This is a genomic window from Allobosea sp. AK1, from assembly GCF_006714945.1.
In the GTDB taxonomy this organism is placed as follows: Bacteria; Pseudomonadota; Alphaproteobacteria; order Rhizobiales; family Beijerinckiaceae; genus Allobosea; species Allobosea robiniae.
The window spans coordinates 4640690-4698360 of the sequence record NZ_VFMG01000001.1 but is presented as its reverse complement, the minus strand read 5'-3'; the positions used below and the strand labels follow the sequence as shown (position 1 = coordinate 4698360).

The 57671-nt window shown below is 66.5% G+C and carries 48 protein-coding genes and 3 tRNA genes (2 of these 51 running past the window's edge); 17 read left to right on the top strand and 34 right to left on the bottom strand.

The features are described 5' to 3' along the window. From FHT98_RS22495 to FHT98_RS22455, 9 genes are all read right to left on the bottom strand, one after another. Window positions 1–1122, bottom strand: the 5' portion of a protein-coding gene (locus tag FHT98_RS22495) for a hypothetical protein (protein ID WP_142115355.1). 609 nt of this gene lie to the left of the window's left edge; only the first 1122 of its 1731 coding nucleotides appear in the window; its start codon is at window positions 1120–1122; the stop codon falls past the left edge of the window. After that, window positions 1119–1628: a DUF1269 domain-containing protein gene (locus FHT98_RS22490; protein ID WP_061963617.1), complete on the bottom strand. Its 510-nt coding sequence runs from the start codon at window positions 1626–1628 to the stop codon at window positions 1119–1121. The genes FHT98_RS22495 and FHT98_RS22490 overlap by 4 nt, the downstream gene beginning before the upstream one ends. Then, the gene (locus FHT98_RS22485) at window positions 1621–3099 is read right to left on the bottom strand and encodes a M17 family peptidase N-terminal domain-containing protein (RefSeq protein ID WP_185745248.1); all 1479 of its coding nucleotides are present in this window, start codon (window positions 3097–3099) and stop codon (window positions 1621–1623) included. The genes FHT98_RS22490 and FHT98_RS22485 overlap by 8 nt, the downstream gene beginning before the upstream one ends. A gap of 91 nt (window positions 3100–3190) precedes the next feature. Beyond that, a complete protein-coding gene (locus FHT98_RS22480; RefSeq protein ID WP_248309281.1) occupies window positions 3191–4330 on the bottom strand; it encodes an efflux RND transporter periplasmic adaptor subunit in 1140 nt (379 codons plus the stop codon). After that, on the bottom strand, window positions 4327–7410 hold the full coding sequence (locus tag FHT98_RS22475; protein WP_142115353.1) for an efflux RND transporter permease subunit: 3084 nt from the start codon (window positions 7408–7410) through the stop codon (window positions 4327–4329). Before FHT98_RS22475 ends, FHT98_RS22480 begins: the two co-directional genes overlap by 4 nt. Further along, on the bottom strand, window positions 7407–8507 hold the full coding sequence (locus tag FHT98_RS22470) for an efflux RND transporter periplasmic adaptor subunit (RefSeq protein WP_142115352.1): 1101 nt from the start codon (window positions 8505–8507) through the stop codon (window positions 7407–7409). The genes FHT98_RS22475 and FHT98_RS22470 overlap by 4 nt, the downstream gene beginning before the upstream one ends. A 243-nt stretch (window positions 8508–8750) precedes the next feature. Further along, window positions 8751–9923: an MFS transporter gene (locus tag FHT98_RS22465; RefSeq protein WP_142115351.1), complete on the bottom strand. Its 1173-nt coding sequence runs from the start codon at window positions 9921–9923 to the stop codon at window positions 8751–8753. Window positions 9924–10003: 80 nt separating this feature from the next. Further along, complete coding sequence (locus FHT98_RS22460; protein WP_142115350.1) at window positions 10004–10999, bottom strand: helix-turn-helix transcriptional regulator; 996 nt, start codon at window positions 10997–10999, stop codon at window positions 10004–10006. 194 nt (window positions 11000–11193) lie between these two features. Then, complete coding sequence (locus FHT98_RS22455; RefSeq protein WP_248309280.1) at window positions 11194–12369, bottom strand: alpha/beta hydrolase; 1176 nt, start codon at window positions 12367–12369, stop codon at window positions 11194–11196. A 324-nt stretch (window positions 12370–12693) separates the two neighbouring features. Here FHT98_RS22455 and FHT98_RS22450 point away from each other — a divergent pair, with 324 nt between their 5' ends. The 3 genes from FHT98_RS22450 to FHT98_RS22440 are packed head-to-tail and all read left to right on the top strand — an operon-like array spanning window position 12694 to window position 17379. Beyond that, window positions 12694–14244, top strand: a complete 1551-nt coding sequence (locus FHT98_RS22450; protein ID WP_142115349.1) for an AbgT family transporter — start codon at window positions 12694–12696, stop codon at window positions 14242–14244. A gap of 50 nt (window positions 14245–14294) precedes the next feature. Continuing rightward, the gene (locus tag FHT98_RS22445; protein ID WP_465246923.1) at window positions 14295–15500 is read left to right on the top strand and encodes a M20/M25/M40 family metallo-hydrolase; all 1206 of its coding nucleotides are present in this window, start codon (window positions 14295–14297) and stop codon (window positions 15498–15500) included. A 49-nt stretch (window positions 15501–15549) separates the two neighbouring features. Continuing rightward, entirely contained in the window at window positions 15550–17379 is a 1830-nt protein-coding gene (locus FHT98_RS22440; RefSeq protein ID WP_061963633.1) for an SLC13 family permease, read from the top strand. Between the two features lie 1101 nt (window positions 17380–18480). On the opposite strand, the gene FHT98_RS22435 is transcribed toward FHT98_RS22440, so the two are convergent. The 3 genes from FHT98_RS22435 to FHT98_RS22425 form a co-directional block, all read right to left on the bottom strand. After that, window positions 18481–18747 (bottom strand): YMGG-like glycine zipper-containing protein, encoded by a 267-nt coding sequence (locus FHT98_RS22435; protein ID WP_082616993.1) that lies wholly within the window; start codon window positions 18745–18747, stop codon window positions 18481–18483. A 643-nt stretch (window positions 18748–19390) separates the two neighbouring features. After that, a tRNA-Asp gene (locus tag FHT98_RS22430) sits at window positions 19391–19467 on the bottom strand. Between the two features lie 119 nt (window positions 19468–19586). After that, window positions 19587–20036, bottom strand: coding sequence for a hypothetical protein (locus FHT98_RS22425; protein WP_142115347.1), 450 nt, complete (start codon window positions 20034–20036; stop codon window positions 19587–19589). A 131-nt stretch (window positions 20037–20167) separates the two neighbouring features. Here FHT98_RS22425 and FHT98_RS22420 point away from each other — a divergent pair. After that, window positions 20168–20243, top strand: a tRNA-Val gene (locus FHT98_RS22420). 37 nt (window positions 20244–20280) lie between these two features. On the opposite strand, the gene FHT98_RS26375 is transcribed toward FHT98_RS22420, so the two are convergent. From FHT98_RS26375 to FHT98_RS22390, 6 genes are all read right to left on the bottom strand, one after another. After that, window positions 20281–20493: a hypothetical protein gene (locus FHT98_RS26375; protein ID WP_142115346.1), complete on the bottom strand. Its 213-nt coding sequence runs from the start codon at window positions 20491–20493 to the stop codon at window positions 20281–20283. Between the two features lie 138 nt (window positions 20494–20631). Then, complete coding sequence (lon, locus tag FHT98_RS22410; RefSeq protein ID WP_142115345.1) at window positions 20632–23058, bottom strand: endopeptidase La; 2427 nt, start codon at window positions 23056–23058, stop codon at window positions 20632–20634. Window positions 23059–23403: 345 nt separating this feature from the next. Beyond that, complete coding sequence (gene clpX, locus FHT98_RS22405; RefSeq protein ID WP_061963721.1) at window positions 23404–24675, bottom strand: ATP-dependent Clp protease ATP-binding subunit ClpX; 1272 nt, start codon at window positions 24673–24675, stop codon at window positions 23404–23406. A gap of 267 nt (window positions 24676–24942) precedes the next feature. Next, window positions 24943–25566, bottom strand: a complete 624-nt coding sequence (locus tag FHT98_RS22400; RefSeq protein WP_061963723.1) for an ATP-dependent Clp protease proteolytic subunit — start codon at window positions 25564–25566, stop codon at window positions 24943–24945. Between the two features lie 163 nt (window positions 25567–25729). Then, complete coding sequence (gene tig / locus FHT98_RS22395; protein WP_142115344.1) at window positions 25730–27160, bottom strand: trigger factor; 1431 nt, start codon at window positions 27158–27160, stop codon at window positions 25730–25732. 90 nt (window positions 27161–27250) lie between these two features. After that, a tRNA-Leu gene (locus FHT98_RS22390) sits at window positions 27251–27335 on the bottom strand. A gap of 189 nt (window positions 27336–27524) precedes the next feature. On the opposite strand from FHT98_RS22390, the gene FHT98_RS22385 reads away from it, so the two are divergent. Continuing rightward, the gene (locus FHT98_RS22385; protein WP_142115343.1) at window positions 27525–28961 is read left to right on the top strand and encodes a multicopper oxidase family protein; all 1437 of its coding nucleotides are present in this window, start codon (window positions 27525–27527) and stop codon (window positions 28959–28961) included. Between the two features lie 9 nt (window positions 28962–28970). Here the strand turns inward: FHT98_RS22385 and FHT98_RS22380 are convergent, their stop codons facing one another. The 3 genes from FHT98_RS22380 to FHT98_RS22370 form a co-directional block, all read right to left on the bottom strand. After that, on the bottom strand, window positions 28971–29495 hold the full coding sequence (locus tag FHT98_RS22380; protein ID WP_248309279.1) for a gluconokinase: 525 nt from the start codon (window positions 29493–29495) through the stop codon (window positions 28971–28973). A 4-nt stretch (window positions 29496–29499) separates the two neighbouring features. Then, on the bottom strand, window positions 29500–30486 hold the full coding sequence (gene gnd / locus FHT98_RS22375) for a phosphogluconate dehydrogenase (NAD(+)-dependent, decarboxylating) (RefSeq protein WP_142115342.1): 987 nt from the start codon (window positions 30484–30486) through the stop codon (window positions 29500–29502). Window positions 30487–30565: 79 nt separating this feature from the next. After that, entirely contained in the window at window positions 30566–31435 is an 870-nt protein-coding gene (locus FHT98_RS22370; RefSeq protein WP_142115341.1) for a helix-turn-helix domain-containing protein, read from the bottom strand. Here FHT98_RS22370 and FHT98_RS22365 point away from each other — a divergent pair. The 5 genes from FHT98_RS22365 (at window position 31434) to rpmG (ending at window position 36118) form a co-directional block, all read left to right on the top strand. Then, window positions 31434–31844, top strand: a complete 411-nt coding sequence (locus tag FHT98_RS22365; RefSeq protein WP_142115340.1) for a DUF2000 family protein — start codon at window positions 31434–31436, stop codon at window positions 31842–31844. The genes FHT98_RS22370 and FHT98_RS22365 overlap by 2 nt on opposite strands. A gap of 423 nt (window positions 31845–32267) precedes the next feature. Beyond that, entirely contained in the window at window positions 32268–34634 is a 2367-nt protein-coding gene (gene rnr / locus FHT98_RS22360) for a ribonuclease R (protein ID WP_142115339.1), read from the top strand. Next, window positions 34634–35080 (top strand): DUF983 domain-containing protein, encoded by a 447-nt coding sequence (locus FHT98_RS22355; protein WP_113587425.1) that lies wholly within the window; start codon window positions 34634–34636, stop codon window positions 35078–35080. Before rnr ends, FHT98_RS22355 begins: the two co-directional genes overlap by 1 nt. Further along, the gene (locus FHT98_RS22350; protein WP_142115338.1) at window positions 35077–35811 is read left to right on the top strand and encodes an NUDIX hydrolase; all 735 of its coding nucleotides are present in this window, start codon (window positions 35077–35079) and stop codon (window positions 35809–35811) included. Before FHT98_RS22355 ends, FHT98_RS22350 begins: the two co-directional genes overlap by 4 nt. A gap of 139 nt (window positions 35812–35950) precedes the next feature. Then, a complete protein-coding gene (gene rpmG / locus FHT98_RS22345; protein ID WP_038367996.1) occupies window positions 35951–36118 on the top strand; it encodes a 50S ribosomal protein L33 in 168 nt (55 codons plus the stop codon). A 130-nt stretch (window positions 36119–36248) separates the two neighbouring features. On the opposite strand, the gene FHT98_RS22340 is transcribed toward rpmG, so the two are convergent. The 13 genes from FHT98_RS22340 to FHT98_RS22280 form a co-directional block, all read right to left on the bottom strand. After that, window positions 36249–36563 carry an I78 family peptidase inhibitor gene (locus FHT98_RS22340; protein WP_142115337.1) on the bottom strand — a complete coding sequence of 105 codons (315 nt, stop codon included), beginning with the start codon at window positions 36561–36563 and terminating at the stop codon, window positions 36249–36251. An 88-nt stretch (window positions 36564–36651) separates the two neighbouring features. Next, the gene (locus FHT98_RS22335) at window positions 36652–37338 is read right to left on the bottom strand and encodes a DUF2161 domain-containing phosphodiesterase (RefSeq protein WP_142115336.1); all 687 of its coding nucleotides are present in this window, start codon (window positions 37336–37338) and stop codon (window positions 36652–36654) included. 200 nt (window positions 37339–37538) lie between these two features. Next, a complete protein-coding gene (locus FHT98_RS22330; protein WP_142115335.1) occupies window positions 37539–38660 on the bottom strand; it encodes a mandelate racemase/muconate lactonizing enzyme family protein in 1122 nt (373 codons plus the stop codon). A 31-nt stretch (window positions 38661–38691) separates the two neighbouring features. Next, window positions 38692–39051, bottom strand: coding sequence for a RidA family protein (locus tag FHT98_RS22325; protein ID WP_061963748.1), 360 nt, complete (start codon window positions 39049–39051; stop codon window positions 38692–38694). A 35-nt stretch (window positions 39052–39086) separates the two neighbouring features. Next, window positions 39087–40451, bottom strand: a complete 1365-nt coding sequence (locus FHT98_RS22320) for an NAD(P)/FAD-dependent oxidoreductase (RefSeq protein ID WP_142115334.1) — start codon at window positions 40449–40451, stop codon at window positions 39087–39089. Then, window positions 40448–40780: a (2Fe-2S)-binding protein gene (locus FHT98_RS22315; protein ID WP_113587420.1), complete on the bottom strand. Its 333-nt coding sequence runs from the start codon at window positions 40778–40780 to the stop codon at window positions 40448–40450. Before FHT98_RS22315 ends, FHT98_RS22320 begins: the two co-directional genes overlap by 4 nt. After that, window positions 40770–41906, bottom strand: coding sequence for an NAD(P)/FAD-dependent oxidoreductase (locus FHT98_RS22310; protein WP_142115333.1), 1137 nt, complete (start codon window positions 41904–41906; stop codon window positions 40770–40772). Before FHT98_RS22310 ends, FHT98_RS22315 begins: the two co-directional genes overlap by 11 nt. A 97-nt stretch (window positions 41907–42003) precedes the next feature. Continuing rightward, window positions 42004–42798, bottom strand: a complete 795-nt coding sequence (locus tag FHT98_RS22305) for an ABC transporter permease (RefSeq protein ID WP_142115850.1) — start codon at window positions 42796–42798, stop codon at window positions 42004–42006. A gap of 11 nt (window positions 42799–42809) precedes the next feature. After that, entirely contained in the window at window positions 42810–43682 is an 873-nt protein-coding gene (locus tag FHT98_RS22300) for an ABC transporter permease (protein WP_142115332.1), read from the bottom strand. Beyond that, window positions 43675–44742, bottom strand: a complete 1068-nt coding sequence (locus FHT98_RS22295) for an ABC transporter ATP-binding protein (protein ID WP_061963758.1) — start codon at window positions 44740–44742, stop codon at window positions 43675–43677. The genes FHT98_RS22300 and FHT98_RS22295 overlap by 8 nt, the downstream gene beginning before the upstream one ends. Window positions 44743–44791: 49 nt before the next feature. Continuing rightward, window positions 44792–45871 (bottom strand): ABC transporter substrate-binding protein, encoded by a 1080-nt coding sequence (locus FHT98_RS22290; protein ID WP_210244397.1) that lies wholly within the window; start codon window positions 45869–45871, stop codon window positions 44792–44794. 162 nt (window positions 45872–46033) lie between these two features. After that, window positions 46034–46957 (bottom strand): LysR family transcriptional regulator, encoded by a 924-nt coding sequence (locus FHT98_RS22285; protein ID WP_185745247.1) that lies wholly within the window; start codon window positions 46955–46957, stop codon window positions 46034–46036. Between the two features lie 37 nt (window positions 46958–46994). Further along, the gene (locus tag FHT98_RS22280; RefSeq protein WP_113587414.1) at window positions 46995–47915 is read right to left on the bottom strand and encodes a LysR substrate-binding domain-containing protein; all 921 of its coding nucleotides are present in this window, start codon (window positions 47913–47915) and stop codon (window positions 46995–46997) included. A gap of 225 nt (window positions 47916–48140) precedes the next feature. On the opposite strand from FHT98_RS22280, the gene FHT98_RS22275 reads away from it, so the two are divergent. From FHT98_RS22275 to FHT98_RS22245, 7 genes are all read left to right on the top strand, one after another. Beyond that, a complete protein-coding gene (locus FHT98_RS22275) occupies window positions 48141–48437 on the top strand; it encodes a (2Fe-2S)-binding protein (RefSeq protein ID WP_142115331.1) in 297 nt (98 codons plus the stop codon). Beyond that, window positions 48434–49834: an NAD(P)/FAD-dependent oxidoreductase gene (locus tag FHT98_RS22270; protein WP_142115330.1), complete on the top strand. Its 1401-nt coding sequence runs from the start codon at window positions 48434–48436 to the stop codon at window positions 49832–49834. Before FHT98_RS22275 ends, FHT98_RS22270 begins: the two co-directional genes overlap by 4 nt. Then, window positions 49831–50961: an NAD(P)/FAD-dependent oxidoreductase gene (locus FHT98_RS22265; protein ID WP_142115329.1), complete on the top strand. Its 1131-nt coding sequence runs from the start codon at window positions 49831–49833 to the stop codon at window positions 50959–50961. Before FHT98_RS22270 ends, FHT98_RS22265 begins: the two co-directional genes overlap by 4 nt. Window positions 50962–50991: 30 nt before the next feature. Further along, a complete protein-coding gene (locus FHT98_RS22260) occupies window positions 50992–53037 on the top strand; it encodes a hydantoinase/oxoprolinase family protein (RefSeq protein ID WP_142115328.1) in 2046 nt (681 codons plus the stop codon). Between the two features lie 10 nt (window positions 53038–53047). After that, window positions 53048–54811 (top strand): hydantoinase B/oxoprolinase family protein, encoded by a 1764-nt coding sequence (locus FHT98_RS22255; RefSeq protein ID WP_142115327.1) that lies wholly within the window; start codon window positions 53048–53050, stop codon window positions 54809–54811. 392 nt (window positions 54812–55203) lie between these two features. Further along, complete coding sequence (locus FHT98_RS22250; protein ID WP_170843262.1) at window positions 55204–56775, top strand: ABC transporter substrate-binding protein; 1572 nt, start codon at window positions 55204–55206, stop codon at window positions 56773–56775. Between the two features lie 26 nt (window positions 56776–56801). After that, window positions 56802–57671, top strand: partial view of an ABC transporter permease gene (locus FHT98_RS22245; RefSeq protein WP_113587409.1) — the 5' portion only. The gene runs 84 nt beyond the window's last position; the window shows 870 of its 954 coding nt (coding positions 1–870); the start codon lies at window positions 56802–56804; the stop codon falls past the right edge of the window.

The window sequence follows — 57671 nt, the reverse complement described above, 5'->3', positions numbered from 1 at the left end:
GAAGACCGCCGCGAGCTGCTCGTAGGGTTGCGGCCAGAAGTCCTCGCCCCAGCGTGCGGGTGTCTGGCGCGCCAGCCAGTCCAGGCGGCTTTCTGCATCGACCGGCCCGTCGATGAAGGCGCCATAGCGGCAGCGATTGAGCAATAATTCGCCTGGCTTCGGCCAGGAGGCCGCCTCGTCATGGATCGTGCCGATCGAGGCACCGGTCAGCGCCAGCGTGCCGTCCAACCGAGCGTCGCGGCGCAAAAAGAAGGCGCCCTTGATAGCCGCCCGGCTGGCGTCGAGGGCGGTATCCCCGGCATGATCGACAAGCGTACCGGAACAATCGAGATCACCAGCGATAGCGGACCCGGTCAGTCGCACCTCGCCGGTGACGTGTGCGTTTCTCAGCACGATACTGCCATGGCAGGTGATCTCGGTCGCGTCGATCGCGGTTCGCTCGAAGGCCGGAACGGTCGCGCCCGCGGCGTCGAGATCGGCCGCCAGGACCGCGCCGGCCAGATTCACGCCGCCGCGCAGGGTCGCGCCGCGCAGGAGCACGTTGCGCACCTCCAGGCTGCGGCCCAGCAGAGCATAACCGCTGCGATTGCGGATCGTCGCTCCGTCGCATTCGAGGTTGCCGCCGAGGCGCGCCTGGTCAAGGTTGATTCCGCCCTCGACATCCGCCCCCCGAAGGTAGATGCCGCCGCGCGCCTCGAGTCGCTCGGCCTGCAGGCCGGGTAGCCGAGAGCCGTCCAGAAAGAGCCGATTGATGATGGCGGCGCGCAGGATCGGCGCTGCCTCGAAATGGCAATCGTTCAGGCCGATGTCGCGAAAGATGCGACAGGCCTCAAGCTCAAGAACCTCGGAAATCCAGGCGCCATGAACGAGTACGCCCTTCTCGTGCGGCCGGCAGCCTGCCTCGCCGCCGAGCATCAGGAAGCGCAGGAACGAGGCGCGCACGATACGCGCCGGATCAGGCTCGGCGGGCAGGACCCCGTTGCCGAGCCTGTCGAAGCTGCCGGACTGGAGCTTGGCGACGATCTCCTCCTCTGCCGGAAGCAGGGGCCGGAAATCGTCGAGGCGCACGGTCGAGGCTGCCCAGACGGCGGCCTCTGCACCCAAGCTCCAGTCGAGGGTCACGCCGGCGATGCCTCGGCGCTCGCCGCGGCCGAGAGGGCTTCGCGCAGCTGGGCTTCCTTCGTTTCGTCGAAGGAGGTGCTGATCAAGGTGCCGCCGACGCCCTTGAGATCGGCCAGAACCTTGTCCGTCGTCATCTTGCGGATCAGCAGGAAGAGGCCAGCCGTGTTCGGCTGCAGCGCCGAGGCGGCATCTTTCATGAACTTGTCGTTGATGCCGATATCGGTGAACTTGCCGCTCAGCGCGCCCGAGGCGGCGCCGAGCGCCGTGCCGACCAGCGGCGCCAGGAAGATGAAGCCGATCAGCGTGCCCCAGAGCGCGCCCGAGGCAGCGCCCGTCGCGGTCAGGTTGATCATCTGGTTGAGCTTTACCTGACCCTTCTCGTCCTTGACCACGACGACCGCATCGCCGAGCTCGATCAGATACTCGCGCTGGAGCGAAAGGACCTTCTGGCGAACTTCCTCAGCCTTCTGTTCCGTCGGGAAGGCGATGAAAACGAGATCACTCATGAATGGAGTTCCTGCTTGAGCGGGGAGAAAAGATCGCGTGCCCCGGCACCGCTCGTGCCCGGCCGACCAGGAATTCCGCCAATAACGGCACCGGACGCCCTGTCGATCTCCTCCGCTGTGCCGTCGATGCGGTTCCGGCGATGTCCAGATGCGCCCAGGGATAGGCGGTGGCGAAGCGGGCCAGATTGGAGGCGGCCGCGATCGCATCGGCGGGACATTCGATCTCTTGATCGGCCTCAGCGTCCTGGCCCGCGGGTAATGGCGGGTCATCTTCCCACAACGGAAGCTGCCATACACCGTCGCCCGATATCCCACCGCATTTCGACAGTTCCGATGCCAAGCCTTCGTCATTGGCGAACAAGCCGCTGGCATGGCTGCCCAGCGCGATGAAGCTTGCGCGGCTCAGCGCAGCGACGGTGATGACACAGCTCGGCGAAAAATGAGCGGCGTAGCCGAGCACGTCCCCCAGGAGCGAGGGTTTCCGCGCTCGGTGGCCGTCATCCCTGTCGATACATGATGCTCCACGCTGGCTGGCGACGATGAGACCCACGACATTCAAGGCGAGCCCCAGCCGCTCGACCGTCCGCATCGCGCCCAGCACGCTCCCGATGCCGTGCATGTCGCAGGCTGAAGGAGGCGCGAACGGCTCGTGCTTGGCAGGCGCCTGGAGCGCCGCGACATCGTCACCGATCAGGACGATCGGGCGGCCAGCCGCCTCCCGATGATCGCTCCTCACGACGAAGAGCTTGCAGGCGCCGGCCACAGCGTTCTCTCTTGCCAGAAAGTGCATCATGCCATGCTCCTCGAATTCGTGCCTCCCCAGCACATCGAGGCTGAAGCCGAATTGGTTCGACATCGCCTGCAGCGTCCGCGCGATGAAAGCCGGCGTGCACAGGTCCGGTGAGAGATCCCCCAGCTCCTTGGCGAAGGAAACGCCCTCGCCGATCGCCACGCCCTGCCGCAGCGCTCCGACCAACTCCGAAGTCAGGGCCTGCGGCACGAGCAGCGTAATGGTGCATTTTTCGCCCCGGATGTTTCGATCGGGCAGCCCGAAGTCGAAGCGGCCATCGGCGAGAATCCGCGCGGCCTGCTGCATCCGCCAGCTGAGCGCCCGGCGGGGCACCTCGTTCTCCGCGAGCGTGACGACCACCTCCGCGACCGGATCGTCGTTCAGGGCCACGGCCACCGCCGCGAGCGCCTGCCGATAGGCCCTGTCGGAAAACCGTCCGGCTTTGCCAAGGCCGACCAGCAGAAGGCGATGCGCCGCGACACCGGGCAGCTTTCCGATCAGGCAGGTCGCGCCGACGGTTTCCCCGAGGCCAGCCTGGTCGAGGATGGCGGCGAGCCGGCCGGCCGACCGATTGTTCACCGCCCGCGCCGAACCCATCAGCGGACCGTCGCAGAAAACCCCCAGGACGAGAAATTCCGTCCCGAGTTTCTCCGCTTCTCCGGCTGCCGGAACGATCTCCATGGATGCCCTCTGCCAAGGAAACTGCAATGTCGGTGGGCCAAATTCTGGAATGCCGCTGTTCGCCATCCGCATCGGCCTCCGCCCGCGACGGTCACGGCGACACGGCCGCCTGCTGCCGCGACGAAGGCAATTGCCTAGGCAACAGCCTGACGCGCTGGCCGGGATGCAGGGCTTGAGCGCCGGCCGATACGATGATTTCGCCGGGCGCCAGCCCCTGGGAGAGGATGATCGTGCCGGCATCGAACCGCAACACATCGATATCGCGCAGGGAGACGGTCGATTTGGCGGGGTCGACGACCCATACGGCGGGCGAACGGCCTTGCTGGGTCAGTGCGCTCGCCGGAATGGAAACGATCGCCGCGGTGGTGAGTTCGATCGTGCCGACGACCGTCGAGCCGAGGCGCATCGCCTCCGGTGGGTCTTGCAGCCCGACCCGAACGGCAAAGGTACGCGTCACCGGATCGGCCTGCGGCGCGACTTCGCGCACCGAGCCATATGCCGTCACAGCAGGAGCATCAGCCAGCGCGACACGGATTCGGGCATCGCTGAGATGGGTGTCGAGCACCGCTGCCGGCACGTTGAACACCGCGTCGCGGCTGTCGTCGCGGGCAATTTGGACGACGACCTGACCCGGCTGGATCACCTCGCCGGGCTCGATCCGGCGCGCGGTCACGACGCCCGCAACATCTGTGCGCAACGCAGTGAACCCAAGGCGATCTTGCGCCAACTCGACCTGCGCCTCGGCATTTTCGAGCGTGGCCTGCGCCGTTTCCTGCGCCCGCCGGGCTTGATCGTAGCGCGGCCGGGTCGTGAAGCCTTGCGCCATCAGGCGTTCCTGGCGCTCGAAGGTGCTGCGCGCCGTGCTGACCTCGCCGCGCGCGGCTTCCAGTGCCGCCTTGGCAGCCGCCAGCGCATTCTGTTCGAGAGCGGGGTCAAGTCGGGCGATGACCTGCCCCGCCTTCACCTGGTCGCCGACATTGACCGGGCGTTCAAGGACACGCCCGCCGATGCGGAAGGCGAGCGAAACGTCCTTCTTGGCCTGAATCTCGCCACTGAGTTGGACGTCGTCGGAGAACTGCCCCGCCTCCACCGTGACGACGCCGACCGGCCGCCCCTCCGCCTGCGGTGCCTTCTCATCGCCGCAGGAGACGAGGACCGCCCCCAGCAACGTGACGGCGGCAATGCGTCCGATACCTCTCGCAAGCATCCGCCTCGTGATGATCGCGCTCATGATCGGGACGCTCCCACACTGGCCATCCGCTTCGTCTTGCCGTTGCGCGCGGTCGCGGCGCCGAAGACGGTGACGTAAAGGACGGGGAGGAGGACGAGGGTCAGCACCGTCGCGACCAGCAGGCCGCCCATGATCGCGAAGGCCATCGGCCCCCAGAACACGGTCGGCGCGATCGGGATCATGCCGAGCACCGTCGAGATCGCGGTCAGCACGATCGGCCGGAAGCGCGTGCCGGCGGCGTCGACTGCGGCCTCGACCACGCCCTTGCCGGCCGCGCGCTCATCCTCGATCTGCCCGACCAGGATCACCGCGTTCTTGGTGATGATGCCGATCAAGGCGAGGATGCCAAGCAGCGCGACGAAGCCCAGCGGTTTGCCGGAGAGCAGCAGCGCGGCGACGACGCCGATCAGGCCGAGCGGCGCGATGCTCAGCACAATCGCGAAGAGCCGGAAGCTCCTGAGCTGCGCCATCAGCACCGTGAACATGATCAGCAGCATCACCGGGATCACCGCGATGACCGAGGCTTGCGACTTGGCGCTTTCCTCGACCGTGCCGCCGACGGCAATGTCGTACCCTGCCGGCAGTGTTTTCCTGAGCCCGTCCACCGAGGGTTGCAGCGCGCCGACCACCGCGTCCGGCAATATCCCGGGCGGCACATCGGCCGAGACCGTCAGGTTGGGCACGCGGTCACGGCGCCAGATCAACGGCGTGTCGAGGCCGTAGCTGAAGCTCACGAACTGCGAGACCGGCACCGAACGGCCGCTCGGCAGCGCGACCTGCATGCTCCGCAACGTGTCGAGCGAGGCCCGCTCCGCATCCTGCGCCCGCACGACGACATCGACGAGATAGATGGAATCCCGCACCTGCGTCACAACCGTCCCCGAGACCACCGTGTTGACGATGGCGGCGACAGCCGCGGAGCTGAGGCCGAGCCGGCGCGCCTCGTCCTGGTCGACGCGCAGGCGCAGTTCGCGGGCGGGCTCGATCCAGTCGAAATTGATCTGCTGCGCCTTGGGATTTGCCGCGACCACCTGTGCCAGCTTCATCGCGATGGTGCGGACCTCGGCGATATCGGGGCCGCTGACGCGGTACTGCACTGGCCAGCCGACCGGGGGGCCGAGTTCGAGCGGCGAGACACGCCCGACCACATTGGGGAAGTCCTTGGCGAGAAGGGCTTCGAGCTTCTTCTGCAGCCGCTCGCGCGCCGCCACATCCTTGGCGACGATCACGGCCTGGCTGAAGAAGTCGTTCGGCAATTGCGCATTCAGCGGCAGGTAGAAGCGGATAGCGCCGCGGCCGACATAGGTGCTCCAGCGCTCGACATCGGGATCGCCCTTCAACGAAGCCTCGAAGCGGTTGACCATGTCCTCGCTCGCATAGATCGAGGCGTTCTGCGGCAACGTGAGATCGACGAGCAGCTCCGGCCGGTCCGACGCCGGGAAGAACTGCCGCGGCACCAGCGGCAGCGCCAGGAGCGAGGCGGCGAACAGGCCGAGCGTGACCGCGATCGTGACCCAGCGCAGCTTGATCGCGCTTGAGAGAAAGCTTCGGAAGCCGCGCTCGACACGCCCCGGCTCCTTCTGCTGTGCGGAGGCGTCGGGTGCTTTCAGCATGGCGACGCCGAGCACGGGTGCGAACAGCACGGCCACGAACCAGGAGACGACCAGCGCGATCGTCACCACCGCGAAGAGCGAGAAGGTATATTCGCCGGCCGAGCTTGCGGCGAAGCCGATCGGCACGAAGCCGGCGATCGTCACCAGCGTGCCGGCCAGCATCGCGGTGGCGTATTTCTCGAAGGCGAAGGTCGCCGCCTTCATCTTCTCCTCGCCGGCGGCGAGTCGCGTGACCATGGCGTCTGTCGTGGTCATCGCATCGTCGACGAGCAGCGCGAGCGCGATGATCAGGGCGCCGAGCGAGATGCGCTGCATGTCGATGCCGGCGACCAGCATGCAAGCGAAGACGATGGCGAGCGTCAGCGGTATCGCGAGAGCCACGACGAGGCCCGGCCGCACGCCGAGGCTGATGAAGCTGACGACCAGGATGATGCCGACGGCCTGCCAGAGCGACATCATGAAATCGTCGATCGCGTGCGAGACCGTCACCGCCTGGTCGGCGACGAGATAGGGCTCGATGCCGAGAGGCAGGCCGGCAGTGACCTCGGCCATCGCCTTCTTGATGTTGCTGCCGAGCGCCAGGATGTCGCCGCCGTCGCGCATGGCGATGCCCAGCCCGATTGCGTCACGCCCGTTCACCCGGAACATCGGCGTCGGCGGATCGGCATGGCCGCGCCTGATAGTCGCGATGTCGGCCAGCCGCACCATACGGTCGCCCACCGGGAAATTGATGCCGAGCAGATCCGCCTCCGATTGGAAGGCGCCGGAGACGCGCACCGAGAACTTCTCGTCCTGCGTCTGCACCTCACCGGCCGGTCGCACGACATTTTGGGCCTGCAGAGCCCCGAGCAGCGCCGAGCGATCGAGGCCGAGATTGGCCAGTTCCCTGACCGAGAACTCGATGAAGATGCGCTCGTCCTGCGCGCCGACGATCTCGATCTTCGAGACGTCTGGCACGAGCAGCAGCCGCGAACGGATCGCCTCGACATGGTCGCGCAGGTCGCGGCTGGTGAAGCCGTCCGAGGTGAAGCCGTAAATGATGCCGAAAGTGTCACCGAAGCGGTCGTTGAAGAACGGCCCGAGCGTGCCAGCCGGCAACGTGTGCCGCATGTCGGCAATCAGGTTGCGTACCCGGTACCAGGTGTCCTGGACCTGGCGGCCGGGAACGTCGCCCTTGAGGTTGACGAAGATCGTCGTCACGCCCGGCCTGGTGAAGCTGCGCACGCTGTCGAGCCCGGGGGTTTCCTCGAGCTGCCGTTCGAGGCGTTCGGTCACCTGGCTCAGCGTGTCTTCCATCGTGGCGCCGGGCCAGATCGCGGAGACCACCATTGTCTTGATGACGAAGGCCGGATCCTCGTTGCGGCCGAGCTTGACGAAGGCGAAGACCCCGGCAGCGACCGCGATGATCATGAGGTAGATCACGACCGAGCGGCTCTTCAGCGCCCATTCCGAGAGGTTGAAGCTCATCGCGGCTCCGCTCCGATCAAGCGTACGCGCTGGCCTTCACGTAGAAGCCCGGCACCAGCGGTGACGACGATGTCGCCTATGTCCAATCCCTTAGAGATCTTGGCGGCCGCCGGGTCCGCGCTCGCGACATCGAGCTTGCGCAGCGAAACGGTCAGGTTCTTAGGGTCCACCACCCATACGCCGGTGGCCTGGTCGCGCCGCGCCAGCGCCGTCGCGGGGATGGTGATGGCCCCGCCTTCGGCGCCACGGATCGAGCCCGAGACGGCTGCGCCGAGACGGAAGGCCGGGGACGGGTCGGTCAGGCCGACCCTGATCCGGAAGGTCCGAGTCACGGGATCGGCCTGCGGCGCGATCTCGCGCACCCGGCCGGTCGCCTCCGCACCGGCCTCCCCGCTCAGGGCGACGCGCACCTGCATATCGGGCGTGAGCTGTCGCACCAGATCGGCCGGAATCTCGAAGACGGCGTCGCGGCCCTCCCGCCGCGCCAGCTGGACGATCATACGGCCGGCTGAAACGACTTCCGAAGGTTCCGCGCCGACGCGCGTGACGACGCCCGGCGCATCGGCCTTCAGCGTTGTGAAGCCGACGACGTCCTCCGCAGACCGGACCCGTGCCTGGGCCGCATCGACCTGGGCGCGCGCGGCGGTGAGTGCCTGTTGCGCGCTCTCGAAATCCGCCTGCGTCGTGATGTGGCGTTCGAGCAGATGGCTCTGCCGCTGGAACTGGTTTTCCGCCTTGCGCAGATTGCCCTGCGCCGCAGTCAACGCGGCCTGAACGGAGCGGAGATCGTTCAGCTCGTTCTCGGGGTCGAGTCGCGCGACGGTCTCCCCCTCGCGGACGGTCGCGCCAAGACCGACCAGGCGTTCCGCCAGGCGACCGCCGATGCGGAAGGCCAGCGACGCCTGGTCCTGCGCCTCGATATGGCCGGTGAAGGCGAGATCGGGCGCCTGGCGTGGCGGCTCGACGGTCACGGTCCGGACGAAGCGAACCGGCGCCGGAGCCTCCTTCTCCTCACGGTTGCAGGAGGCGACGGCGAGCGCGATGGCGGTCACGACCGCAAGACGGCCCAGCCGCGATGAAGCCTCGCTGTGCCTCATGCCCGCTCCCTCGCAGCCTCCTGCCGCTGCAGCGGCGCACCCTGGCATCCCAAGCCTTGCCTCTGCATCGAACCCTTCCCCTGACGACCGCGCCCCCGCATGCCAACGGGCGCGTTTACGGCCCGCAAAGCCCTTTCAGGACGACACAGAGAGGCTAGCAACCCCGAAGAAAAGGCGGATCAGCTCAGAATCCCAACTCTGGGCTGGTCATCCCATTGTTGGAAAAGGCCGAGTTCCCTAGCGTCAGGGAAGGCGGTTCTCGAGCCGCGGTGCGCGCAGGGCGAAAGCGACAGGCAGCAGCAGCAGTAATCCAACGGCAGCGACCGCGGCCATCACCAGGTAGATCTGCTCCCCCCAGCTTTCGTAGAGCCGGCCGGACAGCGTCGTCAGAACGGCCATCACGCCGGCCCACCCGCCGGCGAGCCAGGCCTGGGCGCGCGCCTGCATGCTGCCCGGAGCCAGTCTCGTCAGCAGGAAGATGCTGGCAAGATGAGTGGCCCCGAACGTCAGGCCCTGCGTCACCTGAAGGCACATCAGGGTGGAGAGGTCGGGATCCCGCGACATCGCTCCCCAGCGCAGGATCGCCGTCGCGGCCGACGCCACCAACAGGCCGGCTGCGCTCGCGGCTCCGTTCATGCGGTAGCCCAGGCATGAAAACACGACGACCTCGGACAGGACGCCGAGAGCCCAGAGCCCGCCCATCGCGGCGCCGGAAGTCCCGATCGCCTGCCAGTGCAGCGTGCCGAAACCGTAGAACGCCGCGTGGCTCGCCTGCACGAACGCGGCACCGGCAATTGTGCAGACGAGAAGCAGCGGATGCGCCGGCCATGCGGCGCTTTGCGCATCGTCTCGCGGGCGGTTCACGGCACCCGTTATGCAACGGGCGGCGGCAACGGCGGTGAGAATCGCCGAGACCAGCAACAGCACAACGATCGCGTCGGTCGAGAACCATTCGAGCGACCAGCCGGCCGCGAGATTGGCGGCGGCGAAGCCGAGCGATCCCCACAAACGGATACGGCCATAGGCGAGTTCCGACCGCGGCGCCCCGGCGAGGCGGCCGAGAGTCATGACATCGGCCAGCGCGATCAACGGTCCCTGCGCGAGGGCGATGGCGATGACGACGAGGAGGATCGGCCAGAAGCCGCGCGCGACGGTCAGGAGACCGGTGCCAGCCGCAACCAGCATGGCGCACAGCGTGAGCGCCACCGCAATGCGCCCGCTGCGGTCGGCGAGCGCTCCGACCACGGGATTGGCCACGACCCGAACCAGCAACGGGGTCGCCAGGATGATGCCGATCGCGTCACTCTCGAGCGACTGCGCCTGGAGCCAGAGCGGGAAGAACGGAAGATTGACCCCGAGCTCGAAGAACAGAATTGCGTAAAGAAGCGAAAGCCGCCCGGTGGGCACACCTGTCATCAGGCCCACTCCCCGAGCGGCGGGTTTGGGCTCGGCCGGTCAGATGGCCGCGTTTTCGGGCGTGATGGAAGCCGCACCGGTCAACCCTGGCCCAGCCCTTCCCGTTCATCGGCGAAGGAGCGGACGATCCCGCGCTCGCGCGCCTCGGTCGGGCTGTAGCCGAACTCCCGCCGGAAGGCCCGGCTGAAGGTCGAGTGATCGACGAATCCAACCTCGTTTCCAATGGCGTGGATGGAGAGCGTTTCACGCTGGGAACTCAGGCGGAGATGCGCCTCGCGCAGGCGCTCTCTATTGATGAAATGAGCCACTCCGCCGCTGTTCTCGAAAAGCCGATACAGTTTCGAGCGGGACATCGCCAGCAGGCGGACCAGCCGCTCGGGACCGAAATCCGGGGCGGCCATGTTCTGGCGCACGACGGCGCGCGCCCTGTCGATGAGAGCCGCCCCCAAGGCGGAGCGCGCAGGCTCCTGATAGGTCGATAGGGGCGTGATGCAGGCCGCGATGAGGGCCCTTGTCGGCATCTCCAGGTTCGCGGCGTGCTCCGGGGTGACGTGAGGCAGATGCCGGACAAGGCCGTCCATGTAGTCGCTGAGCAGCGGTGCGAAATCCGGGCTCACCTCGACACCGTGGGCTCCATCGAGGCGCTGCTCATCGACCGGGCGCTGATCACGCGGCAGATAGAGGGTGATGACCTCGCTGTCCTGCGCCTGGCCCTCATAGGGCAGCGCCAGCGAACGAAAGCTCAGCTCTCCCCGCGCCGAGCCGTCGGCTGCCACCGCCCGCGCCAGCACCACACACCAATGGTCCAGATAGGATTTGGGGTGGTGCCGCCATTGCCGGCCCGGCGCGCCCGAATAGACAACACGTGTCAGGACAAGCTCCCCCAGGGTCCAGGACGAGAATGCAGCGGCAAATCCCGCCGACCGCTCCCCTGTCGGAAAAAGCTCGATCGTGTCCTTGTGCAAGGAACGCCAGGCGTCGAACTGGTCCTTAGCCTGAAGCTCCATGGTGCAAAACTGCGCCACAGAAAACATGCTGACGTCCTTCCTCACCCCACCATGAGAGAAAGCCGGCATCAGATACTCCGATTACTCTGCGGTTTTGCGCAGGCCACAGAAACAGGATCTGATCATAACACTGGTCGCATTTGGACGAAATTGATCTAACTCAACAGGGCTGGCCGAAAGTAGAGTTATCTAACAACAGTCTAAAATTCGAATTATCGCCGAATATCCGTCAATATTGGCTTTCGCCGCCCGGCCCGTCAACCCTATGGCGTCGTTGCTGCATCGAAGACTCGGATTGGCGCGGTGACCAGAAGAGTCGCGGCCGAGCTGATCGCCCCCGCCGCCGCCAGGGGCGCCGGGACGTCGAAATCGGTGATCACCTGTCCCTGCAGCAGCCGGTCGCCGATGAGGCGCACTGCATCCGGGCTCGCCGCGAACAGGTCGTGGTTGAGGCGGTCGCCCGCATTGATCGCGGAGAGGTCGATCACAGTGATCCCGGAGAATCCGGCGAATTGGTTGCGGTATTCCTCTTGCGTCGGGTCGATGCCGCCGAGCCGCGTCGCACCGCGCGCGATGAAGCGGGAGACCTGCAGCGCCCGGTCGTGCTGGGCCGTGAACAGCGTGATCTGCGGTCGCTTCGGCCCCATATCCTCGATCTGGCGGCGGAAGACGCCGACATCGAGATCCGGCGACGCCAGGATGAGATTGGTGATCTTGCGCGGGACGCCGCCGCTTTTGAGCGCGATCTGCCGGACCGCCTCGACGGCGGGCCAGCTTCCCATCGAATGGGCCAGGATCACGATCTCGCGGACAGAGGGGGCGGCGGCCGCGACGCCCAGCAGGTCCGCGAGGTCGGAGCGCGAATAGGACGCATTGTCGAAGTCGCGGCTGTAGTCGAGCAGGTAGCCGCGCGAGGGCCAGGAGAAGAGAACCGGCGAGGCATCGGCGTCGGCATCATGCGCCAGCTGCGCGAAGCGGAAGACGGCTCGGTCGAACGGCGTATTGAAGCCGTGCACGAACACGAAGACGCGCTTCGAGCGTCCGCTCGTCGACCTGAACCAGTCGGCGAGCTTGGCTTTCGGCAGCGCCGTGGAGGCGGTGACGGTGAAATCCGTGGCGGGATTCCCGGGAACCGATCGTGGGAGCTGGATGCTGCCGACCTCGCGGTTGCGCGGGATCGAGACGACGATATTCCGGAACGAGACGCCCTCGCCCCGCTCGCCGCTGAACAGGACGCCGGCATCGGCGGAGGGCGCGCGCGTCGTCGCCGCCAGCATGTTGACGCTGTCGGTGCCGGGAACGGGCGCCACCGGCTCCAGGAGCCCGCGCGGCGTCGATGCGCAAGCCGCCAGACCGGCGGCGAGCGCGACGAGCAGGAGCCAGGACAAACGCGCGCGAGCGGGGCGCCGGCACCGCTCCAGCCATGTCACGCCGTTCATCTCGACGCCTCGAACATCCCTTCCCCCGCATCCTGGCCCTGGTCCGGCATCGTTCCGCCCCGGTCGATCATCGGCCGACAAAGGCCCTCACCGCAGCGGACCGTAGAAAGCCACCCCGCCGGCGGCAAGCCCACACCCCGCCTACGGGCGCGAGGAAGGAGACTTTGGGACAGAAGGCCCAAAGTTTGGGATTCTCTGCCGATGCTCTCCCGGCTCCCGGACTTAAGGTTCCCCCATCACGCTCGGAGCTTTGCGGGTGCCGGAGTCTTCGGCACATCGGCCGCGGGTTCGCTGCTGAAAGCCTGGGCTCAAGGGGGGAATGCGATGACCACTGCCACCGTCGCGCCGAAAACGACCATGCAGAGGTTTCTCGACACCGTCGAGAAGGTGGGAAACATGGTTCCCCACCCCGTTGTCATCTTCCTGATCCTGATCGGCATCGTCATTGCCCTCTCGGCTGTGCTGGGGCTGTTCGGCACCGCCGTCACCTACGAGCGGATCAACCCCGACACCCATAAAATCGAGGCGGCGAGCACGGCGATCCAGAGCCTGCTGACCATCGACGGCATCCGCTTCATGTATTCGTCGCTGATCCCGAATTTCATGAGCTTCACGGCCGTCGGGCTGATGATCGTCGCGATGATCGGCGCCGGCGTCGCCGAGGAATCAGGGCTCGTCACCGCGCTGATCCGCAAGCTTGTAATCGTCTCGCCGCACTGGGCGCTGACCTATATCCTCGCCTTCGTCGGCATCATCGCCAGCATCGCGGCCGATGCCGGCTATCTCGTCCTGATCCCGCTCGCCGGCATTGCCTATCTCGCTGTCGGCCGCCATCCGGTCGCGGGCCTGGCGCTCGGCTTCGCAGCGGTCGCCGGTGCCTTCACCGTCAACATGCTGATCAAGCCGCTCGATGCGGTTCTGGTCGAGTTCACCAATGACGCTGCCCGCCTTGTCGATCCCAATCGCACGATCGGCCTCGCATCCAATCTCTGGTTCTCGATCGCCTCGGTGCTGTTTCTGACCGTCATCATCGCGTTCATCACCGACAAGATGATTTCGCCGCGCCTGGGCAGCTACGATCCGAAGCTGGCGGCCGAGGGAACAGTCACCGAGCAAGGCGCCGTGCTGTCCGAGGCGGAGTCGCGCGGTCTTCGCTTCGCCGGTCTCGGCCTCCTCGGACTGATCGCGGTGTTCTGCCTCCTCACGCTCCCCGCGGGCGCGCCCCTGCGCAATCCGACCACCGGAGAGTTGATCGGCAACTCGCCCTTCATGAACGGCCTGATCGCGCTCATCATGCTGATGTTCCTGGTCACCGGCTGGGCCTATGGCATCGGCGCCGGCACGCTGAAGACCCTGGCGGAGGTCATCGCCGCGATCGAAAAATCGATCAAAAGCATGGGCGGCACGATCTTCCTGTTCTTCGTGCTCAGCCAGTTCGTCGCCTACTTCACCTACACCAATATCGGCACGGTCATGGCGCTGAGCCTTTCGGGCATGCTCCAGGCCGCCAATATCGGCGCCCTGCCGCTGCTGCTCGGTTTCATCGTGGTAGTCGCGATCATCGACCTGCTTCTCACTGGCGCGATCGCGAAATGGGCGATCTTCGCCCCCGTCTTCGTGCCCCTGCTGATGAAGCTCGGCGTCGAGCCGGAAGCCGTGCTCGCGGCCTATCGCATCGGCGATTCGCCGATGAACGCGATTACCCCGCTCAACGCCTACTTCGCCCTCGTGGTCGGCTTCATCCAAAGATACGACAGGAATGCCGGCGTCGGCACCGTGGTCTCGCTGATGCTGCCCTATGTCGTGTGGATGTTCGTGCTTTGGACGGCTCTGTTCGCCGTCTGGAAGATGCTCGGCCTGCCCTGGGGGCTCTGAGCCCCATCGCAGCCCTCCCGTCGCCAATCCAACCCGTTCGGATGCAGATCATGACGACACCCGCCATTCCGCTCGACGTCGAAGCCGCCATCGCGCATCTCATGCGCTTCCTCTCGGTCGAGGGCGTGACCGGCAAGGAAGCCAATATCGGCGCTGCCGTCAGCGAGGCGCTGAAGGCCGTCGGCGTGCCGGCCTCGGCCATCCGCTTCGACGATGCCAACAAGCGCATCCCGCTGCCGACCGAGACCGGCAACCTCATCGTCGACCTGCCCGGCACCAAGGCCGGTCCGCGCCTGCTGTTCTCGACCCATCTCGACACCGTGCCGCTCTGCGCCGGGGCCAAGCCGAAGCGCGAGGGTGACCGCATCGTCTCTGACGGCACCACCGCGCTCGGCGGCGATGCCCGCACCGGCGTGGCGCTGCTCGTCGTGCTGGCCGAGACGCTGATCAAGAACAAATTGCCCCATCCGCCGATCACGCTGCTGTTCACGGTGCGCGAGGAAAGCGGGCTGCACGGCGCGCGCGAGCTCAACCCTAAGGATCTCGGCGGCGCCGTCATGTGCATCAATGTCGACGGCCAGCTCGCCTCCGAATTGCTGATCGGCGCGGTCGGCCAGGAAAACTGGGAAGTCGAGATCACCGGCAAGGCCTCCCATGCCGGCGTCGCGCCCGAAAAGGGCATCTCGGCGACGCTCGTCGGCGCGATCGCACTTGCGGAAGCTCGCCGCGAGGGCTGGTTCGGCAAGATCGTGAAGTCCGATGGCCGCGGCACCAGCAATGTCGGCATCTTCGGCGGCAAGGGCGGCACGGTCGCCGCGGGCGACGCGACCAATGTCGTCACCGACTATGCTTATATCCGCGGCGAGGCGCGCAGCCCCGAGGCCGCTTTCGCCACCAAGATCGCCGAGGCCTTCAAGACCGCCTTCGCCAAGGCTCAAGGCGAGGTGAAGGACGATGGCGGCGAGACGGCGAAGGTGACGTTCACCCACAAGCCGGCCTATCCACCCTTCGAGCTCGCCAAGGATTCGGCTGTGGTCAAGCGCGCTGCCAAGGCGCTCGACATCCTGGGTATCGAACCGAACTACCTGTTCTCCAATGGCGGCCTCGATGCCAACTGGCTCGACAAGCACGGCGTCCCGACCATCACGATCGGCGCCGGCCAGGCCGAGATCCACACGATCAAGGAATATGTGAATCTCACCGAGTACGAGAAGGGCTGCCGTCTCGGCATCCTGATGGCGACGCTCGAAGACTGAGACCCTTCAAACGGGTCTGCGGCCGAGACCACCCCCAAGGAGCTGATGCGTGAGTCCGATCGCCTATACCGGCATCATCGTCGCCATTACCGTGGTCCTGTTCGTTACGAACAAGGTGCCTGTCGTGCTCGTCGCGATGGGCACTGCGCTCGGCCTCTGGGCGACCGGCGTGCTCACCCTGCCTCAGGCGCTCGCCGGGCTTGGTGATCCCGCCGTCATCTTCATCGCCTCCCTGTTCGTCGTCAGCTCCGGGCTCGAGGTCACGGGCGTCACCGCCTGGGCCGGCCAGCTCCTGATCAAGGGGGCCGGAGAGGAAAGCCGAACGCGGCTCCTGCTGCTCATGATGGGGCTGGTGTCACTTCTGGTCGCGCTGATCAGCCTGAACGGTGCGGTCGCCGCGCTGCTGCCGGTCGTCGTCGTCACCGCCGTCCGCCTGCGACGCAACTCCTCGCAATTGCTGATGCCGCTGGTCTTCGCCGGACATGCCGGCTCAATGCTCGCTTTGACCGGCACACCGGTGAACGTGCTGGTTTCCGAAGCCGGGCTCGATGCCGGCGTCGGCGGCTTCGGCTTCTTCGAGTTCGCGCTGGCCGGCATCCCGCTGCTCGCCGGCACCATGGCGATCATCATCCTGTTCGGGGAGAAGCTTCTGCCCCAGCGCAACGGCGCGACCATGCCGGCCGATTTCAGCCGCCACGCCAGGACGCTGGTCGAGCAATACGGGCTGGCGAGCGGCGTCCATCAACTACGCGTCCGCGCGACCTGCCCCTATGTCGGGAAGCGCTCCGACGAAGTCGACCTCGGCACATGGTCCGGGCTCCAGCTCGTTGCGGTTCAGGACGGCGACACGGCCGGGCCGCTGCGTCGCACGACGATCGCCGAGGGCGACCATCTGCTGCTGCGCGGCGATGCCGAGGCCGCGGCCAATTTCGCGGCGCAGATGCACCTCGCGTTCCGCGAGGAAGGCGCGGGCGATGGCGAAGAAACCCTGTTCAACCGCCGCTCCGGCCTGGCCGAGGTGGTGATCCCGCCGCGCTCAGGCCTGATCGGCCAGACCGTGTTCCCCGGCATGGTCACCGAAAGCGGCGACCTGATCATCCTGGCCGTGCAACGCGGCGCGAGCGAGGCTCCGAACGCCGGCAAAACCAAGACGGCCGGCGTCGTGCTGCAGGCTGGCGACACCATGCTGCTGCAGGGCACCTGGAAGGCGCTCGACACCCATCTCGACGATCCCGACGTCCTCGTCGTCAGCTCCCCGGAACTGGTGCGGCGCCAGGCCGTGCCGATGGGTCCGGGCGCCAAGCAGGCGATCATCATCCTGTTCGCGATGGTCGTGATGCTGGCCACCGGCATCGTTCCGTCTGCCGTGGCGGGCCTGCTGGCGGCCGGTGCGATCATCCTCTGCGGCATCATGACCGTCGAGCAATCCTACCGCGCGATCAGCTGGACGACCGTGATCCTCGTCGGCGCGATGATGCCGCTCTCGACCGCGATGATCCAGACCGGCGCGGCGAAGATGCTGGCCGACCACCTCGTCTCGATGGTGGGAGACGCCGGGCCGACCGCGCTGCTCGCCGGCCTGTTCGTCCTGACCGCGGTGCTGGGCCAGCTCATCAGCAATACCGCGACGGCGCTGATCGTCATCCCGATCGGCGTCGCCGCAGCCACCGCCATGGGCATCTCGCCGCGGCCGGTGCTGATGAGCACGGCGGTCGCCGCAGCCGGCGCCTTCCTGACGCCGATTGCGACGCCAACCAATCTGATGGTGATGGGACCAGGCGGCTACGTCTTCAGCGATTACTGGAAACTCGGGCTGCCGCTGCTGATCTGGTTCTTCGTCGTGGCGGTCTTCATCGTGCCCCTGATCTGGCGCTTCTGAATTTCGCAAGCAACCGAAGCGATGGCGGCACGCTCCGCTCGCGCTTTTAATTAGCCCTCGTCAATCAAAGGCACAGGCAGATCATCTTGCCGCTTCCACAAAAAACGAAGACACCGACTGGAGTTCGATTACCGAACTCTGCTCCGATCGGGAACGATCGCGAGCATTGGCATGGCAATGGTACTAGGAGCCATAGCTCCACCGAGCGCACATAACGATCAAGGTAGTTGACGAGATGCAGATGGAACGCAGATCATTTTTGATTTCACTTGTCGGCGGCGTGCTGATTGCGGCGACAGCGAAGACGGCACCGGTCGAGGCACGATCCGCAGTGGCAACAAGCGCGCTCGACACGCTGGATGCAGAATTCACGCAAGGCCCGCCGCAGCCGCGGTCACCGGGCGCGGCTACCCTTCCCGCTCGGCCAGAAAATCCGCGGCCGCGCCGGAAGAACTGGCATCGCTATCGCCAGCGCAACCGCCGGCCGCTGCCCCCGCCGCCCCGGCACCGCGGGCGCCGCTGACGGCAAATCGGAACAGCCCCCATCCCGTGTGCGGGAGCCAGCCCGTCAGACTCGTGGGCCTGCACTCGGGCGCACCGCGCGCCACACAAGCGGGCGAGCCGATGTCAAATCCCGCTCCAATCGCGGAGACCCGTCAGGACGGCGTGGCTCGACGTGGAGGCCGCAAACGACCTCGGGAGCGGCGAAGCCGCGGGGCACGCCATTTCTGGCTACGCGGCTGCCGGGGGCGAAACTGCCGCTTCCGATTATAGTACAGTTGCGGGCGTTGGCTGAATGCCACATCGACCTGGTCCAGCGCACGCGCCGTCCCTTCTGGCAGCGCTGCCTCGCCTGTCGCGGCAGCGCCGATGGCAATGTCGAACAAAGCCGAACCGGCCAGCCCGAGAAGTCCAGACAGAACCAGCCGTCTGCTCACCATATCATGCTTCTCCTGCCACCAGCGCACCGGGCGCCAGCCCGACATACGCCCCAAGCCAATCGGTCAGGTCTCTGCCCTCGGGCTCCCAAACTCCCGTCAGGCGAAGCAACGGGCCGGTCATTCCCGACGATCGTCGGGCCAGCGGGCTTGTTTCAGAACGTCAAGGGCAGCGCGCCTCGAACACGCGCCCATGGCGGTCACGATAAAGGCAGTTGTTCGGAGTGGTCGCCCGGCCAATCACGGCGCCCGTGACACCGCCCACAGCGGCACCGATCGCCGCTCCACGCCCACCTCCCGCAATGCCGCCAACGATGGCACCGGTCCCAGCGCCAATGGCCGCACCGCCGAGGGTCCGCTGATCGGCAGAGTTGGCATTGCACCCCGCAAGAGCCAAGCCGATGACGAAGACTGCAATTTTCGCGCGCATCCCTGTCCGTCCTTCTCAAAATCAATGGGCCTTCGGCTTCGCAAGAAGCGGGTCCCACAATGATGGAACGCCATCGCAAGCGATCTTCCGAGGCTGCCGCAAGCCTAGGCTGCGCAACCGAAAATGCATCCGCAGAGAATCTCAGGGCCTGTACTCAACATCCCAACCTGTCCCCCCGGCCTGCTGACGGCTTCATGGACCTGGCGGTTAGGCTGATGCAGCCGATCGTCGAGTGCCTGCAAACCACGTCGTCAAGCTAGGCTTGCGAACGCCCACGGGACCGAGTTCCGAGAGGCTCTCCATCGGTATCATCCGTGGTTTGGTTGTGAGGTCGGCGTTCATGGCATCGTCAGTGCGACGGCGCGCGTTTCCGCTACGCGGTGGCCAGCATCCATGGGGTGACGCCGTTGTCGGCGACGAGTTTCTGGAACTGTCCGCTGGCGCACTGCGCTGGAGTTAGAGTTGACCCGGCTTCAGAAGACCTACAGCCCGGTCAACATCGCCATCGTCCGTGACGTCGATGCCAGCCGTCGCGAAGGGCGCGCCAAACTCAGAAAGAACAAACCGAGATGAAAGGTGTAATGAGCCTGCTCCGGAAAGTGTAACGACCGGGCGGCCAAGCGAGCTAAGGCTTTGATTTATATGGCGCGGGCGACGGGGCTCGAACCCGCGACCTCCGGCGTGACAGGCCGGCACTCTAACCAACTGAGCTACGCCCGCGCAGGGCGGCTGGGGCATTCGCCGTCAGCGACGTGGTGAGTATTGCCCCCGACCGGAAGTGTCAAGCGAGTGACGCCGGCAAAATCGCATCTGGGGAAAATTATCCTCGCCCTCTCCTATCACTCGGCCGCGTCACCCTCGTTCCATGGCGATGCCAGGCAGGGATCGAGCAGGACGTGGCGACTGTCCTGGCGGTTATATCCGCCGCGCAGGACCGCCTTGTCGCCCAGCTTCAGGTCGCCGGCGCCATAGGTCACGCACAGAACCCGGACGCCCGGTGCGGCACAGACCGCGACATACCAAAGCGCACCGTCCGTCCGGATGAGACTCACCGTTCCCGCGATCGCCATGTCGACACGCGAATCGCGTGGCACCGAATCCGGGAGCTGCGCCGCGATGCTCTCGCAGCTCGCCGGCTTGCCGGGCTGCTCCGGATGGGAAAAGGCCGGACGATCGACGAAGAAGGAATCGGGCAGGAGCGACTGCGCCGCAGCCCGCCCTGCAGCGAGGACGAGGCCGAGGTAGGTGCCTGCCAGTACGCAACGCAGGACGGGACGAGAACGGGTCAAGCGGCTGATCTCCATGAGCCCGGCAGGGTGACGATGAAGATGGCGGAATTCGGCCGCCCGCAAGCCTTGGCAAGACGCTCGCCCGACAATGCTTGCGATGCGGCGGCCAAGGCCTTAAAGGCGACCGCGAGGGGCGGTTAGCTCAGTTGGTAGAGCATCTCGTTTACACCGAGAGGGTCGGCGGTTCGAGCCCGTCACCGCCCACCAGATCCGTCAGGCACCTGCCGTCGCAGCCTGTTGGTCGCTAACCAGCTCGCTCCGTACGTCGCCTGGCCGCGGCGTCGAGCCGGGCGACACGGCGGATCGCTTCTTCGACATCGACCGAACCGGCCAGCTTCAGCGGATTCAGCGGATGATCCGCCTCCGCCAACGCCCGACGTACCGGCGCGGGCAGGCTATCGAATGCAGCCCATCCATCCGGTTTCGGCCTGCGTTTCGGAAGGCGTCGCAGCTTCATGGCCCTCTGATCGAACTGCCTGCGGAGAAGCAGGCTTAAAATGGTCCTGAACAGACCTTGCGGCAATGACCGGCCTTGCGCCCAAAAGAAAACCGCCGGCGCTTGCGCGCCGGCGGTTCGTTCTTCCTGGATCCGAGGTCAGTGGGCGACGAGGCCCGCGGCATCCTCATCCCCGCCCTTGGGCAGCGGAGCCTTGAGATCCTCTTCCCAGACGATCGGAACCGGCTGGCGGGTCAGCGCGTGCTGGAGCACCTGCTCCATGCGCGCTACGGGCACGATCTCCAGCCCGTCACGGACGGACTTCGGCAGGTCGATCAGGTCCTTGGCGTTCTCCTCGGGGATCAGCACCTTCTTGATGCCGCCGCGAAGCGCCGCCAGGAGCTTCTCCTTCAGACCGCCGATCGGCAGCACCCTGCCCCGCAGCGTGACCTCGCCGGTCATGGCGACGTCCCGGTTGGTCGGGATGCCCGTCAGGATCGAGACGATGGTGGTCGCCATCGCGATGCCGGCCGACGGGCCGTCCTTCGGGGTCGCCCCCTCGGGAACGTGGACGTGGATGTCACGCCGGTCGAAGAGCGGCGGCTCGATGCCGAAATCGACGGCCCGCGAGCGGACATAGGACGCCGCCGCCGAGATCGATTCCTTCATCACGTCGCGCAGGTTGCCGGTGACGGTCATGCGGCCCTTGCCGGGCACCATGACGCCCTCGATCGTCAGCAACTCGCCGCCGACCTCGGTCCAGGCCAGACCGGTGACGACACCGACCTGATCCTCCGTCTCCGCCATGCCGTAGCGATAGCGCGGCGGGCCGAGATACTCCTCAAGCAACGGCTCGTTGACCACGACCTTGGCCTTCTTGCCGAGCACGATGTCCTTCACGCCCTTGCGGACCGTGTTGGAGAGCTCGCGCTCGAGGTTGCGGACGCCGGCCTCGCGGGTATAGCGCCGCACCAGCGTCTGCACGGCCTCGTCCGTGATCGACCACTCCTTGCCGCTGAGCCCATGCTTCTTGATCGCATTCGGGATCAGGTGCTTGCGGGCGATCTCCGTCTTCTCTTCCTCGGTGTAGCCGGCGATGCGGATCACCTCCATCCGGTCCAGCAGGGCCGGCGGGATGTTCAGCGTATTCGCCGTCGTCACGAACATCACGTTCGACAGGTCGTAGTCGACCTCGAGGTAATGGTCGTTGAAGGTCGAGTTCTGCTCGGGGTCGAGCACCTCCAGCAGGGCCGCCGAGGGATCGCCGCGGAAGTCCTGGCCCATCTTGTCGATCTCGTCGAGCAGGATGAGCGGGTTGGAGGTCTTGGCCTTCTTCATCGACTGGATGATCTTGCCGGGCATCGAGCCGATATAGGTGCGGCGGTGACCGCGGATCTCGGCCTCGTCACGCACGCCGCCGAGCGACATGCGCACGAACTCACGGCCGGTCGCCTTGGCGATCGACTTGCCGAGCGAGGTCTTGCCGACGCCCGGAGGGCCGACGAGGCACAGAATCGGACCGGCGAGCTTGTTGGCGCGCTGCTGCACGGCGAGATATTCGACGATGCGGTCCTTGACCTTGTCGAGGCCGAAATGATCGTCGTCGAGCACCAGCTGGGCGGCGTTGAGATCCTTCTTGATCTTTGAGCGCTTCCCCCACGGGATGCCGAGCATCCAGTCGAGATAGTTGCGCACCACGGTCGCTTCCGCGGACATCGGCGACATCTGGCGCAGCTTCTTCAGCTCGGCCGTCGCCTTGTCGCGGGCTTCCTTGGTCAGCTTGGTCTGGGCGATGCGCTCCTCCAGCTCGGCCAGCTCGTCGCGGCCTTCATCGCCGTCGCCGAGCTCCTTCTGGATCGCCTTCATCTGCTCGTTGAGATAGTACTCGCGCTGGGTCTTCTCCATCTGGCGCTTGACGCGCGAGCGGATGCGCTTCTCGACCTGCAGCACGGACATCTCGCTCTCCATGAGCGACAGGACCTTCTCCAGGCGATGGGCGACGTTGGTGATCTCCAGCACGCCCTGGCGATCGGCGATCTTGACCGCCAGATGCGAGGCGACGGTATCGGCGAGCTTGGTCGGCTCGTCGATCTGCGTGACCGCAGCGACGATCTCGCCCGAGATCTTCTTGTTGAGCTTCACATAGCTCTCGAACTCGCTGACGACCGAACGGGCGAGCGCCTCGACCTCGACCTTCTTGCCTTCTTCCTCGGCCAAGCCGGTGGCCTCGGCCTCGTAGAAGGATTCGCTCGCCGAATAGGACGAGGCCTTGGCACGGCCGACGCCTTCGACAAGCACCTTCACGGTGGAATCGGGCAGTTTCAGCAGCTGCAGCACGCGGGCGAGCGTGCCGATCTCGTAGATCTCGTCGGGCTGCGGATCATCGTCGCCGGCGTTCTTCTGTGTCGCCAGCAGGATCAGCCCGTCCGTCTTCACCACTTCCTCAAGCGCGCGGATGGACTTCTCGCGGCCGACGAAGAGCGGGACGATCATGTGGGGGAAAACGACGATGTCGCGCAAAGGCAGTACCGGGAAGGTGCCGGCCTCGCCTGGGACGAAGGGAGCGCGTGGCGTCGAGCCAGTCATGGCAATTCCTTTGCAGTTGCGCCCGGCGGACCCCCGAAATGGGCGGAACGATCGGACGTGTGCGGCCAAGGCGACCATTCGCCTCTCCGCCCTCGCGCATCGCACCCTCCAAGGCATGCGACTCTCGCAAGTGCACCTAAAGTGGAGACTTCCTCGCCGGCTTTCAAGCGAGGTATCCGGCCCATGCACCGCTGTCCTGCAACGGACGAGGGACGGATGCCGCGAGAAGAGGTGGTTCAATCTCGCGCAGGGCTGTTGCGATGCGAAACCGCGACCGACCCATGCCCATCACAACGCAAAACGCGCGCCAAGGGCGCGCGTCCTGTTGTCGCATTGCAGGAAAGGTCAGGAGGCCGAGGCGGTCTTCGTCTCGTCCTCGCGCTCGGCATAGATGAAGAGCGGGCGGGCCTTGCTCTCCACCGCCTCGGGGCCGATCACCACCTGCTCGACGCCTTCGAGGCCGGGCAGTTCGTACATGGTCTCGAGCAGGATGCTCTCCATGATCGAGCGCAGGCCGCGCGCGCCGGTCTTCCGCTCGATCGCCTTGCGGGCGATCAGGCTGACGGCCTCGTCGGTGAAGGTGAGCTGGGTGTCCTCCATCTCGAACAGGCGCTGATACTGCTTGACGAGCGCATTCTTCGGCTCGGTCAGGATGGTCTTCAGCGCCGGCTCGTCGAGATCCTCCAGCGTCGCCAGGACGGGCAGGCGGCCGACGAATTCGGGGATCAGGCCGAACTTCAGCAGATCCTCGGGCTCGACCTGACGGAAGATCTGGCCGATGCGGCGGTCGTCCGGGGCCTCGACCTTGGCGCCGAAGCCGATCGAGGTGCCCTGCCCGCGGCTCGAGATGATCTTGTCGAGACCGGCGAAGGCGCCACCGCAGATGAAGAGGATATTGGTGGTGTCGACCTGCAGGAATTCCTGCTGCGGATGCTTGCGCCCGCCCTGCGGCGGCACGGAGGCGACGGTGCCTTCCATGATCTTCAGCAGCGCCTGCTGGACGCCCTCGCCCGAGACGTCGCGGGTGATCGAGGGATTGTCCGACTTGCGGCTGATCTTGTCGATCTCGTCGATATAGACGATGCCGCGCTGCGCCCGCTCGACATTGTAGTCGGAAGCCTGGAGCAGCTTGAGGATGATGTTCTCGACATCCTCGCCGACATAGCCGGCCTCGGTCAGCGTCGTCGCATCGGCCATGGTGAAGGGCACGTCGAGGATGCGGGCGAGCGTCTGCGCAAGCAGCGTCTTGCCCGAGCCGGTCGGCCCGATCAGCAGGATGTTCGACTTCGCCAGCTCGACGTCGTTCTGCTTCGTCGCGTGCGAGAGGCGCTTGTAATGGTTGTGCACCGCCACCGAGAGCACCTTCTTGGCGTGCTCCTGGCCGATGACATAGTCGTCGAGGACCTTGCGGATCTCCTTGGGAGTCGGCACGCCGTCCTTCGACTTCACCAGCGCGGATTTGGATTCCTCGCGGATGATGTCCATGCAGAGCTCGACGCATTCATCGCAGATGAACACGGTCGGGCCCGCGATGAGCTTGCGGACCTCGTGTTGGCTCTTGCCGCAGAAAGAGCAGTAAAGCGTGCTCTTCGAGTCGCCGCCGGGCTTGTTAGCCATCGTCCATCTCCAGTTCGGGAGCCGGGAGCCGCATCGCCAGTGGCGGATGCAGCCGTCGTCTCTCCGTCATATCTAAGCGCTCAGATCACGATGATTAGGTTAACGGCCCGTTCCGGTACATTCGGATACGCAGGGCCGGCCTAAGCCGGATCAGATTGGAGCGCTCGTCCGCTCACCCCCGGCCCCATGCAAACACGGGGCCGATCCTCAATGCAATATGGGGGCTCCGGAAGGCCGGGCCAACCCACAGGATCGCGAGCGCCGCGATCAGGCCTCGGGCTCGGCGCGGCGCTCCATGACCTTGTCGATCAGGCCGAAATCGCGGGCCTGCTCGGCGGTCATGAAATTGTCGCGCTCCAGCGCGGCGACGATGTCCTCGTAGGGACGCCCGGTATGCTTCACGTAGATTTCGTTCAGCCGCTTCTTCAGGCTCTCGACTTCCCGGGCGTGGATCAGGATGTCGGTGACCTGGCCCTGATAGCCGCCGGAGGGCTGGTGAACCATGATGCGGGCGTTCGGCAGGGCGAAGCGCATGTCCTTGGCACCGGCCGTCAGCAGCAGCGAGCCCATCGAGGCGGCCTGGCCGATGCAGACCGTGGTCACCGGGCAGCGGATCAGCTGCATGGTGTCGTAGATCGAGAGGCCGGACGTCACCACGCCGCCGGGCGAGTTGATGTAGAAGGAGATTTCCTTCTTGGGGTTCTCGGCCTCGAGAAACAGGAGCTGCGCCACGATCAGCGACGCCGAGTAATCCTCGACCGGGCCGGTCAGGAAGATGATGCGCTCGCGCAGCAGGCGCGAATAGATGTCGAAGGCGCGTTCACCGCGGCTCGACTGCTCGACCACCATCGGGACGAGATTGTTGTAGGTCTCGAGCGGATCGCGAAGCATGGATCTGTCCTTGAGGTGGAGCGCTGGGGAAGCCAGCGAGATGTCGAATCAGCGGTGTCTAGGCAGACACTCACTTAAGCACGGCAGTCGCGGCTGAAAAGGGAAGCGCCGCCGGTCGCGAAGGCCGGCGGCGCGATAGCTGTCGTTAAGGTTGCCGTGAGGCTCAGGCGGAGGCGTCGTCGGCCTTGGCCTCGGCCTTCTTCGCCTTCTTGGCGGCGGCCTTCTTCGGCTTGGCCTCGGCGGTGTCCTCGGCATCCTCGTCGGCGTAGAGCGCCTCGCGCGAAACCGTCTGGTCCTCGACCTTCACCTGGCCGAGCAGATGGTCGACGACCTTCTCCTCGAAGATCGGAGCGCGGATCTCGGCGAGAGCCTGCGGGTTCTTGCGATAGAACTCCCAGACTTCCTTCTCCTGGCCGGGGAAGGAGCGGGCGCGCTCGATCAGGGCCTGGGTGACCTCGTCATCCGAGATCTGGACCTTGGCCTGCTCGCCGATCTCGGCCAGCACGAGGCCCAGGCGCACGCGGCGCTCGGCGATCTTGCGGTAGTCGGCGCGCGCGGCGTCCTCGGTGGTGTCCTCGTCGGCGAAGGTCTTGTTGGCCTGCTTCATGTCGGCCTCGACCTGGCCCCAGACGCTGGTGAACTCCTGCTCGACCAGGGTCGGCGGCAGCTCGAAGCTGTACTTGCCGTCGAGCGCGTCGAGCAGGCCCTTCTTGAGCTTGCGGCGCGACTGGGCGACGAAATCACGGCCGATCTGCTCGCGCACGGCTTCCTTGAGCTTGTCGAGCGACTCCATGCCGAAGCCCTTGGCGAGTTCGTCGTCGATCTTGACGGCGTCCGGGCCCTGGACGTCGGTCACGGTGACCTCGAACTCGGCCGGCTTGCCGGCGAGGTTCTCGGCCGCATAGTTCTCGGGGAAAGTCACCTTGACGGTGCGGGTCTCGCCGGTCTTGGCGCCCTCGAGCTGCTCCTCGAAGCCCGGGATGAACTGGCCGGCGCCGAGATCGAGCGGGATGCCCTCGCCCGTGCCGCCGTCGAACTTCTCACCGTCGAGCGTGCCGACGAAGGAGATGATCAGGCGGTCGCCCTTCTCGGCCTTGGCCTTCTCGCCCTTCGAGGTGTAGCTGCGGTTGCCGGCAGCCATGCGCAGAAGCGCGGCATCGACATCGGCGTCCGGAACCTCGGCGACCGGCTTCACCAGCGAAACGTCCGAGAGGTCGGCGAGCTCGATCTTCGGGAGCACTTCCAGCGCGACGGTGAAGGCGAGATCGCCCTTGGCCTCCATCGCGGCCTCGATCTCTTCCTTGTTCTCGGGGAAGCGGATCTGCGGCTCGAAGGCGAGCTTCAGGTTGTTGTCGGCGACGATCTTCTGGTTCGCCTCGTTGACGGCGTTCTGCAGCACGTCGGACATGACCGAGCGGCCATAGAGGCGGCGCAGATGCGCGACCGGCACCTTGCCCGGGCGGAAGCCGTTGATCTTGGCCTTGCCCTGGAGGTCCTGGAGGCTGCCATCGAGCCTGGTCTTCAGGTCGGCGGCGTTCAGCACCACCTGGAATTCGCGCTTGAGGCCCTGGGACAGGGTTTCGGTCACGTTCATTTTTGTACCGCCAACAGCTCGTTTACGTCTCAATGTCCAAAGCGCGACGCCGGTTCGACCGCCGCCGCGCTCGCGAAAAAACTAGACCGATGGTGCGGGCGGAGGGACTCGAACCCCCACGACTTTCGCCGCTGGTACCTAAAACCAGTGCGTCTACCAATTCCGCCACGCCCGCCGGTCCGATAGCGCTGCGCGCGAGCAAACGCAGCGCGGCCATCGTCAAGCCGCAGGCCTATACGCATTTCGACCGGGCCATGCAGCAAAAAAATGACGGTTCTGCAAAACAGGCGCTGCGCCGGGCATTTCGCCGGGGGACCCGAACCGGCTCTCGCCAGAGCGGGCCGCCCGGATTATGCGGTATGGCATGACGAAACCGCCCGCCGCCTCCCCGCTCCCGCTCACGCGTCGCCAATGGCTGGCGGGGCTCGGCGGAGCCTGCCTGATCGCGCCCTCAGCGGGTTTCGCGCAAGCTCCCGCCCCGACCACCAAGCCGGCAAGCGAGCCGCAGCGGCGGACGCTCGTGGCCGCGCCAGCGAAGGCAAGGCTGCGTCCGTCACCGCCGGTCGATACGGAAATCTGGGCATTCGACGGCAGCACGCCGGCCCCGCCCCTGCGAATCAAGCAGGGCGAAACGCTGGCCGTGAAGATCGAGAACAAGACGACGGCCCCGCTCGACCTGCACTGGTACGGCCTGCGCGGCGAGGCCGAACGGGATGGCGCCGCCAGCTTCACGCGCCCACCCATCGCGCCGGGAGAGACCGGCGAATTCCGGATCACGCCGGCGGATTCGGGCACCCTGCTCTATCGCCCGCTTCGGGCCGGCAGTTCATCCGAACCCGCTGGCCGGGGCCTGAGCGGCCTCGTCATCGTCGAGGAGAAGGAGCCGCCTCCGGTCGATCTCGACCTGCCCGTCCTCATAACCGACTGGCTCCTCGGCGACGACCAGGCGCTCCAGCCCTTCGTGCTGCAAGGGAATGCCTCGGCCTCGGCCGGGCGCCTCGGCAGTTGGCTCACCGTCAACGGCCGCTCGCCGCCGCAGCCGATCTCGGCCCGGCCCGGTGCGCGGATTCGCCTCAGGCTCGCCAATGCCTGCAATGCCCGGATCATGCGATTGCGCTTCGACGGCGGAAAGGCGACCGTGATTGCGGTCGACAGCCAGCCGACCGAGAGTTTCGAGCCTGTGCGCTCGCAGCTGCCCTTCGCGCCGGGCACGCGCTACGACGTGATCCTCGACCTGCCGATCGAGGTCGGTGCCGCCGTCAATGTCAGCGCCCTGATCGGTGGCGGGCTGCCGCTGGTCAGGATCGTGACGGCGGGGCAGCCGCAGGTTCCGCCCGCAGCCATGCCCGCCCTGAAGCTCAACCCTGCCCTGCCGCTGGGCGTGCGGATGCAGGACGCGCTCCGGCCCGCGCTCGTCATCGAGGGCGGCGCCAGGCTCACCGAGGACCAGAAGCTCGATTTCACAGGGCTCGATCTCGCCTGCCCCTGGCGGGTGAATGGCGGCACCGGCTCCTTCGACGGCAAGCCGCTGTTCAGCGTCAAGCGCGGCACGCCGATCGTGATGGCGATCGACAACCGCACCGCCTTCGTCCAGCCGTTCCACGTCCACGGCCACAGCTTCCGGCTGCTGCACCCGCTCGACGACGGCTGGGAGAACTATTTCCTCGATACCGTGCAGATTCCCGAGCGGAAGAAGCTGCACATCGCCTTCATTGCCGACAATCCCGGCCGCTGGCTGATCTCGTCGACGGTGCTGGAGCGCTTCGACCTCGGGCTATGGAGCTGGTTCGAGGTGACGTGAGGCCGCTCCTCAGAGGCCCAGCCGATCGACCACGTCCTGCACGATCGCGTCCTTGCTGTCCTCGACCGAGACGACCAGCGGCTTCTCGTCCGCACCCGGCTCCTCCAGCGCGGCGAACTGGCTGTCGAGCAGGGCCGGCGGCATGAAATGGTGCTGGCGGGCGGCCATGCGCCGGCCGATCAGCTCGCGCGAGCCCTTGAGATAGACCAGCGCGACATCCGGCCGGTCGCCGACGATCACCTGCCGATAGGCGCGCTTCAGCGCCGAGCAGGTGACGATGCCGTGCTCGCCCTTGGCCCGGAGATCGTCGATCCAGGCGGCGATGGCGGCGAGCCAGGGCTTGCGATCCTCGTCGTTCAGCGGCGTGCCGCCGGCCATCTTGGCGACGTTCTCGGGGGGATGGAAGGAATCGGCGTCGCGGAAGGGCCAGCCGAGGCGCTCCGCCAGACGCTCGCCGAGCGAGGTCTTGCCCGAGCTCGCGACGCCCATGACGACGATGACGGCCGGGCGGCCACCGCCTGCTGCCTCTGCCACCGTATCAGCCCTGCTTCTTGGGTTCGACATGGCCGCCGAAGCCGGCGCGCATCGCCGAGAGGATCTTCTCGCCGAAAGTGTGGTCGACGCGCGAGCGGAAGCGCGCGAACAGCGCCGAGGTCAGCACCTCGGCCGGGGTCGCGGTCTCGACGGCGGCGTCGACCGTCCAGCGGCCCTCGCCGGAATCCGAGACATTCCCGGTATAGGAAGAGAGCTCCTCGTCGGCGGCGAGCGCCTCGGCCGTCAGGTCGAGCAGCCAGGAGGTGACGACCGAGCCGCGGCGCCAGACCTCGGCGATCTCTGCCGTGTCGAAGTCAAAGCCGTATTCGGCCGGCAGGCCTTCCTTGGCCGAGGCGTTGCGCAGCAGGTCGAAGCCCTCCGCGAAGGCCTGCATCATGCCGTATTCGATGCCGTTATGGACCATCTTGACGAAATGGCCGGAGCCGGTCGGGCCGCAATGGAGATAGCCCTGCTCGCTCGTCGGGTTGCGGCCCTCGCGATGCCGGGTCGGCTCGATCTCGCCCTTGCCGGGCGCCAGCGTCGCGAAGATCGGTTCCAGCCGGTCGAAGGCTTCCTTGTCGCCGCCGATCATCAGGCAATAGCCGCGATCGAGGCCATGGACGCCGCCGGAGGTGCCGATATCCATGTAATGGATGCCCTTGGCCGCCAGCTCCTTGCCGCGGCGGACATCGTCCTTCCAGAAGGCATTGCCGCCGTCGATCAGCGTATCGCCCTCACTGAGGAGGCCGGCGAGCTCGGTCAGCGTCGCCTCGGTGATCTTGCCGGCCGGCAGCATCACCCAGATGGCGCGCGGCGCCTTGAGCTTGGCGACCATATCCTTGAGATCGCTGGCCAGTGTCGCGCCATCGGCGGCGAGCGCCTGACCCGGCTTCGGATCACGATCATAGACCACGCATTGATGGCCGGCGCGCATCAGCCGGCGCACGATATTGCCACCCATCCGGCCGAGGCCGATCACTCCAAGCTGCATGTCAGATACTCCGCAAAGCCGGCTTTCGCTGCTTCAAGCATGGAGCCGGCAGGCGGGGCAAGCCGATGCGACGCAGGTCTCAACCCCGGATTTGCTGCTGCAAGGCCCGCCAACGCCCCGGCGTGACGCCATAGGCGCGGCGGAACTGGCGGGTGAAATGGCTCTGATCGGCGAAGCCACAGGCGAAGGCCAGGTCAGCTAGAGGTGTGTCCTCCGCCAGCATGCGACGGGCACGGTCGAGGCGACGCATCACGAGGTAGTTATAGGGGCTGGTGCCGAAGGCGGCGCGGAACTGGCGCGCCAAGGTGAAACGATCGAGCCCGGTCATGGCTTCCAGGCGGCTCGAATCGACGGTCTCGGCGGTGTGCGCGTCGAGATAGTCCCGAGCGCGCTCAAGGGCCCTGTTTTCGAGCCGCGACGGACAAGCACGCGCCGCCGAGGGATCGAGCGCCAACAGGGCCTGCGCCAGTCGTTCGAGGAGATCATCGACCGCCAGAGGATCGAGCGGCTGATCGAGATCGCGCAGCGCGCGGGCGATCGCCGCGACCAAACGCGGCTCCTGTGAAACCGCTGTAGATATGAAGGGCAGTGCCCGGCCGCCCTCGCCCATCGCCTGCCGGATCAGGCGCGGCTCGACATAGAGCATGCGGTAACGGAAGCCGCTCTCGATGCCGGAGCGCCCGTTATGGACCTCGTCGGGATGCAGGACGATGGCGTGGCCACCGAGACTGTCGCGCCTTGCGCCGCGGTAATCGAAGGATTGCACGCCCGACAGCGTCAGCCCGAAGGCATAGGTGTCGTGGCGGTGCGGATCATAGGCATAGCCCCGGAAGAACGCTTCCATGCGCTCGATGCCATCAGCGCCGGTGCCGAGCCGGACCCAGTCCTGCTCAGGCCCGCACGATCGTTCAAGACGGGCCTTGCCGGCCTCGGTTAGCGATGCGTCCATGCGTTACGATACCAAGATAGCCATCGTGGTTCGCGATGATCTCGCAACCTGGCAAAAACTCAATGTCGCCAGCTTCCTCGCCGGCGGTCTCGCTGGAGCCTCTCCGGAACTCGCGGGCGAGCCCTACCGGGATGCATCCGGCCGCTTCTACGGGCCGCTGATCCGCCAGCCGATCCTGATCTTCGCGGCAAGCGCAGCGGAGCTCTCGACTATACTCCAACGGGCGCAGCAGCGCGGCGTCCGGCCGCATCTCTATACGAAGGACCTGTTCGCAACCGGCAATGACATGGACAACCGCGCCGCTGTCGCTGCGGTTGCGACGGATGCACTCGACCTCGTCGGTCTCGGCCTGCATGCCGAGCGCAAGGAGATCGACAAGATCACCAAGGGGCTGAAGCTGCACGGATAACCGCTTGCAACGCATGCTGTTCGCGCAGACTTGCCTGCCTCATCCCTGTGCAACACGCGGATCGCTCTCCGCATTCACGGTCTGGATCGCGACTTTCGTCGTGCTCATCCAGTGCATTTTTTGGCATTTACGAGTCCCCGAGAATCGCCTTAGCCTCCTTCATGTCGGTAACAACTGAAAGGAGGTGATCCAGTGTCTCATTGTCATCAACCGCTGGTGCAAGGCGGGCGGATCTGGACCTCTTCTTGCTGGGGTTTCTATTCCGCGTGAGTTTTCGCACCTTCAGATCCGGTTCGCCGGGTCGCGGTTCGGCAATGGAAGGGCAGCTCGCAAGGGCTGCCCTTCTTGCTTTCAGGCCGCCAAAGCTGGCGCCCGGCCGCAAGCCGTGGCAGACAGGCGGCGTGTCATGCTTTTCCCTGCCCAATGCCCCGAGTACCGGCCGTGTCCGTTCCTGATCCGAGCCGCGAGGCCATTCTCGACTTCATCGAGGAGGAGCGCGCCGCCGGCCGCGAGGTCGGCCGCCGCGAGATCGCGAGGGCTTTCGGGCTCGATGGCGGCGGCAAGATCTGGCTGAAGCGCCTGCTCAAGGAGATGGCGGAGGAAGGCGAGATCGGCGGCGACGGCAAGGAGCGGCCGGTCCATCCGCGCGGCGCGCTGCCGCCCGTCCTGCTCTCCGAGATCAAGCGCCGCGACCGCGAGGGCGACCTCGTCGCCCAGCCGCTGGAATGGGACGAGGCGGAGAGCGGAGCGCCGCCGCAGATCCTGATCGAGCGCACCCGCGAGGGACGCCGCAAGGACAAATCGGCCGGGCCGGCGCCGGGCGTCGGCGATCAGGTCATCCTCAAGCTGACGCGGCTGCGCGGCGTCGAGGGCTTCGGCTATTCCGGCCGGGTGCTCAAGGTGATGGGCAAGGCGAAGGCCGCCGTGCTCGGCATCTTCCGCGCCCTGCCCGACGGCTCCGGCCGGCTGGTGCCGATCGACAAGAAGGCGCAGGGGCGCGAGGCGATCATCCCGAAGGGCCGCACCGGCGAAGCGCAAGATGGCGACCTCGTCTCGGTCAGTTTGCGCCGGGAGAGTCGCTTCGGCCCGCCCGAGGCGCAGGTCCGCGAGCGACTGGGCTCGATCAAGTCCGAGCGCGCGGTCAGTCTGATCGCGATCCATGCCCATGGCATTCCGCATGAATTTCCACCCGCCGCCCTTCAGGAAGCCGCGAACGCACCGCTTGCCAGCCTGAAAGGCCGCGAGGACTGGCGCGAGCTGCCGCTCGTCACCATCGACCCCGCCGACGCCAAGGACCATGACGACGCGGTCCATGCCGTGCCGGACGACAACCCGGACAATCCCGGCGGCTTCGTCGTCACCGTCGCCATCGCCGATGTCGCGGCCTATGTGACGCCGCATTCGGCGCTCGACCGCGAGGCGCTGGAGCGCGGCAACTCAGTCTATTTCCCCGACCGCGTCGTGCCGATGCTGCCGGAGCGGATCTCGAACGATCTCTGTTCCTTGCGCGAGCACGAGGACCGGCCGGCGCTTGCCGTCCGGCTCGTGCTCAAGGCCGACGGCTCGAAGAAGAGCCATTCCTTCCACCGCGTGCTGATGCGCTCGGCGGCGAAGCTCTCCTATCAGCAGGCGCAAGCCGCCATCGACGGGCAGACCGACGAGAAGACCGCGCCGATCCGCGAGAGCGTGCTGATGCCGCTCTGGGCGGCCTATGGCATTGCGGCCCGCGCCCGCGACCAGCGCCAGCCGCTCGAACTCGACCTGCCCGAGCGCAAGCTGATCCTGAAGCCCGACGGCTCGGTCGATCGCGTCATCGTGCCGGACCGGCTCGCCGCCCATCGCCTGATCGAGGAATTCATGATCCTCGCCAATGTCGCGGCGGCCGAGACGCTGGAAAAGGCCGGCAGCCAGCTGATCTATCGCTGCCATGACGAGCCCTCGCTGGAGAAGATGCGGGCGCTCGGCGAAGTGCTGGCCTCGATCGGCATCAAGCTGCCGCAGGATGGGGCACTCCGGCCCGTGCTGTTCAACCGCATCCTCGGCATGATCAAGGGCTCGGAAAACGAGACGCTGATCAACGAGGTCGTGCTGCGCACGCAGGCCCAAGCCGAGTATGTCGCCGAGAATTACGGGCATTTCGGCCTCAACCTGCGTCGCTACGCCCATTTCACCTCGCCGATCCGGCGCTATGCCGACCTGGTCGTGCACCGCGCGCTGATCACGGCGCTGAGGCTCGGCGACGACGGCCTGCCGAAGAGCACCACGCTCGCGGAGCTGCGCGAGGTTGCAACCCGCATCTCGGCGGCCGAGCGGCGCGCCATGGCCGCCGAACGCGAGACCACCGACCGGCTGATCGCGCATTTCCTCGCCGACCAGATCGGCGCGAGCTTCGACGGGCGCATCGGCGGCGTGCACAAGGCCGGCCTGTTCGTGAAGCTCGACGGCACCGGTGCCGACGGCTTCATTCCGGCCTCGACGCTGGGCGGCGACTACTACCGCTATGACGAGGCCGCGCATGCGCTGATCGGCGAGCGTACCGGAGAGAGCTGGCGCCTCGGCGACCGCGTCCATGTCAAGCTGGTCGAGGCAGCGCCGGTCGCGGGCGCCCTGCGCTTCGAACTGCTTTCGGAGGGACGCGTCGTGGCGACGGGACGCACCGGCAAGCGGCGCGGCGGCGCAGTCCCCTTCGGGACGAGCCGGCCGGCGAGCTTCGGCAAGAAGGGCAAGCCGGGCGGCGGTGGCTTCGGCAAAAGCAAGCCGGGCAAGAGCAAGCCCGGCAAGAGGCGGTGATGGGCGTTCAGATTCACAGCGCGGAGGCGCATCTCGACGCGCGCGACTGGCGCCAGGCCGTCGCGCGCGGCTTGAGGGGCCACTGCCCGCATTGCGGGAGGGGCCGGCTGTTCCGCGCCTTCCTGAAGCCGGTCGACACCTGCGAGGCCTGCGGCGAGGACCTGCATCACCAGCGGGCCGACGACCTGCCGCCCTATATCGTCATCACCATCGTCGGCCATATCATCGTCGGCGGCCTGCTGCTGGCGGAGAAATTCGGCGACTGGCCGATGTGGCTGCACATGGTCGTCTGGCCGGCGCTGACTCTGATCCTGTCCATCGCAATGATGCAGCCCGTGAAGGGCGGCGTCGTCGGCCTGCAATGGGCCGTGCGCATGCACGGCTTCGGCGGCGAGCCCGACCGGCCCGAACGCCAGCCCCTGCCTTCTTCGGAATCACGTTCATGACCGATCACACCGTCACCCTGACCCAGGCCGAGCGGGCGCGCACCACCGCCAACCAGCGTCCCAAGGACGCCGCGACCATGATGATCCTGGATCGCAGCGGTGCGCGGCCGAAGGTGCTGATGGGTAAGCGCCACGCGGGCCACAAATTCATGCCGGGCAAATACGTCTTTCCCGGCGGGCGGGTCGATGCCGGCGACCGGCTGATGGCCGCGACCGGCGCGGTGCCGCAGATCTGTGAGGACCGGCTCGGCAAGCGCTGCCTGCGCCCCAGCGCCGCCAAGGCGCGGGCGCTGGCGCTCGCCGCCATCCGCGAGACCTTCGAGGAAACCGGGCTGCTCTTCGGCTCCGACGAGTTCGGCGCGCCGGAAACCGCGCCGGCCGGAAGCTGGAGCGACTTCGCGGCGCAGGGCGTCTTCCCCGACCTGTCGGCCGTCACCTTCGTCGCCCGTGCGATCACGCCGCCGCGCCGGCCGAAGCGCTTCGACACCCGCTTCTTCGCGATCGACGCCTCCGCCGTCGCCAAGCGGATCGACGGCATCATCGGCCCCGATTCGGAGCTGGTCGACCTGGTCTGGGTCGATTTCGACGAGGCCAAGGAGCTCGACCTGCCGACGATCACCAAGGTCCTCATCCAGGAGGTCGAGGCCCGCATCGAGGGCGGCTTCGCGCCTTATCTGCCGGTCCCGTTCTATTGGGAGAAGCGCGGTAGCTTCGTGCGCGAGGAGCTTTGAGGGCCATTCGCGTCGCCAAGCTATTCTTCCTTGACTTCGCCGGCCCGTTGCGGCATTCCCCGCGCTGACGGTTTGCCGGGTTCGCCCGGCCATTTTCTTTTCCGAGGGCCTTTGGCCCGCATGGCTCGAGGATAGACCCATGGCCAAGGCCGTGACGATCAAGATCAAACTGCTTTCGACCGCCGACACCGGCTTCTTCTACGTGACGAAGAAAAACTCGCGTACGATGACCGAGAAGATGTCGAAGAAGAAGTACGACCCCGTCGCGCGCAAGCACGTCGAGTTCAAGGAAACCAAGATCAAGTGAGGCCATAGCCTCCCGATCTGATTTCGCTTTGAAAAACCGCCCTTTCGGGCGGTTTTTTCGTTTGGAACTTCAAGGTCGCGGCGGCCGGATCAATCGCCGCCGCATGCCTAAGAACGCCGCCGCCTCGCGCCTACCCGCAATAGGCGCGGACGATCCTGCCTGTCTTCGGATCGGTCTCGATCGTCACCCGTTCCTTGCGATAGTCCATCGTCACGCCCTGCCCCGGCCGAATCTGCCGGACGGTCGATGCGCCCGTGACCTGCTGGGCCTCGGCATCACTGATGCGCCCCTTGCCCGCCAGCGTCTCGGCCGCATCTTCCCGGCATAGGCCGGGCAAGCCGGGCGCAGCTCCCACAGGAGCCTGCTGCGCATCGCTCTGGCAGGCCGCGAGCATCAGTGCGGCAAGCGACAGGGTTCCAGCGGCAAGACATCTCCGACCAGACATCGAGGCAATTCCTTTCATCGCAATGGAATGACGCCGGAAGGCTCTACAAGCGCCATGCGGCGCATCCATGGCGGGCGGCCGAGCCCGTTCAGACGACCACGGCCGACCCATCCGGGCTGGCGGGAAGCTGGGGCCGCCACATCGCCAGAGCGCTGCGGCCGGCTTCGGTGAGCGCGTAGACGCCGCGCCCGGACCGCTCGAACCAGCCATAGACGTTGCGATGCAGGATCTTCTGGGCGTCCGGGCAGGAGGGCTTGAGGTCCCGCGGCCGCTTCGGCTCCCCGGCCATCGCCGCGGCACAGGCCAGCGCCTGCTGGCGATAGGCCGTCATGATCGGTCTGCGTGTGCCGCCGCCCATCGCCGGATCGCCCTGGCGGCGCTTGTGCTCATCCACCAGCCGCGAGCGCCGGCGCGGGTCCTTGCGCGGCGTGGGCGCGACCGGAGACACCAGGATATCGACATGTCCGGATTTGGAGACCCCGAGCAATCCGAAGCCGAGTCGCCGGCAGAGGTTGCGATAGCGCGGATCGCTTTCGCGCCCCTTTCCCCTGGCAGAGAGCTGGGCTGCGAGCCAGATCTCGTCGCCGAGGCTCATGCGGTCGACGCCCTGCAGGATGAGTTCGAGATTGAAGCTCAGCTTCAGCTCGCCGATCACCACGACGGACGGATCATCGTCGCGCAGGCCGACGAGATCGCAATGCCCGATCTCGCCCTTCACGGCGTAGCCGAGCCCTTCGAGGAAGCGCTTGACGGGCAGATAGAGCGATGTTTCCACATCCACCTCCGGACAACAGAACGGCATAGATGCCAGACAGTCGTTTCGGAGAGGCAAACGGGCCGGGGCCGGCCGGGATTTTGGCCGTCACAAGTTAGCAGGTCGCGAGCCGCCTTTTGCCAAAGGGGGCCCTGCTTTCATCTCGACCGCCTGGGACCGTCTTGCGGCAAGCCGCTGAAAGGCTTTCCCTCGCCGCGTCCTCAGGCGCGCACCACCCGCGTCGCAATCGCCAGCCCTGCCAGCGCCATCTCGTCGATGTCGACGCCAAGCCCGAGCGCTTCCGGCACCTGATAGCCGTCTCCGACGATCATCGGCCCCTGCCGGACGAACTGGCTGCGCGAGGGCGGATTGTCGTTCTCGTAGGATTCGAGGATCACGAAATTGGGCACCAGCGCCGCCAGCGTCACCGACGCGGCGATCGCGACGGGTCCGTGCGGATTATGCGGCACGACGCCGATATTGTAGGTCTCGGCCGCGTTGGCGATCTTGATGGCCTCGGTCAACCCTCCAACGCGGATGATCGAGGGTTGCACCAGCCCGACCGCCTGCCGCTCGATGATCTCCGCGAATTGCCGGCGGGAATGCAGCCTTTCTCCGAAGGCGATGCGGGTCCGCGTGGCCGATGACAGCCGTGCCAGCGCGTCCGCGCTCTGGAACTCGGTCGGTTCCTCGACGAAGACGAGGTCGCAATCAGCCACGCCGGAGCAGAACTGCGCCGCCGAGGCCCAGTCGAGCCGGCGCCAGAGATCGACCATCAATCCGATCGAGGGGCCGACGGCGTCGCGAACCGCCCGCACCTCCGCCACCGCTTTCGGCACGTCGTGCTGCCGAACGCGATACTGGAGCTGATCGGCGGTCCCGAACGGATACCATTTCAGGGCGGAGGCGCCGCGCGAAACCGCGTCCTGCGCCTTCCGGATCAGGTCTTGCGTCGACCGGTATCCGGCCCACCACTGATTCAGGTAGACGCCGACGCGATCCCGCACGGCGCCGCCGAGGAGCTTGTGCACCGGCAGGCCGTAGGCCTTGCCGGTGATGTCCCACAGCGCCTGATCGATCGCGGCGAGAGCCGCCATGCTGCTGGCGCCCTCGCCCCAATAGACCTTGTCCTTGAGCAGTGCCCAATGCTTCGCGACCGTGGTCGGATCCTGCCCCGCTATGGCCCGAAAGCCTTCCTCGATACCAGCGGCGACAGACGGCCAGCGATGGTCGAGCGTCGCTTCGCCGAAACCGACGATGCCCCGGTCGGTCTGGATGGCCGCGTAGAGGTAGTGCTTGTTGGCATCCGCGAGCACATAGGTTCGCAGTTCGGCGATTTTCATGGCCCGTCCCCCTGCGCCCTGCTCCGTGCGATTACCGGCCGGCCGCGGCCGTCACGATGATCTCGACAAGGACGTCCGGCGCCCCCATCTCGCACTGAGCCGTCGCGCGGGTCGGCGCGGCGTTCGGTGCGGTCCAGGCATTCCAGATCTCGTTCATGCCCTCGAAATCGCGGGCGAGATCCTTGATCCAGATCTGCGCGGTCAATACGCGGCTCTTGTCGGTTCCCGCCCTGGCGAGGAACTGCTCGATCTTTTCGAGCGTCTGCCGGGTCTGCCCCTTGATGTCCTGGCTGCGATCGTCGGCGGTCATGCCGCCGACATAGACGACGCCGTTGTAGACGACGACGCGGCTGCGGCGCGGATCGGTTTCGATGCGGACGATGTCGTTCATGGTCTTCTCCTCGTGGTGAAATAGGGGGCGGGAATTCAATCGACGAAGTCGCCGAGCATGACCGGCTTGATCGGCGCCCTGATGCGGTAGTAGCCCACGTCGTCAGGGGTCGCGCCGCGCGCCTCGGCGATGATCTCCGTCACCGTCAGTCCGCACAGACGCCCCTGACAGGGGCCCATTCCGCAGCGGCCGAACGCCTTCGTCTGGTTCGGGCCGCGGCAGCCGAGCTCGACATAGCCGCGGATCTGCCCAGCCGTGACCTCTTCGCACCGGCAGACGATGACCGCAGGGTCGCGCGGGATGCGGTTCGCATCGGCCGGCCGGTAGAGGCTGTTCAGGAAGCGCCGGATATGGCTTTGCCGTTCGAATAGAGTCAGCAGTGCCGCGCGCCGGCCGGCGTCGACGGCGCGGCCGGCACGCTCGGCGATGGCGAGCGCCGACAGCCTTCCCTGGGTTGCCGAGGCCTGCGCACCAACGATCGCCCGGCTGTCTCCTGCCACGTAGAGCGGCGTTTCACCCAGCCGGCCCCAACGGTCCGTCTCGGGCAACCAGCATAGCTGTTCGCCGTCCCAGCGATGAGCCGCGCCCGTCGACCACGAGAGCTGGGTGTTCGGCACGACGCCCTGATGCAGCAGGACCAGCGAGGTTGGGATCGTCATCCGCCGGCCACGATGGACAAAAGACAGGCCCTCGGCTTGCCGCTCGCCCTCAATCGCGAGATCGCTCGCACCTGAATGGAACCTGACACCGTGCCGGCGCAGCGTCGCGATCAGCTTGAGGCCCTTGGCAAGATCGCGCCAGCCGCGCACGGCACCGACACCGTGCCGTATGGCGCCCAGATAGCCCGACCCTGCCGTCGTATCGACGATGGCCGCAATCGTCACGCCGGCACGGAAATATTGCCAGGCGAGGAGGTAGAGCAGCGGCCCGCAACCGGCCAGGACGACCGGCCCGCTGGGCAGGGCGCCGGAGCCTTTCAGCAGGATCTGCGCGGCGCCTGCTCCGAGGACGCCGGGAAGCGTCCAGCCCCGGATCGGAAACGGCCGTTCCATGGCGCCGCTGGCGAGCAGCACGGCCTTGCCGACGACCTGTCGCGATCGTCCGTCCGCCACGTAGTCCACGGCACCGTTCTGCGCGACGTTCCAGACGGTCGCTCCCTGCAGATGCCCGGCACCGCTGTTGCGGAACTCGGCCGCGAGGCTGCGCCCGGCCTCGTAGTCCTTGCCGAGGACCGCGATGCGATCGGCGGGCGCGGCTTCGATGTTGCGATAGATCTGCCCGCCGAGCGCCGGCTGTTCGTCGAGAACGATGACCGAGAGACCGAGCGCGCGCGCCTCGCAGGCCGCAGCCATGCCCGCCGGCCCACAGCCGACGACGACGAGATCCGCCGCAGCGCTCATGGCTCTTCTCCGAGGCTGAATTCATCGAGATGGGCCGCACCGAGCTGGCGCGCGACGACCATCCCTTCGTGGACGGGAATCAGGCAGCTCTGCCGCGCCGGCACCCCGTCGATCTCGACGAGACATTCAAAGCAGACGCCCATCATGCAGTAAGGCGCGCGCGGAACACCGCCGACAACGCTCGACCGGAATTCCCTGACGCCGCCGACGAGCAGGGCCGCGGCAACCGTGATGCCGGCTGGAACCCGCAAGGGCGTGCCCTCGAAGACGATCGTGACCGAGGCGTCGGCCGGCGCGTCCGGCACGGTGAAGAGCGGTTCAATGGTCATGGGAGAAGCTCGCATCGGCGTCCAGGAAGCGATCGCCGGTGAACACCTCGAACCCGGCCGGCACCTGCGAGAGACCGGCCATCCAGGGGCCGACGACGTAGCAATGGGCCGCCGCGAGCGTGACGCCGCTATGGCTGGTGGCGAGGAAGGCCCCCGGGCAGGACGCCGATTCCTGGTAGATCGGGTAACCGTCCGGGGTCAGAGGCCGCAGGGCGCCCCAGGCCCGGACAAGGCGCGCGCGCGCCAGGGCCGGAAAGGTTTCGACCGCGCGGCGTGCCAGTACCTCGATCTTGTCGGTCGTCGTGCCATCGTCGAGGCCGACATCCTCGGAGGTCGAACCGATCTGGACGCTGCCCTCCCGCGTCTGCCGGCACTTGTTCGTGGGGTAGTCGAGGAACGGCTTCAGCCGCTCGGTGATGAGGACCTGGCCGCGCGTGGATGCGATGGGGGCGTGCAGGCCGACCTGCGCGGCCAATCCGGCATTGCCGAGCCCTGCCGCTAGCACGATCCGGTCGCTCTTCCAGCTCTGGCGATCCTGCGAGACCGCCTCGAAGGACCCGTTGGCGGGATCGTGCCTGATCTCGGCGATGTCGACGCCGGTGATCACATCCGCCCCGCGATGGCGAAGCGCGGCATGCAGGCCGCGCAGCAACATCAGGGGATTGGCGTGGCCGTCGAGCGGGCAGAAGCTCCCGCCCACCACAGCCGGCCCGATCCCGGGGAGATATTGCCGGAGCTCGGAGGGGTCCATCATCTTGAAGGGGATGCCGCCGACCTCGCGATCGATCCGTTCCAGAAGATCGGCGCGCGCCCTGACATCGGCGTCGTTGAAGCCCAGCCAGAAGCCTCCCGGCTGTTCGAGACCGGCGTCGACATCGGTCAGATCGACCAGTTCCTTCTGCAGGTTCGGCCAGAGCTTCAGCGCATCGCGGCTCCAGCTCGCGTAGCGGGGCATCTTGCCGCCCTTGCTCGAGACCCAGACCAGGCCGAAATTGCCGCGCGAGGCGCGAAACGCGGTATCTCCCTGGTCGAGAACGCGGACGCGCATTCCCGCCCGCAGCGCTCCGTAGGCAATGGCGGCCCCGACAAGCCCGCCCCCTACCACCGTCATCGTCTGGCTGCTCATGTCCGCAACTCCGGTCCAGACCGGCTTTCGTCTCGAATTTCGGGCGCAACTGTCCTGCCGGCGCCGATCGGGCGACCGGTCGGGACGGTCGTTTCGGCTATTTCTTTCCGATGAGAACCCTGTCCAGGCCGACCATGCGGTCGAGGATGAACATGAAGGCCATCGTTCCCAGGATCAGGATGGTGGAGACCGACGTCGTCACCGGGTCCGTGAGCTGGGATATGCGGTTGTAGAGCGCGACGGGCAGCGTCGTGGTTCCGGGCGTCGCGACGAAGATCGTCATCGTGACCTCGTCGAAGCTCTGGATGAAGGCGAGCACCCATCCCGCCGCGACGCCCGGCAGGATGAGCGGCAGGAGAATGCGGCGGAAGGCGACCGCTCGCGAGGCTCCGAGCGACCGGGCGGCCGTCTCCGCATCACGTTCGAGCCCGATCACGGCGGCGAGCGTCAGCCGCAGCGAATACGGCACGACGGTGATCGCATGAACGAGCACCAGGGCCACGAAGGAGCCGGTCCACTCCATGATCGAGAAAAAGCGCAGGAAGGCGACGCCGAGCACGACATGGGGGATCATCAGCGGCGACATCAGGAACGCCATCAACCCGTCGCGTCCGAAAAACCGATGACGGGCGATCGCGAGCGCCGCGGGGACGGCGACGATCGTCGCCAATGTCGCCGAGGCCAGACCGAGCCAGATCGACAGCCAGAACGCGCTGATGAGTTCCGGCGCCGCCAGGATTTCCCGGTACCAGCGCAGCGACATGCCGTCGAAGGGCATGGACAGGTATTCCTTGTCGGAGAGCGAGACCAGCATCACCACGACCAGCGGCGCCAGGATGAACACGGTGAGCAGCGCATGGAAGACCAGCGCCAGCGGCCCGTTCCTTGAGATATCCCGGCCGCTCATGCGAACACCTGCTTGAAACGCCGCTCGACGAGCCGGTTGCAGCCGACGATGATCAGGATGTTGGCAAGCAGCAGGAGCACCGCGATCGCGGCTCCGAGCGGCCAGTTCAGCGAGTTGAAGAACTCGTCGTAGAGCGTGGTGGCGACGACCTTGACCCTGCGCCCGCCGATGATCGCCGGGGTGGCATAGGCCGATGCCGCCAGGGCGAAGACGATGATGGCTCCGGACAGGATGCCGGGCATCAGCTGCGGCAGCATGATGCGGCGGAAGGTGGTGAAAGGCCCCGCTCCGAGCGAGCGGGCCGCGTGCTCGATCTGCCCATCGAGGCGCTGCATGGCGCTCCACACGGCAATGACCATGAAGGGCAGGAAAACATGGGTCAGGACGATGATGACGCCTGTCATCGAGAACAGCAGCCGGATCGGCTCGTCCACCAGGCCGAGCCCGCGAAGCGCCGTGTTCACCACGCCCTGGCTGCCGAGCAGCACCGACCAGCCCAACGTGCGCACGACGACGGAGATCAGCAGCGGTCCGAGGATCACGACGAAGAAGGTGCCGCGCCAGACCGGCTTCATCTTGGCGAGGATCAGGGTCTCGGGCACCCCGAGGACAATGCAGATCAGCGTGACAGCGAGCGCCATCCCGCCCGTCCGCAGGAAGATTTCCCGGTAGTAGCCGTCGAGCAGGACTTCGAGATAGTTGCCGAAACCATAGCTCTGCTGGATGCCGCGCATGCCGTCGAAGGCGTTGAACGACAGGATCGCAGTCAGAACCAGCGGAATGGCCAGCAAGGCGAGAAAGAGCGCGAGAGCTGGCAGCGAGAGCAGCCAGGGCAGGCCGCGGTTGGTCTGGGGGGTCGAGCTAGCCATCGGAACGCTCCGTCGCGATGACGCGCAGATCCTCGGCGTTCCAGCTCACCCCGATCGTTTCCCCCTCCTCGGGCTGCACTGTCCCGGTATTCTGCTGGGTGATACGAAGCATGCCGAGTTCGGTCTCGATTTCGTAGATCCACGACCCGCCGAGGAATAGGCGGGTACTGACACGCCCCTGGAGGGTGGCCTGGTCCGGAGAGCCGAGGCGCAGGCGCTCCGGACGGACGAACACAGCGATCTCGGGCCCCGCCTGATCTTTCGCGACCCTGGTCCGGAACGAGGTCGGTCCGACCCGGACGGTCGCCTCGTCGGCGATCCGGCTTTCGATCCGTCCGCTCAGCACGTTCGTGTGCCCCAGGAAGCTCGAAGCGAATTGCGATGCCGGCCTGTCATAGACCTCCTGCGGCGTGCCGAGCTGCGCGATCCCGCCATTCGTCATGACGGCGATTCGGTCGCTCATCGTCATCGCCTCGACCTGATCGTGCGTGACGAGGATCGCGGTGATGCCGAGCCGCCGCTGCAGGGAGCGGAGCTCGACATGCATCTCGCCGCGAAGCTTGGCGTCGAGATTCGACATCGGCTCGTCCAGCAGGAGAACCCGCGGACGGATGGCCAGGGCGCGGGCGATGGCGACACGCTGGCGTTGGCCACCGGACAGCTCGCTGGGATAACGCCCCTCGAGACCGGCCAGGCGGACCATCGCCAGGGCCTCTTCGACCCGTCGCTTCAGCTCACCGCGCTCGACCCGGCGCATCTCGAGGCCAAAGCCGATATTCTGGGCCACGTTCATATGCGGAAAGAGCGCATAGCTCTGGAAGACGACGCCCATGTCGCGCTTCTCCGGCGCGATGCTGGTCAGGTCCTGCCCGTCGACGACGATGCTCCCCGTCGTCGGCGGAACGAAGCCCGCCACCATCTGCAGGGTCGTCGTCTTGCCGCAGCCCGATGGGCCGAGCAGCGAGAGGAATTCGCCTTCGTTCACATCCAGGTCCACGCCGCGAACGGCCTGGACCGGGCCATAGCTCTTCGACAGGGCGCGCAGAGACAAACTGCTCATTTCGATGGGCCTTCGCTTCGACGGCTGCGGAGATCGGGCGCTTGCGCCCTTATCTCTCGATCGTGCGGTTCCAGCGATTGGTCCACTCGGCGCGGTTCTTGTTGATCTCGCTCCACTTGACCGAGATCATCCTGCCGACGCGCTCATCGCCGTAGGGGACCTGCGCGGCCAGCTTGTCATCCAGCCTGGTCTGGCGATTGGTGGGGCCGAAGCCTTCCGTGGCCAGCTTCGCCTGGATCTCGGGCGTGACGAGATATTGCAGGAAAGCCTGCGATGCTTCGGGAAGACTGTTCTGGACCACCGGGCAGGCGCCGAGCACGAGCGCGGGCGTCCCCTCCTTCGGATACACGAACTCCATCGGGAAGCCGGTGTTCTTCAGTGCGATCGCGCGGCTGCTGCCCCAAACGGCTACGTCGACATCGTTGTTCTGGAACATCTCGGCGAGCTTCGCGGGCGAGGAAGACCAGCTCAGGACGTTCGGCGCCAACGATTTCCGGATGGAGTCGAAGCCGGGCTCGATATTGCTCTCGTCGCCGCCGTTGATGCGGGCGAACATCACGAGCGTATGGACCCCGTAGGTGCCGGACAGCGAGGAAGCGGTCAGGCGCCCCTCCAGCTTCCTGTCGGTCAGGTCCTTCCAGGAGGTCGGCGCCGGCCAACCCTTCTTCTTGTAGTTCGCAGCATTGTAGGCGATGCCGGTCGCCACCAGCCCGACGCCGATGCCATTTCCGCCGAACTGGGCGAACGGATAGATATCCTTGTAGATCGGGGCGTCGCTCAGCTTGTCGCAATAGCCGAACTGGATCGCCTGATAGAGCGGCCCGTCGTCGAAGATGGCGACATTGATCTCCTGCTTGCCGGCCTGAGCCTGCAGCTTCGCGACGATCTCGCTCGAAATCCCGGGAACGTAAGTAATCTTGACGTTATGCTTGGATTCGAACTCGGGAATGATCTGGCTTTGGAAGAGTTTCTGCGTGCTGCCGCCGGGGCCGGCGACATACATGGTTTGCTGAGCCAATGCGGGGGAAGCAAAAGCCAGGGTTCCCGCCAGCAACAGATTACGAAATCGATTCATGACCCCTCCGAATTTTTTATCTGATCTGAGATGTGGCGCGCGCTCCTCCCGCACCACGATCTCATGAGCAGGCAGGCTATGAACCGCCTGTCATTAGAGCAAATAGAAATACACCGGGGGTCTATGCAGTTATGATATAGGCTTCGCCTTCCGCCGCCGCGGATTTCCAGGCCCCGTTCCGGGAGCGGATTGACGCCCGTCCCGGCGCGGTTTTCGCTATTTTTCGCCGCGCTCCCGCACAGCCGAGAGGGCTGCCTTCTCCTCCATCGTCACGGCCTTGAGGATCTCGATGAAGCTGGCGACCAAACGGTTTTCCGGACGCCCCTTCGGATAGATCAGCAGGGCTTCATGCTTGATCGAGGGGCGGAAGGGGCGCATGACGACGCCCAGATGCCGGTAGTCCTGCGCCGCGAGTGGATTGACGATCGCCACGCCGAGCCCTTGTGCGACCAGCGCGCAGGTGATCGTACTGAACGGCGTTTCCAGGGTGATGCGCCGATCGATTCCGGCCTTCGAGAACACCTCGTCGACGTTCGAACGGCCGTGGTCGTTCTGCGCGAAGGAGATATAGGGCTCGTCGGCGAGATCGGCCGGGCGCACCGCCGCCTTGCCGGCCAGGCGATGCTCCGCCGGCATCAGGCAGACCCCGTCGACGCTGTACAGTTCCTCGCTGGAAAACCCGTAATTCTCGTAGAGATGCGATACGATTCCGACATCGCAGGACATTTCATCCACCCATTGCGACACCGCCGCCGAATGTCCCGCATGAATCGAAATGCCGGTTTCCGGATAGATTTCGGCAAATCGCTTGATCGAGCGCGGGATCAGGCCATGTGCCAGGGTCTGGATCGATCCGATCCGCAGAAGACCTCCGCTGAACCGGCGAATGCGGTTTGCCGCCTCCTCCAATCGCCGGAGGCCGTGGAAGCTGCGCTGAACCTCGTTGAAGAACGACAGGCCGTCCGTCGTCGGCACGACCTTTCCCGGCATTCGCTCGAACAGCTGCAACCCCGCGGCCTTTTCCAGTTGCGCGATCGAGCGGCTCACATTCGGCTGCGACGTGTGGAGAATCCGGGCGGCGGCCGTGGTCGACCCGGTGATCATGACCGCGCGAAAGGCCTCGATGTGAGAAAACCGCACTCCCTTGCGCTCCCTTAAGGCGATGTCGTGAACGGGTTCAGCTCCAGCTTTTCGCGAGATCGTCGACGAAGCTCGTCGCCATCATCCTGGCTTCGGTCGCGAATTCCGAGATGAGCGGGAGATTCCGCGCATCGCGCCCGAAGCAGACCAGGAAGTCCAGCGGTATGGTCGGCTCGAACGGCCTGACGACCACCTGCTTTTCCACGCCTGCGATGAAGAGCGGATGGACGAGCGACACGCCGAGGCCGGCTGCGACGAAATGGCAAAGCGTCGAATTCGAATCGGCCGTCAGGACGACATTGGATCGAACGTCATAGGCGTCGAACATCGCCGAAACCTTCTGCCCCGTATAGGTTTCCGTGTTGAAGGCGACGAACGGGACACCGTTCAGATCATCGGGGCGGACGACCTTGCGCTCGGCGAGCGGATGCCCCAGCGGCATGATGCAGAGCAGCGGGTGCTCGAACAGCGGTTCGGTGACGATGAACGGGTTCTCGACGCGGGCGGTGACGATCCCGATGTCGAGGACGCGCGTCAGGACATATTCGGGAATCCATTGCGAGCTGGGCGACTTGATCCAGCAATAGACATTCGGATTGCGCTTGAGGAAGCTCATCGTGGTGCGCTGGATATAGGCGCCGCTGAGCGCCGGGATCACGCCCACGACCAGGCGCCCCTGATCTTCGCGCTTGATCAATCCGATCGCGCTTTCGACCTGGCGCACCCCGACGAAGATCCGGGCGACCTCCTCATGCAGCCGCAAGCCCTGCGCAGTGGGAACCAGTCGGCCCTTGTAGCGATCGAAAAGTTTGAGACCGTTGTCCTTCTCCAATTGCATCAGGAGCTTACTCGCGGCCGGCTGCGAGATGTAGAGCGCCTCGGCCGCGCGACTGACCGTGCCGTGCTCGATCAGAGCCTTGAAGATCTCGATCTGCCTCAGGTTGAGCGCGCGGGGCATGCTATAACTCTGGGAATAGAGTGCGGTCAGATTTCTATTGGACATAATAGTATGCCGCTCCCTACCGTCGTCAACACGGAGGGAACATCATGCGTGGGTCAAGGCTGACGAGGCATTTCGGGGCGGCAAGGCGCGCCTCGGCCGGATCCCGGGCCGGATCATGGCCCCTGGCGACCGGCCGTTAAGAGCCGCGGCCCCGCGTCGAGACATCCGGAAGGCATTTTCATGTTCAGGAAGCTGGATCAGGATACGGGCAGTTCGCTGACGGTCCATGTCGATGGACATCCCGTCCTCGCCATCGCCGGTGAAAGCGTTGCAGCCGTGCTCCTGCGGCAGGCGCCGTTCTGGGCGCGGACAACGCCGGTTTCGGGCGCGCGGCGTGCCCCCTACTGCATGATGGGCGTGTGCTTCGACTGCCTCGCGGTGGTCGACGGCGTGTCGTCGGTCCAGACCTGCCTCGCGCCGGTTCGCGAGGGCATGCGCATCGAGCGCCAGCAGGGCCGGCCGGACGTGACACCATGAGCCGGCGTGTCGATCTCCTCATCGTCGGGGCCGGCCCGGCCGGAATGTCGGCAGCCGTCGTGGCCAAGCGGCATGGTCTGGATGTGCTCGTCGTCGACGAACAGCCCTCGCCCGGCGGGCAGATCTGGCGGAATATCGAGACCGTGGCCGCAACCGCGCGGGCCGACCTTCTCGGCAAGGCCTATGCCGAAGGTGCGGCCGTGGTCCGGCAGTTTCGCGCCAGCGGTGTCGATTACGAGCCGGGCACGCAGGTCTGGCATGTCGAGGCGGGAGCCCGCGCCTATCTGCGTCGCGGCGGCTCCGCCAGCTCCGTCGCAGCCGATCGCGTGCTGTTGGCGACGGGCGCGCAGGAACGCCCGGTTCCCTTCCCCGGCTGGACGCTGCCGGGCGTGATGACGGTCGGCGCGGCACAGATCGTCCTGAAGTCCTCGGGCCAGATTCCCGACAAGCCGGTCTGGATCGCCGGCTCCGGTCCGCTTCCGCTGCTCTATGCGATCCAGCTGCTGCAGGCAGGGGGGCAGATCGCCGGCTTCCTCGATACCACGCCGCCCGGGCGGGCCGTGGCAGCCATGGCGGCATTGCCCGCGGCCCTGTTCGGCGCGCCGGGCGATCTCCTGAAGGGGCTGGGCTGGATCATCCGGCTCAGGCGGCAGGTTCCCTGTGTCCGGCATGTCGCCGAGATCGAGGCGATCGGCGAGCACGGGCTCGAAAGCATCCGCTACGTCACGGCCGACGGCCGCGCCGCGACCGTTCCGGCGGACCTTCTCCTCGTCCATGAAGGCCTCGTCCCGACGATCCATCCGACCCTCGCACTCGGCTGCCGGCACGTCTGGAACAGCGGGCAGGACAGTTTTGCCCCTGAACTCGACGGCTGGGGCGAGACATCGGAGCGACATGTCTTCGTCGCGGGAGACGGGGCGGGTATCGGCGGCGCCAGGGCCGCCTGCCTGCGGGGCGAACTCGCAGCCCTCGGGATCGCGGCCAGCACGAGCCGGCTGTCCGAAGCGGCGGCGGAAGCCCTCGCGAAGCCGATCCGCTCCCGCCTGGCGGACGCGCTGTCGCCACGCGCGTTCCTCGATCGCTACTATCGCCCGCGGCCGGCCGTCTTCGTTCCACCGGACCGGACCATCGCCTGCCGCTGCGAGGAGGTCCGCGTCGCAGCGATCCGCGAGCAGGTCAGCGCCAGCCGGCCCGGCCCGAACCAGGTCAAGGCCTTCACGCGCGCCGGCATGGGCCCATGCCAGGGTCGCCAGTGCGGCTATACGGTCGCCCATGTGCTTGCGGCCGCCGAAGGCCGGGCCGTGCCCGATCTCGGGCTCTACAGGGTCCGCCCGCCGCTCAAGCCGGTCACGCTGGGCGAGCTCGCCGCGCTCGACATGATGGATTCCGTGCCATGAGCGGGAAGGCCATCGACACGCTCGTCATCGGCGGGGGGCTTCACGGCCTGTCGGCCGCCCTGCATCTGGCGCGCGCAGGTCGCCGCGTCACGATCCTCGAAAAATCCTGGGTCGGGCGTCACGCGTCGGGAGCGAGCGCTGCCGGTGTCCGCACGCTCAACCGCGATCCCGCCGAGATCCCGATCTCCCTCGAAGCCATGGAGATGTGGCACGGCATCGCGGGGCTCGTTGGAGACAGCTGCGGCTTCCACGCCCATGGCCAGCTCAATATCGCCGAACACGCGCACCACCTGCCCAAGCTCGAGAGCCGTCTCGCCCGCATGCGGGAGGCCGGATACGAGCATGAGGAGCTGATCGACCGGGCCGAGCTGCTGACGCTCGTGCCGGCGATCTCGCCGCACTGCGTGGGAGCCCTGATCGCCCGGCGCGACGGTGCGGCGGACCCGCACCGGACCCTGCTGGCGTTCCGAAGGAGCGCCGAGGCGGCGGGCGTGACGATCCACGAGGGTGTCGGGGTCGATGCGATCGAACAGGCCGGGGGTGATTGGCGCCTGCGCACGCCGGCCGGGGATTTCGTCGCGCCGACGGTGATCAATGCCGCCGGTGCCTGGGCGGGCAAGATCGCCGCGATGCTGGGCGACGACGTCCCGCTCGGGCTCAAGGCCTCGATGATGATCGTCACGGAGCGCATCGCACCGCTGCTCAAGCCCGTGATCAGCATCGTCGGGCGGCCGCTCTCGTTCAAGCAGTCCGAGCAGGGAACGCTGGTCATCGGCGGCGGCCTGCAGGGCCGGGCCGATATCGAGGCCCAGAAGAGCTTCGTCGACTTCCAGGAACTCGCCAAGGGCGCGCGCGCCGCGACGGACCTGTTCCCTTCGATCAGCGCGCTGCGCATCGTCAGGACCTGGGCCGGCATGGAGGCCACGACGAAGGATCACCTGCCGGTGATCTGCGCTTCGCCGAACGCGAAGGGGGCCTTTCACGCCTTCGGCTTTTCGGGACACGGCTTCCAGCTCGTGCCGGTGGTCGGCGCGATCATGGCCGATCTTGTCATCCGCGGCAGCACAGAACGATCGATCGAGGGCTTCGGCGCCAAGCGGCTCATGCAGCAGCGCGCGGCGGCGTGATGCCGGACAACCAGAGGGAGTGAAGGCGAGATGTACCGGATCGGTGTGGACGTGGGCGGGACATTCACGGACTTCGTCATGGTCAATACGGAGGGCGGCCCGACAGCCTTCCACAAGGTGCCGTCGACGCCGGACGATCCGTCGCGGGCGATCGCGTCGGGCATCGTCGAGATGCTCGCGCTCAACGCGGTTTCACCGGAGGATGTCGGCTATGTCGGCCATGGCACGACCGTCGCCACCAACATGGTGATCGAGCGGCGCGGCGTTCCGACCGGCCTCCTGACCACCAAGGGCTTTCGCGACGTGCTGGCGATCGGCCGCCAGACCCGGCCCTCGCTGTTCGACTGGTCGGTGCGCAAGCCCACGGAACTGGTCGAGCGGCATCGCCGGGTCGAGGTCGACGAGCGTCTCGACAAATCGGGGACGACGTTGGCGGCGCCGGACCTCGCGGCGGTGGAGAAGCTCGTCGTCCAGCTACGGGACAGCGGCGTCAAGGCGGTCGCGGTCGGCTTCCTGCACTCCTACCGCAACCCCGAGCACGAGCGGGCGGTACGCGACCTGATCAAGCGCGTCGCGCCCGAGCTCTATGTCAGCGTCTCCTCCGAGGTCGTCGCCGAATTCCGCGAGTACGAGCGGTTCTCGACCACCGTGCTCAACGCCTATGTCGGCCCGCATACCCAGAAATACCTGCACCGGCTGCGCGAGAAGATCGCGTCCTCCGGCATCAAGGTCGAGCCGCTGACCTTCCACTCCAATGGCGGGCTCCTGCCGGTGCAGACCGTCGAGGAACTGCCGGTGCTGACCTGCCTCTCGGGACCGGCGGCCGGGGTGATCGGCTCGGCCCGGATCGGGGCGGAGATCGGAGAGAGCGAGATCATCACCTTCGATGTCGGCGGCACCAGCACCGACGTGTCGCTGATCACCGGCGGGCGGGCGCAGTTCACCTCGAGCCGGCTGGTCGCGGGGCACCCGGTCAGGATGCCGATGGTCGACATCCATGTCATCGGCGCCGGCGGCGGCAGCATCGCGCGGCTCGACGATGCCGGCGCGCTGAAGGTGGGACCGACCAGCGCCGGCGCGATGCCGGGGCCGATCTCTTATCTGCGCGGCGGCACCGAGGTCACGCTGACCGATGCCAATATCGTGCTCGGCCGGCTGAACCCCGTGGCGCTGCTCGAAGGGCGGATGAAGGTCGACCGTGGCCTGGCCTATGCGGCGATCCGCAGCCAGATCGCCGATCCGCTTGGCATCTCCGTCGAGGATGCCGCGCATGGCGTCGTCAGCATCGCCACCGCCAATATGAGCCGGGCGATCCGCTCGGTCTCGATCGAGCACGGGCATGATCTCGCCGGCTTCACGCTCTTCGCCTTCGGCGGCGCCGGCCCCCTGCACGCCGCCGATGTCGCGGAAGAGTGCGGCCTCAACAAGATCGTCGTGCCGCAGGAGCCCGGCACGCTCTGCGCGCGCGGCGTCCTGCTGTCGGATCTCAGCCGCGACTACGTCCGCACCGCCCTGGTCCGCGTGAACGGCGAGAGCTGGGCCGAGCTCGTCGCGCTCGGCGCCGAACTCTCCGAGGCCGGGCGCGCCTGGCTCGCCACGGAAGCCATTCCCGATGCGGCCAAGGAGCTGCATTTCACCCTCGATGCGCGCTATCGCGGCCAGAGCCACTACATCCCGGTGCCTCTCGACGCGCTGAGCGACGGCGCGCTCGACGCATTCGCGAGCAGCTTCCATCGCGCCCATGCCGACCAGTTCGGCTACAGCCTGGAGGGCCGCGACATCGAGGTCGTCAATGTCCGGCTCAAGGCGGTCTGCCACGTCAGGAAGGGCGAGAGCGCCGCTCCCGCGCAAGGTTCGTCGCTCGATGCCGCCCGGATCGAGACGCGCCAAGTCTATCTCGGCCCGGAGCGCGGCTGGGTCCACACCCCGATCTATCGGCGCGCACTCCTGCCCGCCGGCGTGCCGTTCGAGGGGCCGGCGATCGTCGAGGAGATGAGCGGCACGACCGTCGTTCTCCCGCGCCAGAGCGCCGAGGTCGACGGCTTCGGCAACATCCATATCACGCTGCAGCGGTGAGGACCCGATCATGACGATGCCCAACAGAGCTGCCGGGTCGATCGCCGGTTTCGATGCGATCGCGATGGAGGTCTTCGCCAACCGCCTGCTCTCGATCACCGAGACCATGGCGATCAACATGATGCGCTCGTCCTTCTCGGCGCAGATCAAGGAGCGCCGCGACTTCTCGGTCGGGCTGTTCGACGGCAAGGGCCGGCTGGTGGCGCAAGGGACGCATATCCCGGTTCATCTCGGCTCGCTGATGGGCGTGGTCGAAGGGTTGCTCAAGCGCTATCCGCGTGAGGAGATCCGCCCCGGCGACGCCTTCATCTCCAACGATCCCTATGCCGCCGGCGGCACCCATCTGCCCGATATCGCGGTCGGCACCCCGGTGTTCCAGGGCGATGAGCTGATCGCCTTCGTGGTCAATATCGGCCATCACACCGATGTCGGCGGCGCCGTGCCGGGCTCGACCTCGCCGACGGCCCGCTCGATCTTCGAGGAGGGCCTGCGCCTCCCCGTGATGCGGGTCTGCCGCGAGGGCGAGGTCGACGAGGACCTGCTCAACCTGATCGCGCTGAATTCGCGCCTGCCGGAAGAGCGCCTGCTCGACCTGCGGGTCCAGATCGCGACCAATGCGCGGGGCTCCGATGCGGCGCTGGAACTGGTTCGCAGGATGGGCGTGGACGGCTTCAAGGCGCGCATCCATGACCTTCTCGCCTATACGAAACGCCGGCTCGACCTGCGTATCGCCGGGCTCGCAGCAGGAGCGCCCAGCCGCTTCACGGCCTGGCTCGACGATGACGGCCTGCCCGACGGCGAGATGGTGCCGCTTTGCGCCGCCGTCAGCGTCGAGGAAGGCAAGCTCGTGATCGATCTCACCGGCAGCGGGCCGGAGGCGCGGGGGGCGATCAACATTGCCGAGAACGCGCTCAGGGCCACGGCCTATTACTGCGTCAAGGCGCTGCTCGATCCCGAGCTCATGGCGAATTCCGGCATGATGGATTCGATCGTGCTCAGGGCGCCGGAAGGCACCATCGTCAATCCGCGTTCGCCGGCGCCGGTGGGCTCGCGCACCATCGCCTGCCAGCGCCTCGCCGGCGCGATCTTCGGCGCCTTCCAGCCGCTGGTCGATCCGGACACGCGGATCGCCTCGGCCTATGACGTACTGCCCTCCTTCGGCTTCTCCGGCCACCGCCCCGAGAACGGCAGCTTCTATATCTGCGGCGAGACGGTCGGCGGCGGCGGCGGCGGGCGCTGCGACGGCGACGGCATGGACGGGGTCCATGTCCATGTCACCAACTCGCTCAACCTGCCGACGGAAGCGATGGAGAACGAATTCCCGCTGCATGTGGAGGAATACACATTGGTCCGGGATTCCGCCGGCTGCGGCCGCTGGCGCGGCGGCATGGGCATCGCCCGCACGGTGCGGGCGCTGCATGACAGGACCAATCTCGAAGCGCGCTCGGACCGGCACAAGGCCGGCGCGCCCGGTGCGGAAGGCGGCGGGCATGGCGGCGTGGGCCGCGTCACCCGCAACCCCGGAACGTCGCGCGAGCAGGCGCTTCCCTCGAAGATCGCCCAGCTCCTGATCGACACCGGCGAGACGGTGCGCATCGCCACCCCGGGCGGTGGCGGCTTCGGGAATCCGGCCGAGCGGCCGGTCGCGCTGATCGCAGCCGATCTGCTCAACGACATCATGACCGAAGAGCACGCCCGGACAGGATATGGCGATGCGCTGGTCGACCAGGCCCTGATGCTTCTCCGGGAGGGGCGCAGGAAGTCGGCTGCGTAGCCGGGCGCGATCGCAGGTCCCGCTGCAGCCTCAAGATTCAGCGGGAAAGGCCGGCGTCTCAAGCGAATCCCAACGCACGCCCCGAGCGCCACGGCGCTCGGGCCACGGGCCTGGCTTCGCTGCGAAATCTATAACTTGAAGAATACAAGCCTAGAAATTTCGACTTGGACTTATAGCCTGAAGATGGGGAGGCTGGCTCGGGCGCGGTGGAAAGCCTTGTGCAATGCCGCCGATCCAGTCGGCTCGCAGCCTCGGAGGGGCGCTTCGGGCCCACAGGCGGAAAAATGCCCCGCCGATGTCAACCGGAGCCGGACGGGCTCATCCGCAATGGAATGTTGGTCCTGCAGTTCGGCAGCCATGCAATTCCAACGAAAACAAAAAGGGAGAGGGTTATGGCGAACAATCGAAGCACGTCGGACGGACGGCATTTCGCGACGGACCGTCGTCAATTCCTGCAGGGTAGTGCCGCGCTCGGTGCCGGCCTGCTCGTTCCCGCAGCCTTGTCGAAGGCCGCAAACGCAGCCGCCCCCGGTACGATCACCTATGCGTTGTCGGCCTATCCGCCGAACCTGCGCCCGTTCGACTGGTCCGGCCAGGCGGCGGTGACGGTCAAGGCCCTGCTGTTCCGCGGGCTCCTCTGCTTCGACGAGAAGGGGGCGGTGCAGCCCGAACTCGCCGAATCCTGGGAGCAGCCCGACTCCAGGACCTATCGCTTCAAGCTCCGCCCGAACGCGACCTTCCAGAACGGCAAGCCGGTCACCGCCGAAGACGTCAAGGCCTCGTTCGATGCCATCCGCGGCGAGAAGTCCACGGCCTATGTCCGCCAGGCCTTCCAGGCGGTCGAGACGATCGCAGTCGAGGATCCGAAGACGGTCCGCATCGTGCTCAAGCAGCCGACGCCCTCCTTCATCCTGGCGCTGGCCGGACAGATGGCGCCGATCGTCTTCGCCGGAAAGATGGACAATCCCGATGCCATGATCGGCGCCGGCCCCTACAGGCTGGAAAATTCCGAAAAGGGCGTATCGCTGACCTTCAAGGCGAGGACCGATTTCTACCGGCCCGGCCAGCCCGCGACCGAGACCGTCCGCTTCGTCGCCTATCCCGATGACAGCCTGCGCATCGCGGCCCTGAACGCCGGCGACGTCGACATCATCGAATATGTCCCGTGGCAGAGCATGAAGGGCCTCTCGCAGACCAAGGGGCTGACGCTCCAGAACTCGCTCGGCTCGTTCATGTACGTGGTCTTCAACCTGAAGGAGGGTCCGTTCACCGATCCGAAGGTGCGCCGCGCCGTGGCTCACGCCGTCAAGCGCGAGGACATCGTCAAGGCGGCCTTCTTCGGCGCCGGCAAGGTCCTGGACGGCGTGCCGCTGCCAGCCGGCTCGCCCTACGCCGTCCCCGAGCTCGAGCATCTCTGGCCCTATGATCCCGACCGCGCCCGGAGCCTGCTGAAGGAGGCCGGCGCCCAGAACGTCCAGGCGACGCTGCTGGCGACCAGCACCTACGGCTTCCACAAGGACATCGCCGAGATCATGCAGCAGCATCTGGCGGCTGTCGGCATGCAGGTGAAGCTCAGCTTGCCGGAATGGGGCGTCCGGGTCAGCCAGGGCAATGAGGGGCGCTATCATTTCGCCGTCAATGGCGGTGGGCCGGACCTCGGCGATCCCGATGATCTGACCGCCTTCTTCGGCTCCGGCTCCGATTCCTATCGCCGTTCCTTCGGCCTGTCGGACCCCAAGCTCGACGAATTGCTGAACAGGGGCCGCCACGAGAGCGACACCGCCACCCGCGTGAAGATCTATGCGGAGCTGCAGCGTGCGGTCGCCGACAGCGTTCCCGTCACCTTCCTCAATTTCCGGGCGCAGGGCTGGGGCGTGCGCGACCGGGTCAAGGGCTTCAAGGTGCTGTCGGACCAGATGAACAATCAGGTCGGCATGGCCTTCGACACCGCCTCGGTCAGCTGAGCGGGCAGAGGGCACAGAGCCGCATCATGCTCGCTTACATTGTGAAAAGGTGCGCGGTGGCCGCCGTGATGATCTTCATGGTCGCCACCGCCGTGTTCATGATCCTGCATGTCGTGCCGGGTGATCCGGTCGAGGTCATGCTTTCGGCCGATGGCGGCAAGCCCGACCCCGCCGTCGCGGCCGAACTGCGCACGCGCCTCGGCCTCGACCGCCCGCTCGCGGAGCAGTATGCGAGCTATCTGTCGCGCCTGGCGCGCGGCGATCTCGGCAGGAGCTTCCTCGACAACGAGCCGGTCCTGAAGAACATCGCGCAGCGCCTGCCGCGCACGCTCGAATTGATCGGCGCGGCGACGATCCTGTCCCTGCTCGTGGGAATCCCGCTCGGCGTGCTGGCCGCACGCAACCGGGGTCGCGGGATCGACCGGGTGCTGGGCACCGCGACGAGCCTCGCCTTGTCGGTGCCGACCTTCGTGCTCGGCACCCTGTTCATCCTGGTCTTCGCGCTGCTGCTGCGCATCGCGCCGGCCGGCGGATTCGTGCCGTTCAGCCAGTCCCCGGCGACGCATCTCACGCTGCTGCTGATGCCGGCGACAGCGGTCGCCGTCGGATTGTCGGCGATCATCATCCGCATGACGCGCTCGACCGTGCTCGACGTGCTCCAGCAGGACTGGGTGCGCACGGCGCGGGCGAAAGGCCTGCGGGAACCGCGCGTCCTGCGCCGCCATGTCGTGCGCAATGCGCTGGGGCCCGTCCTGACGGTGACCGGCCTCCAGATGGGCTCGATGCTCGGCGGCACCGTGCTCGTCGAGTTCATCTTCAACTGGCCGGGCATGAGCGGCTTCCTCGTCCGGGCCGTCGAGCACCGGGACTATCCCGAGGTCCAGGGGGTGGTGCTC

Excerpts from the sequence above, each read along its gene's own strand:
- FHT98_RS22490 (WP_061963617.1), bottom strand. The coding sequence starts at position 1,628 with ATGAGTGATCTCGTTTTCATCGCCTTCCCGACGGAACAGAAGGCTGAG.
- FHT98_RS22485 (WP_185745248.1), bottom strand. The coding sequence starts at position 3,099 with ATGGAGATCGTTCCGGCAGCCGGAGAAGCGGAGAAACTCGGGACGGAA.
- FHT98_RS22480 (WP_248309281.1), bottom strand. The coding sequence starts at position 4,330 with ATGAGCGCGATCATCACGAGGCGGATGCTTGCGAGAGGTATCGGACGC.
- FHT98_RS22475 (WP_142115353.1), bottom strand. The coding sequence starts at position 7,410 with ATGAGCTTCAACCTCTCGGAATGGGCGCTGAAGAGCCGCTCGGTCGTG.
- FHT98_RS22470 (WP_142115352.1), bottom strand. The coding sequence starts at position 8,507 with ATGAGGCACAGCGAGGCTTCATCGCGGCTGGGCCGTCTTGCGGTCGTG.
- FHT98_RS22465 (WP_142115351.1), bottom strand. The coding sequence starts at position 9,923 with ATGACAGGTGTGCCCACCGGGCGGCTTTCGCTTCTTTACGCAATTCTG.
- FHT98_RS22460 (WP_142115350.1), bottom strand. The coding sequence starts at position 10,999 with ATGCCGGCTTTCTCTCATGGTGGGGTGAGGAAGGACGTCAGCATGTTT.
- FHT98_RS22455 (WP_248309280.1), bottom strand. The coding sequence starts at position 12,369 with ATGAACGGCGTGACATGGCTGGAGCGGTGCCGGCGCCCCGCTCGCGCG.
- FHT98_RS22450 (WP_142115349.1), top strand. The coding sequence starts at position 12,694 with ATGACCACTGCCACCGTCGCGCCGAAAACGACCATGCAGAGGTTTCTC.
- FHT98_RS22445 (WP_465246923.1), top strand. The coding sequence starts at position 14,295 with ATGACGACACCCGCCATTCCGCTCGACGTCGAAGCCGCCATCGCGCAT.
- FHT98_RS22435 (WP_082616993.1), bottom strand. The coding sequence starts at position 18,747 with ATGCGCGCGAAAATTGCAGTCTTCGTCATCGGCTTGGCTCTTGCGGGG.
- FHT98_RS26375 (WP_142115346.1), bottom strand. The coding sequence starts at position 20,493 with ATGAAGCTGCGACGCCTTCCGAAACGCAGGCCGAAACCGGATGGATGG.
- lon (WP_142115345.1), bottom strand. The coding sequence starts at position 23,058 with ATGACTGGCTCGACGCCACGCGCTCCCTTCGTCCCAGGCGAGGCCGGC.
- clpX (WP_061963721.1), bottom strand. The coding sequence starts at position 24,675 with ATGGCTAACAAGCCCGGCGGCGACTCGAAGAGCACGCTTTACTGCTCT.
- FHT98_RS22400 (WP_061963723.1), bottom strand. The coding sequence starts at position 25,566 with ATGCTTCGCGATCCGCTCGAGACCTACAACAATCTCGTCCCGATGGTG.
- tig (WP_142115344.1), bottom strand. The coding sequence starts at position 27,160 with ATGAACGTGACCGAAACCCTGTCCCAGGGCCTCAAGCGCGAATTCCAG.
- FHT98_RS22385 (WP_142115343.1), top strand. The coding sequence starts at position 27,525 with ATGACGAAACCGCCCGCCGCCTCCCCGCTCCCGCTCACGCGTCGCCAA.
- gnd (WP_142115342.1), bottom strand. The coding sequence starts at position 30,486 with ATGCAGCTTGGAGTGATCGGCCTCGGCCGGATGGGTGGCAATATCGTG.
- FHT98_RS22365 (WP_142115340.1), top strand. The coding sequence starts at position 31,434 with ATGCGTTACGATACCAAGATAGCCATCGTGGTTCGCGATGATCTCGCA.
- FHT98_RS22370 (WP_142115341.1), bottom strand. The coding sequence starts at position 31,435 with ATGGACGCATCGCTAACCGAGGCCGGCAAGGCCCGTCTTGAACGATCG.
- rnr (WP_142115339.1), top strand. The coding sequence starts at position 32,268 with ATGCCCCGAGTACCGGCCGTGTCCGTTCCTGATCCGAGCCGCGAGGCC.
- FHT98_RS22355 (WP_113587425.1), top strand. The coding sequence starts at position 34,634 with ATGGGCGTTCAGATTCACAGCGCGGAGGCGCATCTCGACGCGCGCGAC.
- FHT98_RS22350 (WP_142115338.1), top strand. The coding sequence starts at position 35,077 with ATGACCGATCACACCGTCACCCTGACCCAGGCCGAGCGGGCGCGCACC.
- rpmG (WP_038367996.1), top strand. The coding sequence starts at position 35,951 with ATGGCCAAGGCCGTGACGATCAAGATCAAACTGCTTTCGACCGCCGAC.
- FHT98_RS22340 (WP_142115337.1), bottom strand. The coding sequence starts at position 36,563 with ATGTCTGGTCGGAGATGTCTTGCCGCTGGAACCCTGTCGCTTGCCGCA.
- FHT98_RS22330 (WP_142115335.1), bottom strand. The coding sequence starts at position 38,660 with ATGAAAATCGCCGAACTGCGAACCTATGTGCTCGCGGATGCCAACAAG.
- FHT98_RS22325 (WP_061963748.1), bottom strand. The coding sequence starts at position 39,051 with ATGAACGACATCGTCCGCATCGAAACCGATCCGCGCCGCAGCCGCGTC.
- FHT98_RS22320 (WP_142115334.1), bottom strand. The coding sequence starts at position 40,451 with ATGAGCGCTGCGGCGGATCTCGTCGTCGTCGGCTGTGGGCCGGCGGGC.
- FHT98_RS22315 (WP_113587420.1), bottom strand. The coding sequence starts at position 40,780 with ATGACCATTGAACCGCTCTTCACCGTGCCGGACGCGCCGGCCGACGCC.
- FHT98_RS22310 (WP_142115333.1), bottom strand. The coding sequence starts at position 41,906 with ATGAGCAGCCAGACGATGACGGTGGTAGGGGGCGGGCTTGTCGGGGCC.
- FHT98_RS22300 (WP_142115332.1), bottom strand. The coding sequence starts at position 43,682 with ATGGCTAGCTCGACCCCCCAGACCAACCGCGGCCTGCCCTGGCTGCTC.
- FHT98_RS22295 (WP_061963758.1), bottom strand. The coding sequence starts at position 44,742 with ATGAGCAGTTTGTCTCTGCGCGCCCTGTCGAAGAGCTATGGCCCGGTC.
- FHT98_RS22280 (WP_113587414.1), bottom strand. The coding sequence starts at position 47,915 with ATGCCCCGCGCGCTCAACCTGAGGCAGATCGAGATCTTCAAGGCTCTG.
- FHT98_RS22275 (WP_142115331.1), top strand. The coding sequence starts at position 48,141 with ATGTTCAGGAAGCTGGATCAGGATACGGGCAGTTCGCTGACGGTCCAT.
- FHT98_RS22270 (WP_142115330.1), top strand. The coding sequence starts at position 48,434 with ATGAGCCGGCGTGTCGATCTCCTCATCGTCGGGGCCGGCCCGGCCGGA.
- FHT98_RS22265 (WP_142115329.1), top strand. The coding sequence starts at position 49,831 with ATGAGCGGGAAGGCCATCGACACGCTCGTCATCGGCGGGGGGCTTCAC.
- FHT98_RS22260 (WP_142115328.1), top strand. The coding sequence starts at position 50,992 with ATGTACCGGATCGGTGTGGACGTGGGCGGGACATTCACGGACTTCGTC.
- FHT98_RS22255 (WP_142115327.1), top strand. The coding sequence starts at position 53,048 with ATGACGATGCCCAACAGAGCTGCCGGGTCGATCGCCGGTTTCGATGCG.
- FHT98_RS22250 (WP_170843262.1), top strand. The coding sequence starts at position 55,204 with ATGGCGAACAATCGAAGCACGTCGGACGGACGGCATTTCGCGACGGAC.